Source organism: Roseibium litorale (assembly GCF_014842915.1).
GTDB classification, from domain to species: domain Bacteria; phylum Pseudomonadota; class Alphaproteobacteria; order Rhizobiales; family Stappiaceae; genus Roseibium; species Roseibium litorale.
Genome location: NZ_JACYXI010000005.1, coordinates 230,394 through 281,086 on the forward strand (window position 1 = coordinate 230,394; position 50,693 = coordinate 281,086).

The window sequence follows — 50,693 nt, forward strand, 5'->3', positions numbered from 1 at the left end:
CATGCTGAACCAAAGCTTTAGCGGCTTCGAAATGCTGGTTATCAACGATGGGTCTACCGATGGGACGCCTGATCTCCTCACTGAGGCTGCAAAAAAGGATGCGCGTATTCGCATTCTTCAAGGAGACGGCAAGGGCCTTGTTCATGCCCTCAATCTCGGCATTAGCAAGGCCAGGAGCCATCTGATCTGCCGCATGGATGCGGATGATCTATCAGACACCAACCGTCTGGAAAGGCAGGTCGCATTTCTCGAAGCATCCCCGGAGGTTGATCTGGTTTTCTCGCAAATGCGCATGATGAATGCGGCAGGCGAATTGACCGGAAAGCAGACCCATGCGCTGACCAGCCCGGAGGCGGTGAAGCAGGCGCTTGAGCGCGGCGATTGTGAAGTTCATCACCCGACGGTTCTTGGACGCCGACAGGCCCTTCTCGAAGCAGGGCTTTACCGGGAGGCCTTCGCAAGGGCCGAAGATCTCGATCTCTGGCTCCGCATGTCCGAGCGCGGCAAGATCGCGGGTCTTGACGAAATTCTTCTGACCTACCGGATTCACGGCGGTCAGGTCAGCCGCGAGCACACGCTGCGCCAGCGCTTTTCCCGCGACCTGGCGGTCCTGTGCGCAAGGCACCGGCGCACATCTGGCCAGGATCCGATGAAGGGCCTTGAGAACCCAATCGCGCTTGATGAGAACACAGTGGTGCTGACGGCCGAGGGCGAGCCGATGCCCTCCGATATTCTGGCGCTTTTGAAAACCTACAGGGCCCTTGATGCTGTGCTGTCAGACCAGCCTGACAGAATACCGGATACGGAAACCCTGCGCTGGCTTTTGAAGGACCTGCGCCAGAAATCGATCTTCCCGAGCGCCCGTCTGCGACAGAAGGTCTATCATCACATCGCGCAAACTGCCTTTGGCCGCGGCGAGATCAGTCTTGGGATTAAAGCCGCTCTGAGAGCCTTGCAGAACAATCCGAGCCGGGCCATCAAACAGCGCTTCAAGCCTGTCTGATCCATTCGATCAGAGCCTGATCCACTCCGGCGGCATCAGATCGCAAGTGTTCTTCTTCCGGAGCGTTTCTTCCGAAAACCACTGGCGCGGAGCAATCACCTGCTTGCCCTGTGGCCTGTTCAGCACCGCAGCCCACCAGCTGTAGCTGCTGTTTGCTGTGATGTGGTGATGGCAACGGGACATGAGCGCCAGATCCTCATCCTGCGCGTTGCGCGGCAGAAAGACGGCCTTTTCGCCCCAATGCGCAAGTTCCCGGGCGGCAGCCTCCGGCTGATCTGAGAAAACCAGATAGCGGTCGGGCGCGGCGAGCCCGTCCATCACTTGCTTGGCCCGGTCGTAATAGTCGCGCCCGAGAACGCCGTGTACCTTGGTGGCAGCCGCATCGCGCACGTAGTCGCCGCGCCGGATGTGAACGCTGCAGACGCGCTCAAACCCCGCCGTCCATTGCGTCCAGCGCTCGTCGACCACATCACTGCCCGCAGCAGGGCGGATGATCTGGCCAAGATGGCCAAGATCCTGCTCGAAATAGCGGTAGCTCTGCCAATACCCGGACAGAAGGCACCCCGGCTTCAAACTCTCAAAGCTCTTGAAATAGTGATAGTGAGGCTCGCAGACCGGGCGGGCAGGCCATTGCCCGCTGATCATGTGCAACGCAGTCTTGATCGGGGCAGGCCTGCGCTTGGCAGCCCGTTTAAGAAGGCTGGGGGGCACAGAGACATAGGATGGCTGCAGCCCAACCAGCTCCAGCGTGGACTGATGGTCGCTCTCTTGCGGACTGACGCAATAAAGCGGCACCCCGAGGCGCATTGAGAGGGCATGGCCAGCCATGTACTGGAACAGCATGTTGCCCAATCCGCCAAAGACATGGACCGAGACGGCATTCTTCAGATCGGGTTTCGCCTGACTGCTCATGCGCTCATCCCCTTTCGGCGGCAGAGAGATAGAGGTCCCGCAGCACAGGCCGGAGCGGCTTCGGTACGGAAACTATCTTCTTCCACTGCGGCTTGGCCGCCGAACGGAAACCTTTGAGCGCGGGGAGACGCTGCGGCGCCTGAGTTTCATGTGCAGCCAGGGTGCGGATAAGATTGACCGCAATCGGGAAAAACTGATGCTGCATCATCAAGCGGCGCTTATTTTCGGCCATAGCCGCCTGAGCGCCCTCGAAAGGATCTTCTTCCAGAATCCTGAGCACCGTCTCGACTGCTGCCCTTGGCTTGCGCGTGTCGATGAGGCGGAAACCTTCCGGATCGAAATAGTCAGCGAGGTTCTCACCACCAGAGACAATCGGGAAGGCCCCGCCCAGGATCGGGTCGGCCAGCTTTTCGGTCCAACCGTTGTCGATCAGGTTGTTTTCCAGCACCAGATGATAGCGGAAGGAATTGATCGCGTCAGACTTGTCCTCGATTGGATTGGAGCCACGCCCGAACAGGGTCAGCCGGTCGCCGAGAGCTTCCTTCAGCATGCCGAGAAAGCGCAAGCGGCGGTGCTGGTTCAGGTTCATCTTCTTGGTCGAGCAAACCACCGACATTTCTCCGGTCTTGGCAACCTGAGATCCGGCGACGAGCTCCTGCCAAGGCATGGGCGCAGGCTTCTGGTCGAGACCATACATCCAGGGCAAACCACCCGTGCCAAGCACCATGCGGCCGGAAACGCCCCTGATCGGCGCCATGGAGACAACCGTTCCGAACTGCTGGAGAAACACCGGCGGATAGTACTTGATCGTATAGGGTTCGCTGGTGATCAGGATCCTCCGCTCCAGCGGCAGATGCGTGAGGCATCCGGGTACCGGCTCATCATAGCCGATGAACCAGTCCGCCTGGTGTTCGGTATCCCCGGTCACGAACCGGAAATCCTCCCAGATCCCATCATTTCCGGGCGTCTGGCGGAAAATCCGGCGGATATCGTGAATGGAGGAAACGTGAACCAGCATCTTGATGCGACTTCCCTGTTGGCCATGGCCGGGCAGCATTCTGCCCCAATGCACTTAACCACCTGACTTTCCGCATGCTATAGCCGCTAGATCGCCGCGAGGCTATCATTGCGGACAAGCGGCTTGCCCCGCATCCGCACGATTGCGATCCAGAAGTTCAGAGCGACCGGAGAAACCCGCGTGAAGCTTTCCAAACTGTTCCGGTCCAAGCCGAAGAAAAAGTCGACGCGCATTCAGCCCGGAACGCATATCAGTGACGACACAGTCATTGGCGAGCACAGCTATATCGGCTCGAACTGCAGCATCACCAGGACGCGGATCGGCCGGTATGTCTCCATCGCCAACAATGTTTCCATCGGTCAGGGCGAACACGACCTGTCGCGGGCCTCGACGAGCAGCCTGTTCTATGACAGCCCTTATGAAACGCTGACCGCCGGTGAATGCGTCATCGAAAGCGATGTCTGGATTGCCGTCGACAGCATCATCCGCCGGGGTGTTACGATCGGTACTGGGGCTGTCGTCGGCGCCAATTCCTTCGTTAACAAGGACGTGCCGCCCTTTGCCATCGTCGGCGGATCTCCCGCCCGTATTCTCGGCTACCGGCTGGATGAGGAAAAGCGTGCAGCGCTTCTTGCCAGCCGCTGGTGGGAGCTGGGTCTGGAGGAGGCCCGTCAGACCTTATCCCGCCTCGAAGCTTCCTGGGCCACCGAAGCCTGATCCTTCTTATGGCCGCCGGAACCTCACCGCAGACGGCAAAGCCTTGAGACTGAAGCTCCTGCCGTGGACCGGTTCACCATCCAGATTGATCTGCAGGTCCTCGCGGGTCTCGATCCTGCACTCGGCCATGCGCGCGGTCACGGCGCCATAGCGGCGCATCTGTTCCAGCCCGCCATCCATCAGATGCCCGATCAGGTCGGGCACCTGATCCCGCTCCGGTGATGGCACAATGGTCAAGTCCAGAAGCCCGTCGTCAAGCTTGGCATCCGGGCACAAAGGCACGCCGCCGCCCGCCTGCCGGCCATTGCCCGCGGCAATCGCCAGAAACTCGCCCTGCCAGGAAAGATTCTCACCCGTCACTTCGGCGCTGCAATTGGCCAGCTCGGAAAACCGGTTGAGCCCGGTGAAGAAATAAGCAGCTCCACCCAGAATCCGCTTCAGGCCGGAATCCGTCTCTGTGGTCACGCGCGTGCCGAACCCTCCGGTCGCAACATTCACAAAGATCCGGTCATTGACCTTGCCGAGATCCATCACCCGCGCCGAACCGGTCGCGGCAATCCAAAGGCACTCGGCGATGTTTCTCGGATCGAGACCGATGCCCCAGGCAAAGTCATTGGCCGTGCCAAGCGGCAGCAATCCGAAGGAGAAGGGCATGTTGTCCGCCCCGCAAACCTCTTCACAAACGGCGCCCACCACCTGATTGAGGGTTCCGTCCCCGCCGCCCGCAACCAGCGTATCAATGCCGTCCTTCGCGGCATCAGAAAGTGCCTCCAAGGCGTAACGGGCTGCATCCCCGCCTTCCCATGTCACGCGCACAGTGACTTCATGCCCCTTGCTTCTCAGCTTCTGGATCGCAGTCCGTACATCCTCCCGCCCCGCCGCCTTACCGTGAAGAATGATCCGAAGATGCGTATGTTCGGGCATGTATTTACTCCTGCGTACACCCAAGCCTGACTAGCTGGGCAACATGGTTTCCCGATCAACCCGTGCCGCGCGGGCCTCTTCCATCAGCCACTTTCTGAAGTGAGCCACGACGGGCCGCATGGTGCGGTTCTCGGGATAAACGAAGAAATAGGCCGTTTGTTGCCTCATCGAGAGATCAAAAAGCCGCACCAGCCTGCCGGAGGCCAGTTCGTCCTGCACGAAGAACTTCGGCATCAGGGCAGCGCCTGCATGATGAATGGCAGCTTCGGCGATCATGACGAATTGTTCGAACCGTGCCCCTTGGAAGGCAGCATCCGTTTCAACGCCCGCAAGATCGAACCATTGCCGCCAGGCCAGAGGGCGGGTGGACAACTGAAGGCGGGGCACATTCGCCAGATCCGCCGGAGTCCGGATGCCATGCCGGTCGCGGAAGGCGCGAGAGGCGACCGGAATCACTTCCTCGGCAAACAACGGTTCGGCGATGGCCCCTGCCCAGACAGGATCGCCATGGTGGATCGCCCCGTCAAAGGGCTCCGCATCAAAATCGAACGGTTGCAGGCGAACGCTCAGATTGAGCCCTGCGCTCGGATGCCGGCGCTGGAATTCGGCCAGCCGCGGCGCCAGCCAGCGGGTGCCGAATGTCGGTAGAACCGCAAGGTTCAGCACATCCTCGCTGCCTGCATAGGACATGACCTGCCGGGTGGCAGAAGTCAGCTGATCGAGTGCGCCGCGGATGTCGTGAAGATAGAGCCGGCCCGCATCTGTGAGCACGATCCGCTGGCGGATCCGGCGGAAAAGTTCCACCCCCAGCCGGTCTTCCAGATGCCGGACCTGTTTGGAGATGGCCCCCTGTGTCAGGTGCAGCTCCTCGGCAGCCCGTGTGAAGCTGGAATGACGGGCAGCGCACTCGAAAGCGATCAAGGCATCTGCGGGCGGCACAAAAGCACGTTTCATCGGAATTTGCTCACGAGGGCCAGAAAACAAAAAACCGGTTCATTCCAGTTTGTCATGAATAAGGGAGAGAAAATCGCTTTTTTGCAAGCCCTCTCCAGCTCAATATCTGCCGCACGAGACAGAACACTTCACTGCCCCCGCCTCGATCCCATGACCTGACCGCAGGCGGGAGAGGCCGGAAACCGGGCAATCCGGACATTCTTCAGGGAGACCACCATGAACGCCAAGACTTCTTCCACGTCCTCTCCGGCAGGTGGTGGCACGTTCGATTGGCAGGATCCTTTCCTGCTGCGCGGCCAGCTCAATGAAGACGAGCTGCTGATCATGGAAACCGCCCGGGCCTATGCGCAGGAAAAGCTGCTGCCGCGGGTGATCGAAGCCTACCGGGAAGAAAAGACCGACCGCAGCATTTTCAACGAAATGGGCGAGCTGGGCCTTCTGGGCGTCACCGTTCCGGAAGAGTATGGCTGCGCCGGTGCCTCCTATGTGTCCTACGGGCTGGTTGCCCGCGAGGTCGAGCGCGTTGATTCCGGCTACCGCTCGATGATGAGCGTCCAGTCTTCCTTGGTCATGTATCCGATCTACGCCTATGGCTCGGAAGAACAGCGCCAGAAGTATCTGCCGAAGCTCGCAACCGGCGAGTTTGTCGGCTGCTTCGGCCTGACCGAGCCGGACGCGGGCTCCGATCCGGCAGGCATGCGCACCCGCGCGGAAAGGATCGATGGCGGTTACAAGCTGACCGGCTCGAAGATGTGGATCTCCAACTCGCCGATTGCCGATGTGTTCGTGGTCTGGGCGAAGTCGGAAGCCCATGACGGGGCTATTCGCGGCTTTGTCCTGGAAAAGGGCATGAAGGGTCTGTCCGCACCGAAGATCGGAGGCAAGCTGTCGCTGCGCGCTTCCATCACCGGTGAAATCGTCCTCGACAATGTTGAAGTTTCCGAAGACGCCCTGCTGCCGAATGTGTCCGGCCTGAAAGGCCCGTTCGGCTGCCTCAACCGCGCCCGCTATGGCATTGCCTGGGGCTCCATGGGTGCGGCCGAGGATTGCTGGACCCGTGCCCGTCAGTATGGCCTGGAGCGCGTCCAGTTTGGCCGTCCTCTGGCCCAGACCCAGCTCTTCCAGAAGAAGCTGGCCGATATGCAGACCGAAATCACCCTCGGACTGCAGGCCGCGCTTCGGGTCGGCCGACTGTTCGACGAAGGCCAGATGGCACCGGAAATGATCTCCCTGATCAAGCGCAACAACTGCGGCAAGGCGCTGGACATTGCCCGTCAGGCCCGCGACATGCACGGCGGCAACGGCATTTCCGAGGAATATCACGTGATGCGTCATGCGCAGAATCTGGAAACGGTGAACACCTATGAGGGCACGCATGATGTGCACGCCCTCATTCTGGGCCGCGCCCAGACCGGCCTGCAGGCATTCTTCTAAGATCCAACGCCAACCGGAGGCTCCCCGCCTCCGGTCTTTTTTCAGGTAAGACGAATGGGTTCCTCCACCGCAGATGTCATCATCATCGGCGGAGCCGTGATGGGCTCCTCCACCGCATGCCAGCTGGCCCAGCGCCCGGATTTTTCCGGCCGCATCGTGGTGATCGAAGCCGATCCCACCTATGAGATCTGCGCTTCGGCCCGTTCCGCAGCCTCGATCCGCCAGCAATATTCCAGCGCCATCAACATCGAGATCTCGCTGTTCGGCATCGATTATCTGCGTAACATTGGTGAGCGGCTGGAGGTGAACGGAGACAAGCCGGTCATCGACCTTCACGAAGGCGGGTATCTGTTCCTGGCAACCTCCGAAACCGAGAGCATCCTTCGGGAAAACCATGCCCTGCAGGACAAGCTCGGAGCGGATATAGCCTTCCTGGAAAAAGCCGCCCTGCAGGCGAAGTTTCCCTGGCTTAATACGGAAGACCTGACGGCTGGCTGCCATGGCCTGTCCGGTGAAGGCTGGTTCGACGGCTATGGCCTGATGCAGGCCTTCCGCCGCAAGGCCCGGTCGCTTGGGGTCGAGTATATTTCCGCGCGCGCCGAGACCTTGAAGAAAAACGGCTCCGGCTGGGATGTCGTCCTGTCCAACGGTGATACGCTGTCTGCTCCTATCGTGGTGAACACCGCAGGCGCTTCGGGCGGTGCGGAAATCTGCCGCCAGGCCGGGCTTGATGTGCCGGTGCACAGCCGCAAGCGCTGCGTCTTTACCTTCGACTGCAAGGACACGCTGCCGCTGTTTCCGCTTCTCATCGATCCGAACGGCACCTATGCCCGTCCGGAAGGCGCGGGCTTCATCTGCGGCTTGGCGCCTTCAGACGAAAATGATCCGGACACCGACGATTTCGATGTCGATTACGCCCTCTTCGAGGAAGAAATCTGGCCAACCCTGGCCAACCGCGTTCCCGCCTTCGAAGCGATCCGTCCGGGCCGGGCCTGGGCCGGGCATTACGACATGAACCTCTTCGACCACAATGCCTTTGTCGGCGCGGTGCCAGGCATTGAAGGCTTCTATCTGGCGCTCGGCTTCTCCGGTCACGGCTTGCAGCAATCGCCTGCCGTCGGCCGGGGGCTGTCGGAACTGATTGCCACGGGCAGCTATCAGACGCTTGACCTGTCACCGCTCGGCATCGAACGGTATTTCTCTGGTACGAAGCTGATCGAGCGGAACGTCGTTTAAGGCAAGAAACCGTATGGGTTGCCGGAGGCTTTGGCTATTCGGCAACCAGCGGCGGATCGAACATATCGAAGTCAAGATCCAGATCCTGACCGAAGTCGAGCTCGATTCCGCTCCTCTCCCGCTCTTGCGAAACCGGCATGCCTTCCTGATAACTGCGCGCCCAGTCAAGGGACTGGGTGAAGGCATCGGTCAAGACCATTTTCATGCGCGAAATCCGCGCCCGGTCCGGCTCATAAGGGGTGGACTCGTGGCGGAGGTAGGAACGCTGCGCAATGGAAACACCCAACGCGTGAATTCCCCGCTCCGGCGCCCCGTAAGCCCGCAGGATATAGCCATCCGCCAGCGGGCTATCCGCACCGATCGAGAAGCCACTCAGGCCCTCGAACGCTCCGAGGAAGGCACTCTGCAGCCCCGGAAGACCAGCCTGGCCGTCTGCTGTCGTGGCGCTAATCACAGGGACACTGTCTTCAGCCCGTCCTGCAATCTTCGAGCGGATGGACTTGCAATCGAACAGCACGCAATAGCCGTGGATAGAGCGGACCCTTGCAATCTCCTGGATCAGTTCCTGATGGAAAGGCTGATGAAAGAGATATCCTCGTTGCTCGATCTCGATTGGGCCCGGCTCTTCGCCCGGCTTGTAGATGCGCTTCATGTCGAGCGTCGACACCGGACACAGGCCATCGCCCGGTACCTGTGGGGATGGGTCGGGGCTATTGGGATCCTTGTCGACATCGATGACATAACGCGAAATCGTCGAGCGAAGGGTTGTCGCATCCAGGTCCGCAGCAAAATCGAAAACCTGCTCAAGGCGCCAGGAAATGTCCGTTTGCAGACGGCCCGTCGCGCTCAAGCGCTTGTCGATCGCCGGCGGAAGGTCGGCTCCCGCGTGCGGAAGGCACAGGATCAACGGGCTCTCGCCTTTTTCGACTATGATCATTGTGTCCCTGCCCAAGACATCAAATCGACAAGGTTCAGTTTGATCCGTTTACCTAACGGGAACAAGATGGTTGCCTTGAAGATCCGAAATTCCGGAAGCACACCTGCTGCGAGGCATTTGGAGCGCCAGGCGCTCCATTCCGGAATGGGTGATTCGAAATTATGCAGAATGAATGTCTGAACCTAGTCAGCCAGGCGCTCTTGCCAAGGCGATAGCCGCCGTTCCGCACAGAATTATGCATTATGCCCCCTCCGGTTCCATGAAAAGCTGTCGTGCATTCATCACGCATTCGAATTTCTATGTGCCCCCGATCTGCCTTAAGTTCACGGCACTTAACCTATCCCCGGAGTACCCCTGAATGACGCTGCGCAACGGCAAAGAATTCCTGATGATCCCGGGCCCGACGAATGTGCCGGATGAGGTGCTGCGCGCCATGCACCGTCCTGCACTGGACATTTACGAAGGGCCGATGATCCAGACGACTTACGACTGCCTTGAGGGATTACAGCGTCTCTTCCGCACAAAAGAGCGGACCTATATCTACGCCGCCAACGGCCACGGCGCGTGGGACGCAGCGCTCACCAACACGCTTTGCCGGGGCGACAAGGTTCTTGTGCTGGCCTCCGGGCGCTTTGCCATCGGCTGGGGAGAGGCCGCCTCCGTCTCAGGCCTGGACGTCGAAGTGCTTCCGGGGTCCTGGCAGCATCCGGTCGATCCCACTGCGGTCGAAACGCGCCTGCGGCAGGACACAGACCATCAGATCAAGGCCATTCTCGTTGTACAGGTCGACACCGCTTCAGGCGTCTGCAACGATATTCCAGCCATCCGCAAGGCAATCGATGCCGCGGGGCACCCCGGCCTGTTCATGATGGACTGTATCGCCTCCCTTGGCTGCGTCCCGTTTGAGATGGATGAATGGAACGTCGACCTTGCTTTGACAGGATCGCAAAAGGGGCTGATGACCCCTCCTGGCCTCTCCTTCGTCGCAGCCGGAAAGCGTGCGCTGAAAGCCCATGAAACGGCCGATCTCCGGGTCAACTATCTCGACTGGACCTTCCGGCATGGCCCCGAGCACTACCAGAAATACTGCGGCACACCGCCGGAGCATCTGCTTTTCGCCTTCAAGGCGGCTCTTGACCTGATTGAGGCGGAGGGTCTGGAAAATGTTTGGAAACGCCATGCCATCCTGGCCGAAGCCTGCCGCCGGGCCATTGCGGTCTGGGCCGAGGGCGGTGTGATTTCGTTCGGCGTGACCGGCCCGCAGCACCGTTCCAACAGCGTGACCGTCTTCAAGCTGGATGGATATGACCCGGCCCCGCTTCGCGAATTTACCCGCTCGGTCTGCGGCGTGACCATCGGCGGCACGATCGGCGACCTGTCCGGAAAGGGCATCCGCATCGGCCATATGGGCCACATCAACGCCGTGATGATCCTCGGAACCCTCTCCGCCATAGACCTGGGCTTGAAGAAGCTCAACATCCCGCATGGCGAAGGCGCGGTACAGGCGGCCATCGAGTACATTGCCGGAGCGCTCTGACCTCGAGCTTCAACGTCAAAAGGCGGCCTCTCCGGGCCGTCTTTTCTCTCTCCGGCTCAATTCCTGCGGATAGTTTTCACATCTTCCATGATGGAGCGGGACCAGGCTGCGGCATCTTCCTGGCAGAGGCGGTCGAACATGATCTGCCAGCGGTTGCGCCGCTCTTCCAGCGGCATTGTGATGGCCCGTTGCAACCCAGCAGCCACCTCTTCGGCCGAATGCGGATTGACGATGACGGCCTCCGGCATGCGCTCTGCCGCGCCGGCAAAGCGTGACAGAACAAGCACGCCGGGGTCTTCGGCCCGCTGGGCGGCCACATATTCCTTTGCCACAAGGTTCATACCATCCCGCAGGGGCGTGACCAGCCCGACACGGCTGACCCGATAGATCCCCGCCAGCACCCGGCGTGGAAACGACCGGGTCATGAACCGGATGGGTGTCCAGTCCAGATCCGAGAAGCGGCCATTCACATGGCCGGTCAACTCATCCAAAGCCCGGCGGATATCAATATAGGCATCCAGCTCCGAGCGGGAGGGTGGCGCCACCTGCATCATGGACACCCTGCCCCGGTTCTCCGGATAGTCCTCCAGCAGCCGCTCAAAGGCCTTGAACCGCTCTGGCAATCCCTTTGAATAGTCGATCCGGTCAACCCCGATGATCTGCTGGCGGCCGCCGAGCAGCTTTTCCAGCCGGGTCATGTTTTTGCGGGCTTCCGGTGTCATAGGGAACTTCGAGAAAGCATCCGCGTCGATGCCGATTGCATAGGCCTTCGCAATCACCACACGTCCGTTCACTCGGACATGTCCATCGCCCTCATCTACACCGCCCAGTTCCTCAATCACGAAGCGGCGGAAGTTGCTGGCGTCGCGTTCGGTCTGAAATCCGACGAGATCATAGGAGAGCATCGCCCGGACAATGCCAGCGGCATTGGGCAAAGCTGCCAGGATTTCCGGAGCCGGGAATGGAATGTGCAGGAAGAAGGCGAGAGGATTGTTCACATCCATCGCCCTCAGCGAGGCGGCGAAGGTCAAAAAGTGATAGTCATGCACCCAGATGACATCGTCATCCTGAATGAGAGGCTTCAGCCGGGTGGCAAAGCGGTCGTTGACATAACGGTAGCCCTGCTCGAACCGATGGTCGAAATCTGCTAGATCAAGCCGGTAATGCAGCACCGGCCAGAGCGTCCGGTTGGCATAGCCCGCATAGAAGGCATCGTAGTCCGCCTGGGTCATGTCGACCTGGGCCATCTGCACGGACCGGGTCTTCTGGGTCTTCATCTGACCGAAACTGCCCTCTTCGGACACGTTTCCGCTCCAGCCAAACCAGAGCCCTCCCGTTTCCATCAAGGCATCCACCAGCGCCACGGCCAAGCCGCCGGCGCGTCCCGTATCCTTCAGTGGCCCCACACGATTCGATACGACGACGAGCCGTCCCATAAAGATCTCCTTTGTTGCTTCAAACCATGATCCCGGCGGTTGCCCGAATCCTTAGATAACGCTCTCCCAACCAGCGCTGAGGCGCATGGCCCCGTTGATGATGCCGACCATCGAATAGGTCTGCGGGAAGTTGCCCCACAGCTCGCCCGTCGAAGGCGTCGTGTCTTCGGACAGAAGTCCCACGTGATTGCGGCACGAGAGCATGGTCTCGTAAATCTCGCGGGCCTCTTCCTTGCGGCCGATCCGGGCCAGAGCGTCGATGTACCAGAAGGTACAAATATTGAAGGCGTTCTCCGGCGTGCCGAAGTCATCCGCCGCCCGGTAGCGGAACAGATGATTGCCCCTGCGCAGCTCCGCACCGATCTTGTCGACCGTCGCGATGAACCGCGGATCTTTCGGCGGCAGGAAACCGACTTCTGCCATGAGAAGCAGGCTCGCATCCAGATCGGATCCTTCAAAGCTCTCGACAAACGCCCCCTTCTCTTCGCTCCAGCCCCTGTCGCAGATAACCGCATGGATCTTCTCGGCCCGCTCGCGCCAGTATCTTGCCCGGTCTTCGAGAGCAAAGTTCTGCGCGATGTTGGCGAGACGGTCACACGCTGCCCAGCACATCAGGGAGGATGATGTATGAACGCGCGCGCGGGTTCGAAGTTCCCAAATTCCTGCATCTGGCTGGTCATGCATGGCAAAAGCCCGCTCGCCCACCTGTTCCAGACGGCGGAAATCATCCAGTCCCGGCTGATGCAGCATGCGCTTGTCGAAGAAGGCCTGCGCCGCGCCCAGCACGATCTGACCATAAACGTCGTGCTGGAAATGCTCGTAGGCCTGGTTGCCGACCCGGACCGGTCCATTGCCGCGATAGCCGGGCAGATCAACAAATTCCTCGACCAGCTTTTCCTCAAGACCGATACCGAACAAGGGCTGAACGTGACCGCCATGGGTCACCGCCGCGATGTTGTTCAGGTAACGGAGATAATTCTCCATGGTCTCCATTTCGGAGAGGGAATTCAGCGCCCGGACCACGAAGAAGGCATCCCGGATCCAGCAATAGCGGTAGTCCCAGTTGCGCTCCGTTCCCGAAGCTTCCGGAATCGAGGTCGTGGCTGCCGCGATGATGGCACCCGTTTCCTCATAGGTGCAGAGCTTCAGGGTGATCGCCGCCCGGATGACAGCTTCCTGATATTCGAGCGGCAAACCGAGACGGCGCGTCCAGTGGCGCCACTGCAGCTCCGTGCTTTCCTCAAAGTCCCGGCACAGACGTTCCGGATTGTCGGTCAGCGTCTCATCCGGCCCGAGATAGAAGGACATGGGTCCATCCAGCAGGAAGGGCGTCTCGTTGCGGACATAGGTGATCGATCCGTTGGTCGTCAGACGCACGGTCAGGCCATTGCCGACCCAGCGCACATGGTTCGAGCCATAGGTCTGGTCAGGAACCCGCTCGCCCCAGGCAAAGCGCGGACGGCAGCGCACCCGGATGCGCGGATGGCCGGACAGGGGCCGCACCCGCCGCACGATGGCGGTCGGGCGGAACATCCTCCCTTTGGCGGTGAAGCGCGGGCAGAAATCCGTGATTTCGATGGAGTTGCCTTCATCATCGAAGACGCGCGTCTTCACGATGGCAGTGTTCGGAACATATTCCTGTTCGGAGCGGGTGGCGCCATTCAGCTCGATGGAGAATGATCCATCTCCCTCTTCTCCGCGGGTGCCAAGAATGGAATGGAATACGGGCTCGCCATCAAAGCGCGGCAGGCAGCACCAGACAAGCGACCCCATCTTGTCGACCAGCGCATTGATCGAGCAATTGCCGATCATCGCCAGATCCAGCGAACTCTGCATCTTTACGGGCGGCGTCCACACCATGTTTTATCTCTCCTGCTGCGGGCGGGCGTCTTCCAGAGCATCCCGGCCAGCCTGAAGCCATTCCAGAACAGCGGTCACATTGGCCAGGCGGAACCTGGCGCAAGTCGGGCCATCGCCGACCTTGATACCGAAACCGCCACCGGCATTGGCTGCCGACAATCCATCTTCATCGGTCACGTCATCACCTATGAAAACCGGACGGCGCCCGCTAAAGGGTTCACGCTCCATAAAGCCGCGCAAGGCAGTGCCCTTGTCGCGCCCTTTCGGCTTGGCCTCAGCCACCATTTTTCCGTGAACCATGTGCAGGTCCGGCAGCAGGCTGAGAGTGCGGGTCATGAAATCCACCACCTCTGCCTCAAGCTCCGGTACGGCGCGATAATGAAGAGCGATGGCTGGCCCCTTGTCTTCCAGCGTAACGCCCCGCTCCAGAAGACCGGACCCGGCGATGTGGTGCGCCAGACGGGTAATCTGGTTGTCCGGCGGCGACGATAAGACCTTGCCGCCCGGCGCATCCCGCTGCTCCAGACCATGAAGTCCGGCGGCGGGCAGGCGGACGGGCTGGAGAAAGGCATCAATCTGCTCAACCGGGCGGCCGGAAACCACGGCAACAGCCCCGCCGAGCAGGTCTTGCAAAGACACCAGAACATCTGAAAGTGAAGGGTCGACGCGAACGTCTTGCGGGCGCGCCGCAAGCTCCACGAGGGTTCCGTCGAAATCGAGAAACAGAGCCATGTCCGGCTCAAGGTGCGGCAAATCCGTCATGCTTCCTGTTCTAGGGTCTGGGCTGTCCTGAAAAAAGCCCCCAGAGCGGATTTTGCTGGCATCAGCTGCCGAAATTGGCAGCAGACCTGCCAGATGCCCCGAAAGGCAGGCTGCCCGCGCACAGGAAAGGGCGCGCGGGCAAAGGACCGTCAGACGTAACGGTTGACCACGTTCTCCAGGTATTCCTGGCGGCCAGAGCGCGGTTCCGGATTGATGTTGTCGCGCTCGACCCGGGCGGCAATGTCCTCAAGCGAGGTTTCGCCCTTCAGCATCTTCTGGGCTTCGGCGCTGTTCCAGCCGGCATAACGCTCGTCCAGCGGCTTCTGCAGAGCGCCGTCCTCGATCATCTTGGCCGCAGCCTTCAGGCCCCGTGCGCAGCAGTCCATACCGCCGATGTGGCCGTAGAGCAGGTCTTCGGCGACCAGCGACTGGCGGCGCAGCTTGGCGTCGAAATTGGTACCGCCGGTGGTGAAGCCGCCAGCCTTCAGAACCTGGTAATAGGCCAGCGCCATTTCCGGAACATTGTTCGGGAACTGGTCCGTGTCCCAGCCCGACTGATAGTCGTTCCGGTTCATGTCGATGGAGCCGAAGATGCCCAGAGCATTCGCCATGGCCAGCTCATGCTCGAAGGTGTGACCAGCGAGGATCGCGTGACCCTGCTCGATGTTCATCTTCACTTCATTTTCCAGGCCATACTTCTTCAGGAAGCCGTAGACCGTCGCGACGTCATAGTCGTACTGGTGCTTGGTCGGCTCCTGCGGCTTCGGCTCGACCAGGATCGCGCCCTTGAAGCCGATCTTGTGCTTGTAGTCGACGACCATGTGCAGCATGCGCGCCATCTGGTCGAACTCACGGGTCAGATCCGTGTTGAGCAGGGTTTCATAGCCCTCGCGGCCGCCCCACAGAACGTAGTTCTCGCCGCCCAGCTTCTGCGTGGCATCCATGCAGGTCTTGATGGTTGCCGCCGAGTAGGCAAACACATCCGGATCCGGGTTGGTGGCAGCACCGGACATGAAGCGGCGGTTGGAGAAGAGGTTCGCCGTGCCCCAGAGCAGCTTGACGCCGGTTTCTTCCTGCTTCTGCGCGAAATAATCGACGATCTCGTTCAGGTTCCGGGTGTTTTCGGCAAAGGTTGCCCCTTCCGGACGCACGTCGGCGTCATGGAAGCAGTAATAGGGCGCGCCGAGCAGGCTGAACATTTCAAAGGCCACATCGGCCTTCAGCTTGGCCTTGGCCATGCCGTCGCCATACCAGGGGCGGTCGAAGGTGCGCCCGCCGAACGGGTCGCCGCCTTCCCAGGCCAGCGTGTGCCAATAGGCAACGGCAAAACGCAGATGGTCTTCCATCCGCTTGCCGAGCACGACTTCGTCCGGATTGTAGAAGCGGAACGCCAGCGGATTTGTGCTGTCCGGGCCTTCATACTTGATCTTGGCGATATCGCCGAAAAATCCAGTGCTCATGGGTATCTCCTTAAAAACCGGCCTGCTTGAGAGCCGGGTAGAGGGTGCGCCAGCGGGCATGAGCGTCGCCGTAGGCACGTGTCAGGTTGGGATTGGGTTCTATGCTGAGACGCATCGGGGGCTGGGCGAAAACGCCGTCGAGACTGCCGGTCGCTGCCGCCTGACCGAGACGGGCTGCGCCAAGCGAAGCGCCGAAGTCACCATCTGCGGGCACATCGACCACAACATTCAGAAGGCTCGCGATGATTTCCAGCCACACGGTGGAGCGCGAGCCACCGCCGACTGCGGTCACCCGTTCCACGCGGGTTCCGGCAACGGCAAGCGCGTCCAGGCAGTCTTTCAAGGCAAAGGCAACACCATCCAGAACCGCATGGGTCAGATTGGCCGCTTCCGTGCCGTGGGAAATGCCATAGAAGCCCGCGCGGATGCCAACATCGTTGTGCGGTGTCCTTTCGCCGCCGAGATACGGCAGGAACAGAACGTCCGACGGACCGGTGACGGATCCGAGCGCGCCCGTTAGCGCCGATGGCGTCTGCCCCATGGTTCCAGCCAGCCAGTTCAAGCTGTCGGTCGCAGACAGGATCACACCCATCTGGTGCCAGGTGTCCGGCACGGCGTGACAGAAGGCATGAACCGCGTTGCCGACATTGGGCGAGAACCGGTCATTGGAGACGAACAGAACGCCGGATGTGCCAAGAGAAACAAAGCCGGTGCCTGGCGCGATCGCCCCGACACCGCAGGCCGAAGCCGCATTGTCGCCGCCGCCGCCAGCCACCACGGGCGCGGAGGCAAATCCCCAGCGGCTGCACAGTTCACGACGGACGGTTCCGGAGACTTCGGAGCCTTCGACCAGGCGCGGCATATGATCCCGGGTCAGCCCGGTGGCTTCCAGCAGCGGCTCGGACCAGTCGCGCTTGGCCACATCCAGCCAGAGCGTGCCGGCACTGTCGGACATATCGCCCGCATGCTCACCGGTGAGCTTCAACCGGACATAGTCCTTGGGCAGCAGAACCTTGGCGGTCTTCTTGAAGACATCCGGCTCGTTCTCGCGCACCCATTGCAGTTTCGGCGCGGTAAAGCCCGGCATGACCCGGTTGCCGCCGAGAGACAGGAACTTCGGTTCTCTCTCTTCCAGCTCGGCACATTGCGCGGCAGAACGGCCATCGTTCCAGAGAATGCAGGGACGCAGTGGCTTGTCGTCGTCGCCAAGCAGGGTCGCGCCATGCATGTGACCGGACAGGCCGATGCCCTTCACGGCAGCCATTTCAGCGGAAGCTGCGGCTGCCAGCTCATCCAAGGCCGCTTCACAGGCGGTCCACCAGCTCTCCGGGTCCTGTTCGGACCAGGAAGGATGCGGCCGCTGGACGGTCAACTCGGACGAAGCCTGGGCAACAAGCTTCTGGTTCTCATCCAGAAGGATCGCCTTGACCGAACTCGTCCCAATATCGAGACCGATATACATGAGGTACGTCCCTCAGATTTAGATCAGAAAAAGGTGCCGATGGAGGCCCACCGGCACCGGTTGCTTTTCCGCCTCCCGCCCTTGCGCTGTCAAGCACGGACAGGAAAGGCCGGCTCAGTCAGCCAGAACCTCATCGGTCAACGCTCCAGGCCCCGGGGTTGCGCCCGGGGGGCACTTGCCCAGAATGATCATGCCCAGAACGTCATCATCGGTCACATCCGTCGTCTTCGCCGTCCCGACCAGCTGACCGTTTTTCATCACGGCAATCCGGTCACAGAGCTTGAAGACGTCGTGAATGTCATGGCTGATCAGGAAGATCCCGAGGCCCTGCTTCTTCAGTTCCTCGATCAGCTCCGCCACCATCTGGGTTTCGTGAACCCCGAGAGCAGCTGTTGGCTCATCCATGATCAGGATGCGGGCGTTGAAATAAACCGCGCGGGCAATCGCGACAGACTGGCGCTGACCACCGGACAGGGCTTTCACCGGCGCATGGAACTTTTTGAAGTTCGGGTTGAGCCGGCCCATGATCTTGCGGGTTTCCGCTTCCATGCGGTCGTCATCGACGAAGCCAAGCGGCGTCGTCAGCTCACGGCCGAGGAAGAGGTTCGACGCCGCATCAAGGTTATCCGCCAGCGCAAGCGTCTGGTAGATCGTCTCGATGTTATAGGACCGGGCATCGCGCGGGCTGTGGATCGTGGCAGGCTTGCCGTCGATCAGGATTTCGCCGCTGTCCTGCCGGTAAGCGCCGGACAGGATCTTGATCAGCGTCGACTTGCCGGCACCGTTGTGGCCCAGAAGGCCTACCACTTCGCCAGGGTAAAGATCGACGGATACGTGATCGACAGCGTGCACCCCGCCAAAGGCGATGCAGATGTCTTTCATTTCGACCAGGGGAGTTGTCATAGGATCAGGCTCCCGTGCGCTTGCGGTAAATGATGTCGATGAAGACGGCGACGACCAGAACGATGCCGACGACGATGTTCTGGAGCGGCGCGTCGACGCCGACCATGGCCATGCCGGACTGCAGCGACTGCATGATCAGGGCGCCGAGAATGGCCCCATAAATCGTGCCGACGCCACCTGCGAGAGCCGTCCCACCGATCACGGCAGCAGCAATCACGCGCAGTTCGTCGAGCGTGCCGATGTCGTTGGTCGAGAAGCCAAGACGGGCAGCGGCCACGGCAGCTGCGAGAGCGCTAAGGCCTCCCATCAGGGCGAATACCTTGACCGTCAGGAAACGCGTGTTAATGCCCGACAGTTCAGCTGCGTCCGGGTTGCCGCCGGTCGCGAAGATGTAACGGCCAAGACGCGTGCGCTGAGCGACAACCGTCATGACGACGGCAACGGCAATCAGCAGCAGCACCGAATAAGGGATGCCATAGCCCATGGTGTAGCCATCCGGCATGGTCTGCCCCTTGGCCTCGAACATCCGTGCCAGCTTGGCGGACGGAATTTCATAGGCATTGAGCAGCGCCACAAAGCCGAGAATGGCCGCTGACATCATGCCAGTCAGCGTCAGCTCCGCCCAAACGGGCTTGATCGGGAAGCCATGAGACTGCTTGCGATTGCGGGAGGCGTACTGAAGACCAATGACGGCGAGCGTGGCCAGGATGCCAACAACCCAGGAGGCCGTGGTGCCAAGCGTGCCGTCGATGCCGCCGATCTTGACGAAGGTTTCGTCGAGCGGGCCAATCGTCTGACCATCGGTAATGAACCAGGCCACGTTGCGCCAGACCAGAAGGCCGCCGAGCGTCACGATGAAAGCGGGGATGCCGAGATACCCGACCAGCCAGCCCTGAAAAGCGCCGATCAGCACACCAACGATCACGCCGGCCACAATGGCCAGGATCCAGATCGCCGGATTGCCGAGCCCCATCATCGGGGGCAGGATTTGCGTTTGCATGACCGCCATGACGGCAGCCACCGTCGCCAGCAGCGAGCCGACCGACAGGTCGATGTGACGGGTGACGATGATGAAAACCATACCGGTGGCCATGATGGCGACCGAAACGGTCTGAATCGTCAGGTTGAAGATGTTGCGCGGCGTCAGAAACCGGCCATCCGTGAACACATTGAAGACCAGGCACAGCACAATAAACGCGCCAATCATACCAAGCAGACGTGTATCCAGCTGCAAGGCGGAAAAAAAGTTACGTGCCGTCGGGGTCTTCGACCCGGACAGGGCGTCATCGGACATCGGAAAACTCCTGTTTGGAGACCAGTCGCACGCTCGTCAGTCCGGGATATTATCATCCGGACAGCCTGCCGCCTTGCGGTTCACCGGCTATCAGTCAGGCCTGAAGTCCCGCCCCGGCATGAAGCCGGGACGGAATTGCGTGCTTTCGTTATCAGTTACAGGGAGCCGGGCCGCCGGAGACACCCTGGCAGAGGGCGTCCTTCGTGATCCAGCCAGCATCAACCACAACGTTGAGGTTGTCCTTGGTGATCGGAATCGGCTTCAGGAAGCGGGCGGTAAGCTCCGTGCCGGACGGAGACGTCCAGGAACCCGCACCCTCGACAGCGCTCATTTCGGTGCCGCCAGCCAGAGCGACCGCGATTTCACCGGCAGTCTTGCCGAGTTCGCGGGCGTCTTTCCAGACGGAAACGGTCTGAGTGCCCTTGGCAACGCGGTTCAGAGCAGCGTGGTCACCGTCCTGACCGGAAACCGGAATGCCTTCCATGCCCTGTGCGGTCAAAGCAGCGACAACACCACCAGCGGTGCCGTCGTTGGAAGCCACGACAGCGTCGACCTTGTTGTCGTTCGCGGTCAGGATCTGTTCCATGTTGCGCTGAGCGTTCGCCGGGAGCCAGCCATCGGTGTAGGCTTCAGCAACGATCTTGACCTTGCCTGCATCGATTGCCGGCTGCAGGACTTCCTGCTGGCCGCCACGCAGGAAGTCTGCGTTCGGGTCAGTCGGGGAGCCCTTGATCATGACATAGTTGCCTTCCGGCGCAGCGGCCAGAACAGCGGCAGCCTGCATGCGGCCAACTTCCACGTTGTCGAAGGTCAGGTAGAAGGCGCGCGGATCTTCGATCAGGCGGTCGTAACCAACGACCGGGATGCCTTCATCGGCTGCGGCCTGGATCGCCGGACCGATTGCCTGGGAATCCTGTGCCAGGATGATCAGCGCGGTCGCGCCCTGTGCGATCAGGGCCTCAATGTCGGAAAGCTGCTTTGCAGAAGAACTCTGAGCATCAGCGGAAATGTATTTTGCGCCGGCAGCTTCGAGAGCGCCCTTGATAGCGGCTTCGTCGGTCTTCCAGCGTTCTTCCTGGAAATTGGACCAGCTCACGCCGACAACGATGTCAGCTGCATGAGCCAGGTTGATCGCGGTAGCAGACATCAGCGCGCCGGCCAGCACGGAAGCAATCTTGTTCATTGTGTGTTTCCTCCTGAGGACCTGGTTCGGTTTCCGTCCAGATCCTGAAATTACCATCCCAAGGGCTTTCGCCCCAACCTGAGCTTATTGGTCTTATTTTTTTTACTGCCCGAAAAAAAGTTGCTCTAAAGCGCGGCTCCTGTCAACATGGTTTTCATAAGCACGCGATCCGCAGGCCTCCAGCTTGCAGGAATCCGGCAAAAAACCGCAACGACGGTTAAGAGAGGAAACTTCTGAGGGACAGCCGGAAGGATGACAAAAAAGGCGGATCGGGATCAGATCCGGCGGCAAAACAGAAGCATTATTCTTCAGACTTTGCGCCGGAATGGCCCTCTGGCACGTATTGATCTTGGCCAGATCACAAGACTTAGCCCCGCGACGGTTACGGCCATCACGTCGGATTTGCTCGACCAGGGACTTATCGAAGGCATCGAAAGCGATGAGCCAAAGGCGCCACTGAGCCGTGGCCGTCCCCGCTCCCTGCTGCAGCTCAATCCTGATGCGGCCTGTGTTCTCGGCATCCGCCTGTCTGTCAATGCCATCGACATAGCCCTGGCGAATTTCGCCGGCGAAACGGTTCAAACCTCCAAGGTCGCTTTCGACAGTTCGAAAGCCGATGAAAAAAACTTCCCTCAGGTCCTGATTATAGCGATCCGCGGCTTCATTGCGGATGCTGGCCTTGTCGAGAACAAGATCCGGGAAATCGGCGTCGCCGCCCAGGGCGTTGTCGAACTCAGCAGTGGCTGCGTTGTCTGGAGCCCTGCTTTCAGCGGGCGCAATATCCCGATTGTCGAACCGCTTCAGGCCGCTTTCAATGCCCGCTGCCTGCTGTCCAACGATACCAACATGATCACCGAAGCCCTGCACTGGTCCGACCCTGGCACCTACAGCGGCACTTTCGCCGTTGTGATGCTGGATTACGGTGTCGGCATGGGCCTCTACCTCGACAACAAGCTGTTTGCGGGCGCCAGCGGCAAGGCGGCGGAGTTCGGCCACGCCAACCATGTTCCCGGCGGCGCCTTGTGCCGCTGCGGCAAGCGCGGCTGCATGGAAGCCTATCTTTCTGATTATGCGCTGGTGCGCGCTGCCTCCCATCTTCCGGAGACGACGGATCCTGATGATGTGGATGCAGGCGTTGCCGGACTGGCGGCTCTGATCACCAGGGCGCAGCAGGGCGACACATCCGCGCTGGAAACCTTTGCCAAGGCCGGAAGGGTTCTGGGCTACGGCCTTGCCCGTCTTCTCGCCATCATCGACCCGAGCCGCATTGTGCTGACGGGTGCAGCAATGCGGGCCTTTTCCTTTATGGAACAAGGCATGCAAGACGGTCTTGAAGAAGCCCTTGTCGCGGATCTCCGTCAGAATTTCGTCATCGACGTCATGCCCTGGGAAGAGGACTTCATCAGGCGGGGATTGATTGCTCAGGCGATGGAACGGCTCGATCTTGGGTATTCCGGCAGCCAGAAGCAAAAACGCCCGGCTCACACAGAGACGGACGGACGACAGACGGGGGAGATGCGCTCATGAGGAAGGTCCTGATCTCTTCGGCAATCGTCTTGCTGCTGCCGGCCGCCATGAGCCTGGCGGATGAGGCCAAGGCCCCGCCCCCCTGGGATGAGCGTGTCACCCGCGCTCTTGATTTCGATACTGTGGCAAAGCAGGGTCCCGCAGCCACTGAGCAGCTGATCGATCTCGGCCAGCGGCTGTTCGAGGGAAAGTTTACCCTCAAGGAGGGGGCCGGGCGTCCTGAAGCGACGCAGGCCATCGTGCCGACCAAGCGCCGCCGTCCGGCACAAACCATGTTCCAGCGCATGGCCGGTCTTGATGCCAATGCCTGCGCCTCTTGCCACAACGTGCCCTTTGCCGGCGGTGCGGGCGATTTCACCGCCAATGTTTTCGTGTCCGAAGGCTTTGAAAGCGCCGATTTCGACACGTCCGACCCTCAGTTTTCAAACGAACGCGGCACCAACTCCATGTTCGGTGCTGGCCTGATCGAACTGCTTGCCCGTGAAATGACCGCAGACCTGCGCGCTCAGCGCAGCGCGGCCTTGAAGAAAGCCCGCGCTGAGGGCGCGCCCGTGACACAACCGCTCGAGACCAAGGGCGTGACCTTCGGCAAACTCGTTGCGCATCCGGACGGATCGCTGGACGTTTCTGCTGTGGAAGGCATCGACCACGATTTAACCCTTCGTCCTTTCAGCCAGAAGGGCGTTTTCGCGTCTCTCCGCCAGTTCACCGTCAATGCGATGAACCAGCATCACGGCATGCAGCCCGTGGAGCGTTTCGGCACCGAATGGACAGGAACCGCCGATTTCGATGGCGACGGCGTGGAGGATGAGCTGAGCCGTGGCCAGATTTCGGCGCTCGTCGCTTGGCAGGCAACCCTACCTCCTCCAGGACGAAAAACTGACCTACCCGAGGAATGGCAGACAGCTGCCGCTCACGGAGAGGAGCTGTTCTCAAAGACAGGCTGCGCCGAATGCCACCGTCCGTCTTTGCCGCTGGACAGTCTGACATTCCTGGATCCCGGCCCCTATGAGGGAGCCGGAACCCTGCGTCCCTCTGATGTCGAGGCGCCGATCGCCATCGATTTTTCCAGTTTCGAGTGGGTGAAAACCCTGCCGCGCGACGACAGGGGCCGGGTTCTGGTGCCGCTTTTCGGCGACCTCAAGCGCCACAGGATCGCAGACGCCGCGCGCGACACGCTCGGCAACGAACTCCTGAGCCAGCGTTTTGTGGCCCGCGACGTTTTCCTGACTGCGGAACTTTGGGGCATCGGCAGCACGGCTCCCTATGGCCACCGCGGTGACCTGACGACACTGGACGAAGTCATCGAGGCCCATGGCGGCGAGGCAACAGAGGCCCGCAAGACCTACTCCGCACTGCCTGAAGAGGAAAAGCAGTCGATCATCGCCTTCCTGCGCAGTCTGGAGATCACCCAATGAGCCACCTGCGCAAAATGATCAATAAAGTCACCGCCACGCTCACTGCCAGCGCGGTTCTCGCGGGAACCAGCCTTAGCCTCCACGCCGAAGAACGCCGCGCCTCACTGGCACCCGTGCCGCATTTTGTGGAAGAAGCAGCAAGCGCTGGCGTCTCCCACAGCTATGACGGCCCCTGGGAGTTCTTTGTTGGTGGCGGCGTCGCGATCTTCGACTGCAACGGTGACCGCAGACCGGACCTCTTCATGGCAGGCGGCAAGAACCCATCGAGCCTCTATATGAACCAGAGCCCGACAGGCGGCGCCCTGTCTTTCAAAGCGCAGGACACGGGCCTTGATGACCGGCTCGGCACCAACATAAGCGGCGCCTATCCGCTCGATTTCGACAACGACGGCAAGATGGATCTGGCCGTCCTGCGGCTGGGCGAAAACCTGCTTCTGAAAGGTCTTGGCGAATGCCGGTTCGAGACCGCCAACCGTTCCCTCGCCTTTGATGGCGGCAAGGAATGGACGACAGCCTTCTCCGCCCTTTGGGAACAAGGTGCGACCTTCCCCACCCTCGCCTTCGGCAATTATGTGGACCGGTCCGCGCCAGGATCCCCCTGGGGCACCTGCCACGACAATTTCCTCTTCCGGCCGCAAGGAACCGCAACAGATCGCCCGAATTATTCGGAAGCCGCACGTTTGAGCCCCGGCTACTGCGCCCTTTCCATGCTTTTCACCGACTGGAACCGCTCGGGAGAACCTTCCTTGCGGATCTCCAACGACCGGCAATATTACCGGGGCGGTGAAGAGCAGCTCTGGGCCCTGCCTGCGGATCGCCCCGCCCGGGCTTACCGCCGGGCCGACGGCTGGCGTCATCTGAAGATCTGGGGCATGGGCATCGCGTCCATCGACCTGGATGTGGACGGCTATCCGGAATTTGCCCTCACCAGCATGGGCGACACTAAGCTTCAGACCCTTGATGACGAGGCGGATGAGACCGTGCCGGTTTACCGGGACATCGCCTTCGAAAAGGGTGTTACGGCACACAGACCCTATACGGGCACGGATCTGCGCCCCTCGACCGGCTGGCATTCGGAGTTCCAGGATGTCAACAACGACAGCCTCTGGGACCTGTACATCGCCAAGGGCAATGTGGAGGCCATGCCGGATTTCGCGGCCTATGACCCGGACAATTTGCTGCTCGGCCAGTGGGACAACACCTTCGTCGAAACTGGTGACCAGTCAGGAATTGCCCTTGAACGCCGCGGACGTGGCGCAGGTCTGGCGGATTTCAACATGGACGGCCTGCTCGATCTGGTGGTCGTGAACCGCTCCGGCCCGGCCAGCCTGTTCCGGAACACGGGCGCAGGCACGGCCGAAACGCCCCGGCCTCTGGGGAACTGGCTGGCCGTTGAAATCCAGCAGCCAAAGATGGCCAACCCTCATGGGGTGGGCGCAAAGGTCAGCGTGAAGATCGGCAACCGCACCATCGTGCGCGACGTGCAAATCGGCGGCGGTCATGCCTCCGGGCAAAGCACCTTCCTGCATTTCGGCCTCGGAGTTTCCGAGCGCGCGCAAGTCCGCGTCCGCTGGCCGGACGGTGACTGGAGCCATAGCTACCGGGTTTTCGCCAACACCCATGTCATCATCGACCGCGGCGCAGAAAGCGCGCGGCTTTGGTACCCGGAGTAGGATAATATCCTAACCTTAGGTCACCCCGGGGCGAGAATCGCGAGACCCGGGGCCCCCTGTCCCCGGCAGAACGGTGAGAGTTTGCTTTGCATCATCCCCCGATCCGGGCGGTACGCAGCGCTTTTTCAAACCTGGACGCCCTTTCCTTGCCCATTTTCGGGCTATGGCGCCATTTTAATCACAAGCGCGCTTTTTAGTAACACGCTGAATTCAATCAGTTTTATTTCTTGAATAAAATCATCAAGTTATTTTGCCTTATAAAAATATTTGACTAACTGTTCAAATTTTTCTTCCATGTCCAAGACAGCTTCTTCACCAAAAGAAAGAAGCGTCTGAAATCGACATCGCCATTTGATCCGGAGGTCATAATGACCGAGACGACAGCCGCTCCCGACATTGCTGCGGGGCGCTTGCCTAAGGACGCATACGCCGAAAAGTTCAGCGACCTTCACCCGCTTCTGGACACCCATGAAGCCTATGTGGAAGCCGACCGCTGCTATTTCTGCTATGACGCTCCCTGCATGCAGGCCTGCCCGACCAGCATCGACATTCCCCAGTTCATCCGCCAGATTTCGACCGGCAACCCGACCGGTTCCGCCCGCACGATCTTCGAGCAGAACATTCTCGGCGGCATGTGCGCCCGGGTTTGCCCGACAGAAACCCTGTGCGAGCAGGTTTGTGTGCGCAACGAGGCCGAAGGCAAACCGGTCAAGATCGGTCAGCTTCAGCGCTATGCCACCGATCATTACATGAGCACCCATGAGACGACCCCGTTCACCCGGGCCCCGTCCACCGGCAAGAAGGTTGCTGTTGTCGGCGCAGGCCCGGCCGGCCTTTCCTGCGCTCACCGCCTGGCCGTGCATGGTCATGATGTGACCCTGTTTGATGCCCGCGAAAAGCTGGGCGGCCTGAACGAATTCGGCATCGCCTCCTACAAGTCCGTTGACGATTTCGCCGCGCGCGAAGTGGCTTTTATCCTCAGCATCGGCGGGATCGAGGTGCAAACCGGCAAGCGACTCGGCGCGGACCTCAACCTGGCAGATCTTCAAGCAGATTATGATGCCGTGTTCCTCAGCATCGGCCTTGGCGGCGTCAACGCCCTGGGTCTTGCTGGGGAAACCAAGGACGGCGTTCTGGATGCGGTCGACTATATCGCTGATCTGCGCCAGGCGGACGATCTTTCCGCGCTTCCCGTCGGCCGCCGCGTTGTGGTCATCGGCGGCGGCATGACCGCTGTCGACATTGCCGTTCAGACCAAGCTTCTGGGCGCGGAAGACGTGACCATCGCCTACCGCCGCGGCCAGGACCGGATGAATGCCAGCGAATACGAGCAGCATCTGGCCCAGACCAATGGGGTCAAGATCCTGACCAACGCCCAGCCGCGTGCACTGGTCGGGGCAAATGGCAGCATCACCGCGATCGAACTGGAAAAGACGAGCGTGGGTGCGGACGGCAGCCTGTCTGGAACGGGCGAGTTCATCACTCTGCCTGCCGACATGGTTTTCAAGGCCGTTGGCCAGACACTTGTGAAGGAAGACCTGAACGGATCAGCCGGCAAGATTGCCATCGAGAAGGGCAAGATTGTCGTCGATGAAGAGCGCAAGACCAGCCTGGCCAAAGTGTGGGCCGGCGGGGACTGCGTGCTGGGCGGAGAGGATCTGACCGTGGCAGCCGTCGAGGACGGCAAAGTCGCGGCGGAAGCCATTCACCGCACCCTTTCTGTCTAAGGCGGAGATCTCATCATGGCTGATCTGAGAAGCAATTTTGTCGGCATCAAATCGCCGAACCCGTTCTGGCTCGCATCCGCGCCGCCGACGGACAAGGAATATAACGTCGTCCGCGCATACAAGGCCGGCTGGGGTGGCGTGGTCTGGAAGACCCTTGGCGACGGCATGCCGGTCGTCAATGTGAACGGCCCGCGTTATGGCGCCATTCACGGCAAGGACCGCCAGCTGCTCGGCCTCAACAACATCGAGTTGATCACCGACCGGCCGCTGGAGCTGAACCTTCAGGAAATCAAGCGCGTGAAGCGCGACTGGAAGGACCGGGCACTCGTCGTCTCCCTGATGGTCCCTTGCGAGGAGCAGAACTGGATCGATATCCTGAAGCAGGTGGAAGACACCGAGGCGGACGGTGTCGAGCTGAATTTCGGCTGCCCCCATGGCATGAGCGAACGCGGCATGGGTTCGGCGGTCGGCCAAGTGCCCGAATATATCGAGATGGTCACCCGCTGGTGCAAGAAGCACACGCGCATGCCCGTCATCGTGAAGCTGACACCGAACATCACCGACATCCGCAAGCCCGCAGAAGCGGCTCATGCGGGTGGCGCAGATGCGGTCTCGCTGATCAACACGATCAACTCCATCGTCTCCGTTGATCTGGACACCATGGCCCCAAGCCCGACCATTGACGGCAAGGGCGCCCACGGCGGCTATTGCGGCCCGGCGGTCAAGCCGATCGCGCTCAACATGGTGGCGGAGATTGCCCGTAACCCGATCACCCGCGACCTGCCAATCTCCGGCATCGGCGGTGTGACCACCTGGCGGGATGCGGCCGAGTTCCTGGCGCTGGGTGCTGGCACCGTGCAGGTCTGCACCGCCGCCATGACCTATGGCTTCAAGGTCGTCGAGGACATGATCGAGGGCCTGAGTGACTGGATGGACAGCGCCGGCTATACGAGCATCGATCAGGTGACGGGCCGCGCGGTTCCCAACTGCTCCGACTGGCAGCACCTGAACCTCAACTACATCGCCAAGGCAAAGATCAATCAGGATCTCTGCATCAAGTGCGGCCGTTGCCACATTGCCTGCGAGGACACGTCCCACCAGGCAATCACCAGCATGGTCGACGGCGTGCGCAAGTTCGAGGTGGTGGACGACGAGTGCGTCGGCTGTAACCTTTGCGTCAGCGTCTGTCCGGTGCAGGATTGCATCACCATGGAAGCCATGGCGCCCGGCGAAACCGATCCGCGCACCGGCAAGAAGGTTGAAGAGACCTACGCCAACTGGACGACCCATCCGAACAACCCGATGGCGCAGGTCGCCGCTGAGTAAGGCCGTCTCACAAAACGAAGAAACAGATCCCGCAGCCCTTCCTTTCCGGAGGCTGCGGGATCAGCCTCTGCGGCCTTCCAGAAGCCCCAGATCGACCTGAGGCACCAGTTCAACGGAAGTGCCGCTGACAACCTTCCCCTCCAGCGCTGAACAAATGATCCCCGCCGCCTGTTTGCCGATTTCGCGGCGCGGCGTGCGCACGGTGGCGATACGTCCCGGAAAACCGGAGGCAATGCTCAGCCCGTTGAACCCGGCAAGCGCCACTTGATCCGGGACGGCAATGCCCGCTTCGATGCAGTAGAACAGCCCTCCTGCGGCAACATCATCATTCGAGTAATAGATGCAGTCGAGATCCGGCGCCTTCGTCAAAAGCTGCTCCGTCAGCGACCGGCCCGCCGCAATGGACGACAGCTCGAATGCTTCGACCTCTTCGACAAAATCCAGCCCATTCTGGATAAGCGCGCGCTGGAAACCGATCCGCCGCTTGGCCGCCCGTACGTCCATGGTGAGGGCGCAGCCTGCATAGCCAAACTTTCGCAACCCAGCCCCGAGCAGCGCCTGAGCGATCTCCTCCCCTGACCGGATATGGGAAAAGCCGACACAGGCATCGACCGGATCTCCGTCCACATCCATGATCTGGACCACAGGAATCTCTGCATTTTCCAGAAGCCGCCGGGTCTGTTCCGGCAGATCCAGACCCGTCACGATCAATCCGGCAGGCTGCCAGGACAGCATGTTGCGGATGATGTCATATTCCTTGTCGAGATCGTAGTCGGTGACGCCGAAGACCGGCTGGACACCACTGCCCGCGATGCCTTCCGAAATGCCAGACAGAACCTGGGCAAACACGATGTTCGTGAGATTAGGCACAACAACGCCGATCAGGTCCGAGCGTTGGCTCGACAGCGACGCCGCCAGAAAATTGCCGACGTAACCAAGCTCCTGAGCCGCCTCCCGGACACGGGCAATATTGATCTTGGAGACATCCCGGACGCCCCTGAGAGCTCGTGACGCCGTCATTTTGCTGACACCTGCAGCGGCAGCCACATCAGCCAAAGTTGCTTTTTTCTTCATCTACTTCCCGTGGCCGCACGCGCGCGTCCCATTCCTGCGCAAACAAAACTGCATCGTTTGAACCCGGCACGGACACCCACGGAAACTCTGCATCCTAACAGTTGACACTGCCATTTTCTGATTGCTACTGATATGGATACCGGTACCGATACCAGTCGATCTTGCAGGCAGGACGGCAACCGCGTCAACCCGATCTTCGGCCGGAAGAGGAGCCGGCGGAGGATATTCGGTGAAATCAGCTTTGCCTGGGGGGAGTTCTCGACCCTCGAGCGAATTGGGAGGAATGAGAATGACCGGACTTTTCGGAAAGACACTCTTTGGGGGGCTTCTATTCGCCGCAGCCTTGGCAGCCCCGGCACAGGCTCAGGAATATCAGTGGACGTTCCAGACGTCGGCGCAAGCCGGTGACAACTTCTTCCCCTACCAGCAGGAGTGGGCGGCTCGCGTCAAGACGATGAGCGCGGGGCGGATCGACATCACGGTCGTTCCTGTCGGAACGGTGGTTGCGCACAATGAAACCCTTGAGGCCGTCGGCTCGGGCATTCTGCAGGGGCATTTCTCCGACCCGTCCTATTTCTCCGGCAAGGATCCCGCGTTCGCCATGCTCGGCAACCTGGTCGGCGCATGGTCCGATCCGCAGCAGATGTTCAACTACGTCAATTACGGCGGCGGCAAGGCTCTGTTCAACGAGCTGATGAACCCCTATGGCGTTCAGTTTATGGGAACGTCTTCGACAGGCGTTGAGTCCTTCCTGTCTTCCAAGCCAATTCATGGCGTGGCGGATCTGAAGGGCGTCAAAATGCGCGCACCGGAAGGCATGGTTCAGGAAGTCTTCGCCGCAGCAGGTGCAGCACCTGTGAACCTGCCGGGCTCCGAGGTCTACACTTCGCTGGAAAAGGGCGTGATCGACGCCGCCGACTACACAGTGTTCTCGACCAACCATGCCCAGGGCATGCACAAGTTCGCGAAATATCCGCTCTATCCGGGCTTCCACTCTATGCCGGTGATGGATGTTTCCATGAACAAGGCCATCTATGACGAGCTGCCGGATGACCTGAAGGAAATCCTCGCGGTTTCCGTCCGCGACTTCGCCCAGGACATGGTGGCCCGGCTGAAGCAGGAAGACATGAAGGCCGTGGCAGAAGCCAATGCCGATCCGGACATCACGGTGATCAACTGGTCGGATGAAGAGCGCGCCAAGTTCCGCGCCATTGCCAAGACCCAGTGGGCCCTGTGGGCAGACCGCTCGGAAATGGCCCGCAAGGCCTATGACAGCGTGACCGCCTATCTGATCGCCTCCGGTCTCCTCGTGAAGGAATAATCCGCAGCTTGCGCGGGAGGGGCTTCACCGCCTCTCCTGGCGCGTCATGACGGCACAGATCAGACTGCGGAAAGGGAAAAGAATGGCTTCCAAGGCAGCCAATATGTCCGGCGCCATGCATGCGAGTGGACCAGATTTCGGATCAGGAAACGGGATCGACGAGCAACTGGACGCTCTCAAGCGCGCCCATGCGGATGAAGCGGGCGGGCCGCAAAATGCGCTCGACCGGGGCATCCTGCGCGCCGGAACCTTCGTCTGCTTCCTCTTTGCGCTGGCGACACTGATTTCCCTTTATGAAATCCTGGCCCGTTACGGCTTCAACGCGCCGACGATCTGGGCCCATGAAAGCGTCATTGCGCTGATTGCCGTCTGCTATCTTTATGGTGGCATGCAATGTCTGGCCGGCGACAAGCATATCCGCATCGGCCTTATTTACTTTGGCACCAAGGGCGGTACCCGGCGGCTTCTGGATTTCGTCAACTCGCTGATGGGCCTGTTCTTCGCGATCGCCATTGCCTATGCCGCCTTCACCATGGTGCAGAAATCCTGGTGGACCCCGCAGGGAGACTTCCGGCTTGAGCGGTCCGGTTCCGCCTGGAACCCCGTCACGCCCGCGCTGGTCAAGATGGCTCTGCTGGTGACTTCTTCGGTCCTGGCCGCACAGTCGCTCGGACACATCTGGACCGCGATCAAGGGCACCGGCTTCCGCCACCAATCCGGTGATCCGGTCAGCAAACTGGCCGTCCTAAGCATCCTGATTGTCATGGGTCTGCTCATTTCCGGGGGCCTTTATCTCTTCTCGTACGGCCGGTCGATCGGCATCGAAACCGGTTCCCTGCTGCTCGTCGGCAGTATCATGGTTATGATCCTGACCGGAATTCCGCTCGCCTTCGTCACCGGTCTTATCGCCATTCTCTTCACCATCGCCTGGTTCGGCCCGATGGGCGTGCCTCTGGTCTCCAGCCGCATCTACAGCTTTGTCAGCGAATATGTTCTCGTCGCCATTCCCATGTTCGTGCTGATGGCGTCGCTTCTGGACCGCTCCGGCATGGCCCGCGATCTTTATGACGCCATGCGCCTGCTGGCCGGACGGATCAAAGGCGGGGTTGCCATCCAGACCCTAATTGCTGCGGTCTTCCTGGCGGCAATCTCGGGCATTATCGGCGGTGAAATCGTCCTTCTCGGCCTGATCGCCCTGCCGCAAATGCTGCGCCTCGGATACAACCGCGCCCTTGCCATCGGCACGGTCTGCGCGGGCGGATCACTCGGCACCATGATCCCGCCGTCGATCGTGCTGATTGTCTATGGCCTGACTTCCAGCGTTTCCATCGGCGACCTGTTCCTGGCAACGGTTATTCCGGGCCTGCTGCTGGCTGCTTTCTATATCATCTACATCTTCACCCGCTGCACGCTGGACCCGTCCATGGGCCCGCCCGTGGATCAGGCAGAGCTGGACATGCCTTTCCGGGAGAAGCTCTCGAAGCTCAAGGGTGTTGTCCTGCCGGTCGGCGTTGCCGTGCTCGTTCTCGGTTCGATCTATGGCGGCATTGCCTCCGTTACCGAGGCTGCTGCCATGGGCGTCGTCGGCGTGTTTCTGGCAGCCTTGATCCGGCGGGAAGTCACCTGGGCGCTGATCCGCGACAGCCTGCAGCAGACACTCGACACCTGCGGCATGATCATCTGGATCGGCCTCGGAGCCGCGGCTCTTGTGGGCGTCTACAATCTGATGGGCGGTAACCGTTTCATCGAGGGCACGATCCTCAACTCCGGCGCCTCCCCCATGGTGATCATCCTGATCATGATGGGCATCCTGATCGTGCTCGGTCTCTTCATGGACTGGATCGGCATTGCCTTGCTGACCATGCCGATCTTCGTGCCGATTGTCGTTAAGCTCGGCATGGACCCGGTCTGGTTCGGCATTCTCTTTGCGATGAACATGCAGGTCAGCTATCTGTCCCCGCCCTTCGGGCCGGCAGCCTTCTACCTGAAGTCCGTTGCCCCCAAGGACATGACCTTGTCCGAAATCTTCCGCGCCCTCGTCCCCTTCATCCTGATCCAGCTGCTTGCCCTGGCCATTGTCCTGTTCAATCCGGACATTGCCCTCTGGCTGCCGCGCTGGGCTCAGGGGCAATAGTCAGCGGATCCCCAATCGAAGTCGGAGATTGAAAGCGTGAGCAAGAACATCGGCGTTATCGGTCTCGGCTCGATGGGGTTCGGCATGGCCACCTCCCTGCTGCGGGCAGGACACAGGGTCTGGGGGGCGGATATGAATGCGGCCCGGGTCGAGGACCTCACACGGCAAGGCGGAGAGCCCACTCCACTGGCGACTGCGGCAAAGGACTTCGACATTCTGGTCGTCGTCGTTCTGAACGCCAGTCAGACACGGGAGGTGCTTTTTGGACCGGGCGGGATTTCAGGCCAGCTGAAACCCGGTGCCGTGGTGGTGTCCTGCGCGACCGTTGCACCGGATTTTGCCCGGGAAATGGATGCGCTTTGCACCGCCTCGGATCTGCTCTATCTGGATGCGCCGATTTCCGGCGGTTCGGTGAAGGCGGCACAAGGCCGCCTGTCCATTATGGCGTCGGGATCTCCTGAAGCTTTTGCTGCGGCAGGGCCCGCACTGGATGCCATGGCCGAAACGATCTTCCATCTGGGAGAGACACCCGGCGCTGGATCGGCTATGAAGGCAGTTAATCAGCTTCTCGCCGGCGTGCACATCGCAGCCATGGCAGAGGCGATTACCTTCGGCATGACCCAAGGTGTCACGCCGGAGCAAATTCTAGATGTGATCCCGAAATGCGCGGGGACTTCATGGATGTTTGAGAATCGTGCCCCCCATATTGTAGCGGGTGATTATACGGCTCATTCCTCCGTTAATATCTGGCCAAAGGATCTGGGCATCGTGCTTGATATTGCACGCAGCGCCCAGTTTTCCGCTCCCATGACGGCAGCAGCCTTGCAGCAATTTCTTGCAGCTGCTGGATCTGGGCTTGGCCACGAAGATGACGCAGCTGTTGCCAAGGTCTATGCCCGCAACGCAGGTCTCAATCTCCCTGCGCCTTTCACAGCCCAGACCAGGGACCCAGAATGAAACTTGGAGCAATTGGCGACGATTTTACAGGATCGTCAGATCTCGGCTTAACGCTCGCCCAGGGCGGCATGCGTACCGTGCAATATGTTGGCGTTCCCGGCAAACCGGCGGCGGCCGATGTGGACGCAGGCATCATTGCCCTCAAGTCCCGCTCCATTCCTGCAGACGAGGCCGTCAAGCAATCCCTCGACGCCCTGCGCTGGCTGCAGGAACAAGGATGCAAGCAGATCGTCTTCAAATATTGCTCCACCTTCGACAGCATGCCCGAAGGCAACATTGGTCCGGTGATCGAAGCCCTGATTGATGCGCTGGAGACGGATGCTCCCGTTATCGTGTGTCCGGCCTTTCCGGCGACTGGCAGAACCGTTTATCAGGGACATCTCTTCGTCCATGACAAACTGCTGTCTGAATCCGGAATGGAGCATCACCCGCTCAACCCAATGACGGACCCGGACCTGCGCCGGTTTCTTGCCCGGCAAACCAAGAGACCGGTCGGACACCTTGCCCTGGCCGCCATCCAGTCCGGGCAGGCACGCAAGACACTTCTGGATGAAGCAGAGGCCGGGCGGCAGATCATCGTTTGCGATGCGGTCAGCAACCAGGATCTCCTCATCCTCGGAGAAGCTGCCCGCGGATTTCCGCTTGTTACTGGTGGCTCCGGCATCGGCCTCGGCTTGCCATCGGTTTTGCGCGCTGATGAGAGGGAACCCGCCAAGTGGTCGGGGGTGTCCGGCCCGGCCCTTGCCCTTTCCGGGTCCTGTTCTGCGGCCACCCGCAACCAGATCGCCGTCCACAGGGCGGAAGGCGGGGCCCAGCGCAAGGTGGAAGTCGAGGAGATTATCGGCGGGCTCACTCCGGCTGAGCTGCTCGACTGGGCAGAAAGCTGCGGCGGCCTTCCCCTGATCTACAGCTCTGACGACCCTCATTCGGTCAAAGCTGCCCAGAACCGGTTCGGCCAGGACCGCTGCGCGGAAGCGGTGGAGGGTTTCTTCGCCAACCTCGCAAGCCAAGCGCTGGAGCGCGGCTTCACCCGGATCATTTCCGCTGGCGGCGAAACCTCCGGCGCCGTGGTGCGGGCTGTCGATGCCACCGCGCTGCGCATCGGGCCGATGATTGACCCGGGCGTTCCCGCGGTCAAAATCGAGGGCAGAAAAGTGGCGCTCGCACTCAAGTCCGGCAACTTCGGAGCAGAAGACTTCTTCATCAAGGCGGCCCGCGTTCTGGAGGGGAAATGAGCCCGGAAATCCGGCTGCGGGAAGATATCTGCCTGCTTGCCAAGTCCCTGTTTGACCGGGGACTGACAGGCGGTTCCTCAGGCAACATCTCTGCACGTCTGGAAGACGGTTCCCTGCTCGTGACCCCCACCGGCTCGTCCCTCGGGCGGCTGGACCCTGCAAGACTGAGCCATTTCTCCAAGGAGGGAAGGCTGCTTTCAGGCGATCCGCCGACCAAGGAAATGCCGCTGCATACCGCCTTTTACGACACCCGGACCCAGACGGGCGCCGTGGTGCATCTGCATTCCTGTCACTCGGTCGCGCTCTCGATGCTGCCCGATACGGATCCGGACAACGTTCTGCCGCCCCTGACCCCTTACGGGATCATGAAGCTCGGCAAGGTCAAGCTGCTCCCCGTCTTTCTGCCCGGTGACCCGGCCATGGGGGAAGCCGTGCGCGGGCTTGCGGGAAAACGGTCTGCGGTGCTGCTCGCCAATCATGGTCCGGTCGTTGCCGGCAAGGACGTGGAAGCTGCGGTTTATGCGGTGGAAGAACTTGAGGAGACTGCCAAGCTCGCTCTTCTGACCCGCGGCCTGTCTCCCCGTCTCCTGACTGAGGATCACGTCGAGCAGCTGGTGAAGACCTTCAATGTGGAGTGGGACGCATGAGCAAGGCTTACCGGTTTTCCGCCAACACAGGCTTTCTCTGGAAAGACCGGCCGTTTCTGGACCGGATCCTGGCCGCGAAGGCAGCGGATTTTGACGCTGTCGAGTTTCATGACGAAGGGCAGCTTACGGACCGCGCCGCGCTGAAAGAGGTTCTGGCCAGCACCGGTCTCTCCGTGCGCGGCTTGAATGTCCGGATGGCGGAGACCTCCGGCTGCGCCGCCATTCCGGGCATGGAAGACCAGGCCCGCCAGGATATCCTCCAGGCCATCGAACTGGCTGAAGACATCGGCGCGAAAGCCATTCACGTGCTTTCCGGCAAGACCCAGGATCCAGCTGCGAGGGACACCTTCCTGAAGGCGCTTGAGTTCGCCTCCACCCAGACGGACAAGACCGTGCTTCTGGAGCCTTTGTGCCACGCCAAGGCACCCGGATATTTCCTAAGGCACATTTCGGAAGCAGCAAGCCTGATAGCGGACGCCGGGCGGGCGAACCTGAAGATCATGTTCGACTGCTTCCACATTCAGGCAGAGACCGGCGACGTTGCGGGAAGCTACCGGACCTACAAGAACCTGGTCGGTCATATCCAGATCGCCTCCTATCCGGAGCGGTCGGAACCGGGAAGTGGCGACCTTGATTACAGCACTCTGCTGCCGGGCTTTCTGTCCGAAGGTTATGACGGCTACTTCGGCTGCGAATACACCCCGGCTGCGGGCACAGACGCCGGACTTGGCTGGCGCGGCCGGCTTGCCTGAGGTCTGGCCTGATCCCACAGCCATCAAAAATGACCCAATAAGGCGGCCACGCTTAACCCAAGCGCGTTTGCGATCTCCCCTCTCTTCCCTTCTGACACCTCCTTCCAAAACGCCTAAATCCTGTGCGTCATGGCGTCTCCGCCGTCACGCCGTTTTGACTTTCATGAAATATTTCAATCTCATATCAGATTTATTATAAGCTTAAAATTTCTTCCTTGATCCCCATCTGAACCAGTGCCATGCTGAATTAAAGAGCTGCCGGAAAGGTGGCCAATCGTGGACAGCAGAAAAAACAAAAAAAGCTGCCACGCGCTTCTGGAGAGACGGGACATGACTGCACTGGGACCAACAGCGCACGTGGACACGTTCACGCGCGATCATCTGCCGCCAATGGAAGACTGGCCGCAGTTCAATCTGGACGGCTTTTCCTATCCTGAATGGCTGAATGCCGGGGCCGAGCTGACCGACCGCATGGTCGAACGGGGCTTTGGCGACCATGTTGCCCTGATCGGCAATGGCCGCCGCCGCACCTACAAAGAGCTGACCGACTGGACCAACCGGCTTGCCAATGCGCTGGTGGAAGACTTCGGTGTGAAACCCGGCAACCGCATCCTCATCCGCTCGGCAAACAACCCTGCCATGGTCGCCTGCTGGCTGGCTGCGACAAAGGCTGGCGCGGTGGTCGTCAACACCATGCCCATGCTGCGGGCCGGAGAACTTTCCAAGATCATCGACAAGGCCGAGATCACACTTGCGCTGTGCGACACGCGGCTGATGGACGAGATGGTCGCCTGCGCCAAGGACAACGTCTTCCTGCAACAGGTGATCGGCTTTGACGGAACCGCCAATCACGATGCGGAACTGGACCGGGCAGCACTCGACAAATCCGTAAGGTTCGAGGTGGTGAAGACCAGCCGGGATGATGTCGCTCTTCTGGGCTTCACGTCCGGCTCTACCGGCCTCCCCAAGGCAACCATGCATTTTCATCGGGACATTCTGATCATTGCAGATGCCTATGCAAAGGAAGTGCTCGACGTTCAGCCTGAGGATGTCTTTGTCGGCTCGCCGCCATTGGCCTTCACCTTCGGTCTCGGTGGTCTGGCGGTGTTTCCCCTGCGCTTCGGGGCCAGCGCCGCTCTGCTTGAAAATGCGACGCCGCCAAACCTCATCGAGATCATCCAGAAATACAAGGCAACGATCTGCTTCACCGCCCCCACCGCCTACCGGGCAATGCTGACGGCCATGAGCCAGGGCGCAGATCTATCGTCCCTCCGCATTGCCGTTTCCGCCGGAGAAACCTTGCCAGCCCCGGTCTATGAAGACTGGATCGCCAAGACCGGCAAACCGATGCTGGACGGCATCGGGGCGACGGAAATGCTGCATATCTTTATTTCCAACCGCCTTGGCGACAGCAAGCCGGCCTGCACGGGCAAGCCGCTTGCAGGCTATGAAGCCATGGTGGTGGATGACGACATGAAGGAAGTGCCGCGCGGAACGGTGGGCAAACTGGTCGTCAGAGGTCCGATTGGCTGCCGCTATCTGGCAGATGCCCGTCAGCGCGACTATGTCCGGGACGGCTGGAACCTGACCGGTGACAGCTTTATCCAGGACGAGGACGGCTACTTCCATTTTGCCGCCCGCAGCGACGACATGATCGTTTCCGCCGGCTACAACATTGCCGGGCCGGAAGTGGAAGCCGCGCTGCTCAAACATGATTTTGTCCGCGAATGTGCCGTCATCGGTCATCCGGACGAGGCGCGCGGCCACATCGTCAAGGCTTTTGTGGTGCTGTCGGATCATGCGATCCCTTGCGACGATACCGCCAAGGCCCTTCAAGACCACGTCAAGTCGGTCATTGCTCCCTACAAATATCCCCGCGTGATCGAGTTCCTCCGGACGCTGCCGAAAACGGAATCCGGCAAGATCCAGCGTTTCCGGCTGAAACAGGACCTCGACGCCTTTCAGAACTGAGACAGTCTCCGCCAGACAACTGGCGGGACGCATAGTCATCCAGTAACAATAGCTTGAGTTCTGCCGGTGGGGATGGGTTTACCGGCAGGCCTTCCAAGAAAGAGAGGGAATTATGAAAAGAATTTTATCCGCTGCAGCTTTGGCATTGAGCCTTGGCGTGTCCAGCACCGCCATGGCCGCCCCGGTGAAAATCGGCATGATCACCACCCTTTCCGGCGGTGGGGCCGGTCTGGGCGTCGACACCCGCGACGGCTTCATGCTGGCCATCAAGCGCGCGGGAAATGAAGATGTTTCTGTCGTGATCGAGGATGATGGCCAGAAGCCGGAAATGGCCGTGCAGCTCGCCGACAAGATGATCCAGCAGGAAAACGTCGACATTCTGACCGGTATCGTCTGGTCGAACCTTCTGATGGCCGTGCAGCCCAGCGCTGTCGCTCAGGGCAAATTCTACGTTTCCACCAATGCCGCACCGGCACCGCTGGCGGGCAAAGGCTGCAGCCCGCTCTATTTCAATGCCGCTTACCAGAACGACAATCTTCACGAGGCCATGGGGCAATATGCCAATGAAGGCCACAAGAAGATGTTCATCCTGGCGCCGAACTATCCGGCCGGCAAAGACTCGCTGACCGGTTTCAAGCGTTACTTCAAGGGTGAAGTGGCCTCCGAAATCTACACCAAGCTTGGCCAGACCGACTACGCCGCCGAAATCGCCCAGATCCGTGCATCCGGAGCCGATGGCGTCTTCATGTTCCTGCCGGGCGGCATGGGCATCGCCTTCATGAAGCAATATGCCCAGTCGGGCGTGGACATTCCGGTCATGGGCCCGGGCTTCTCCTTCAGCCAGGACGTTCTGCCCGCCATCGGAGATGCGGCTCTTGGCGTGAAGAACTCCGGCCAGTGGTCCCACGATCTGGACAACGAAGCCAACAAGACCTTTGTCGACGCCTTCAAGGCCGAATACAACCGTCTGCCGTCCATCTACGCGATGCAGGGCTATGACGCTGCCCAGCTGATCCTGTCCGCTGCCGCCAAGGCAGACGTCAAGAACACGGACGCCTTCCGGGCTGAACTGCTGAAGGCGGACTTCCAGTCCCCGCGCGGCAAGTTCAAGTTCAACACCAACCAGCACCCGATCCAGGACATCTACGTCCGTGAAGTGGTGAAGGAAGGCGATACCTACACCAACAAGATCGTCGGCACCGCCTTCACCGATCATGGTGATGCCTACGCTCAAGACTGCAAGATGTAAGGGCTGACGGTGACCGCTGCACTCGCGATAGAGCAATTGCTCAACGGCCTTCAGCTCGGCGTCATGCTGTTTCTGATGGCCGCAGGGCTGACCCTGATCTTCGGTGTCATGGGCCTGATCAACCTGGCACATGGCTCGCTCTACATGGTCGGCGCCTTCGCCTGTGCGGCGGTCGCTTCCCTTACAGGTTCCTTCTGGCTCGGCCTGATTGCCAGTCTGGCTGCGGCGGCGGCCGCAGGAGCCATCATCGAGGTTCTGGTGATCCGCAGGCTCTATAGCCGGGACCACCTGGATCAGGTGCTGGCAACCTTTGCCCTGATCCTGATGTTCTCGGAGGGGACACGCTGGGTCTTCGGCTCTTTCCCGCTCTACCTGAACATCCCCTCGAGCCTGCAGGGGGCCGTATCGCTGCCTGGAGGCGCCCAGTATCCGGCCTACCGGCTGGCGGTGATTGCGGCGGGCGGGCTGATCGCCCTCGGTCTTGCGGCGCTCATCACCCGTACACGGCTCGGGATCCGCATCCGGGCCGGCGAGAACGACCGTGAAATGATCGGAGCCCTCGGCGTCGACATCCGCACGCTCTACACGGTGGTCTTTGCGCTCGGCGCTGCCCTTGCTGGCTTTGCCGGTGCCCTGGTCGGTGCCTTGCAATCCGTGCAGGTCGGCATGGGCGAACCGGTTCTGATCCTGGCCTTCGTCGTGATCGTCATCGGTGGCATCGGATCGATCAAGGGCGCCTTTCTCGCAGCGCTCCTCGTCGGTGTTGTCGATACCATGGGCCGCTTTCTTCTGCCCCACCTGCTGGCAACGGTGCTGCCGCCTTCCGAGGCCGGAACCATCGGTGGATCGGCCTCTTCCATGCTCATCTACATCATGATGGCGTTTATTCTCGCCTTCAGGCCCCGCGGCCTGTTTGCAGCCTGAGACGGAGAAGCGCACGTGATATCCCGCGAATGGACCGTCAATGCCGCCCTTGCCCTTGCCTTGCTGGCGGCAGCCATTGCCGCAGAGGCGGCTGGCCAGGTCTTCTACATCACCCTGGCGACCCGCATCGCCATTCTGGGCCTTGCCGCAACCGGGCTGAACCTCGCCCTCGGTCTTGGCGGTCTGGTGTCCTTCGGCCATGCGGTGTTCTTCGGCATCGGCGGCTATGCCGCCGGCATCCTTGGCAGCCACGCCTTTTCCGGTGACCCGATGATCTTCGGCCTGGAAGGCAGCAACTCCATGCCGCTGATCTGGCTTGTTGCCGCCCTCGCAGCGGCCGTGGCAGGCGTGGTCATCGGCGTGATCAGCATCCGCACCAGCGGTGTCTATTTCATCATGATCACCCTGGCCTTTGCCCAGATGCTCTACTATTTCGCCATTTCCTGGCCCGCCTATGGCGGCGAGGACGGCTTGTCGATCTTCGTCCGCAACGCCTTTCCGGGCGTGAACACAATGAAGCCCTTGAGCTTCTTCCTGATCTGCTTTGGCGCCCTGATGGCGGGGATTGCAATCCTTGCCGTGCTGCGCGGCTCCCGTTTCGGCTCTGCCCTGGATGTGGTCCGGCAAAACGAAGTGCGGGCAGCAGCTGTCGGCATCAATCCCTTTCCGGTCAAGCTGACGGCCTTTGTTCTCTCGGCCATGATCACGGCCGTGGCCGGGGCGCTCTATGCAGACCTCAACCGCTTCGTCAGCCCGTCCATGATGTCATGGCACATGTCCGGGGAGCTCATCGTCCTGATCATTCTGGGCGGAACCGGACGTCTCTTCGGGCCGATGGCCGGTGCAGCGCTCTTCGTTCTGATCGAGCACAATCTCGGCGAACTCACGGAACGCTGGCAGTTCTTCCTGGGCCTGATCCTTCTTGTCACCGTGCTCTTTGCCCGGGGCGGAGTTCTTGGCTTCCTGGCCGGAAAGGTGCGTCATGGCTGAGCCCGTTCTTCAGATCTCCAATCTGGTCAAAAGCTTTGGCGCCCTGCGCGCCACGGATGACGTCACTCTCGATCTCTATCCGGGCGAAATCCACGCCCTGATCGGACCGAATGGCGCTGGCAAGTCCACGCTGATCCACCAGATCTGCGGCACCCACGCCCCGAACAGCGGCACGATCCGTTTCATGGGCGAGGACATCACCCAGCTCGGCGTCGCGGCCCGGGCCCGCAAGGGTCTTGGCCGGACCTTCCAGATCTCTTCCATCGCGCCGGAGTTCTCCGCCCTGCGCAATGTCATGCTGGCCGTTCAGGCCCGGCAAGGCTCCAGCTTCCGTTTTTTCAAACCGGTCCGTAGCGACAAATCACTGACAGAGCCCGCCATGGCGGCTCTGGAGCGGGTGGGACTTGCAAGCCGGGCAACGTTGCCGGTTGCCGAGCTGTCCCACGGCGAGCGGCGGCAGCTGGAAATCGCCATTGCGCTTGCTCTTGGCTCCCGCGCCTTCCTGCTGGACGAACCAATGGCAGGCATGGGACCGGAAGGCTCCCGCGCCCTAACAAGCTTCCTCGCAGACCTGAAACAGGAAGCGCCAATCCTTCTCGTCGAGCATGACATGGATGCGGTGTTTGCCCTCGCCGACCGGATTTCGGTTCTGGTCTACGGCAAGATCATCGCCACAGGCTCGGTGGAAGACATCCGCCGCGATCCTGCCGTGCGCACCGCCTATCTTGGAGATCACGACTGATGCTGCTCGAGGTCAAGGACATCGCCACCTTTTATGGCGCGAGCCAAGCCCTCTTCGGCGTCAATCTGTCGATGGAGGAAGGCGAAGTGGTTGCCCTGATGGGACGGAACGGCATGGGCAAGAGCACCACCATCCGCTCCATCTGCAATCTGACGCCGGCGAAATCCGGTTCGATCACTTTCGGCGGCCAGAAGACGGCCAAGATGCCAGCATTCCGGGTTGCCCGGCTTGGCATCGGGCTGGTGCCGGAAGGGCGGCGCTGCTTCCGCTCGCTGAATGTGCATGAGAACCTGGTTGCTGCCGCGCGGCCTGGCCCCTGGACACTTGAGAAAGTCAATGCCCTGTTCCCGCGGCTGGCGGAACGCCGCCATCAGGCATCCATGACCTTGTCCGGCGGCGAGCAGCAGATGCTGGCCATCGGTCGGGCGCTGATGACCAATCCGAAGCTTCTCATTCTCGACGAGGCGACCGAAGGACTGGCACCGGTGATCCGTCAGGACATCTGGGCCGCAATCCGCACGTTGAAGCAGGAGGGCCTGTCGATCCTGGTGGTCGACAAGACTTTGTCGGAACTGCTTCCCGTCGCGGACAAATGCGTCATTCTGGAAAACGGCCAGTCCGTTTGGACCGGCAAGCCGGGAGACATCACGGAGAGTATCCGGGACCAGTATCTGGGTGTCTGAAGCGCGGGCTATCAGGGCATGCGGCGCGTCGGTTCAGTCTAAGGCGCCGTCCAGCTCGTCCGTCGCCGCAAAACGTGTGAGAGCCGCAGTCTTGATTTCGCTGATATGCGAAAAGAGGCTGGACAGCACCGCCGGATCCATGTCGCGCATCAGTTCCTTCAGCCAGCTTTCATGCGCATGGGCCATGTGCTCGAATTCACTCCGGCCCTGATCCGTCAGCCGGGCAACCGTCACCCGGCGGTCTTCCCGCAGGCGTTCACGCACCAGAAGGCCGTCCGTCTCAAGCCGCTCGACCAGGCCGGTGATATTACCATTGGTGACCATTGTGCGCTGGGAGAGATCGCCCAGTCTCAGGCCTTCCGGTTCCCGGTGCAGTTGGGCCAGGACGTCGAATTGCGGCAGTGTGACGTTGAATTCGATGCGCAGGCGGCGCCTCAATTCCTGTGAAATCAGCTTCGTGGTCGACAAGAGACGCAGCCAAAGGCGCAGCTCCATCTTGCCATCCCCCTGCACATCACCTGCCGCCAGTTCCAGATCATTCAGCATCGCATATCCCTTTGCCTGCAATGCATTGCGGATAAACCGGCTCCGGAGTCAAGCAATTTGCCCTTCGGGCAGGTCAGGTTTGAGCAGCGGCGTTTGTCCAGCCCCGAAATTCACCTCAGGCAATCCGATAGGGATTGACACGGGCGAAAATCAAATTACTTTAAACTTAAAATAATTAAGACTCCAACAGTTTCCGAGGGAATGGCAATGCGCATCGTTTGCATCGGCGGCGGCCCGGCAGGCCTCTATTTCGGACTTCTGATGAAGAAGCTCCATCCAGAGCACGACATCACCGTTGTCGAGCGGAACCGGCCCTATGACACCTTCGGCTGGGGCGTGGTGTTTTCCGATGCCACGATGGAGGCTATGCGCGCTTGGGACGCTGAAAGCGCCGCGGAAATCCAGCAGTCTTTCAACCACTGGGACGATATCGAGGTTCTGTTCAAGGGCACCCGTCAGCGCACCACCGGTCATGGCTTTGTCGGCATCGGCCGCAAGAAGCTGCTGAACATCCTGCAATCCCGGTGCGAAGCGCTCGGCGTCAAGCTTCAGTTTGAAACCGATGTGGAGAGCGATCTCGAATTCCCGGATGCCGATCTCATCATCGCATCCGACGGCGTGAACTCGCGCATTCGCAACCGCTATGAAGAGGTGTTCCAGCCTGATCTGGTCGTCCGGCCGAACCGCTACATCTGGCTGGGCACGGACAAACTCTTCGACGCCTTTACCTTCGATTTCCGTAAAACCGAGCATGGCTGGTTCCAGGCTCATATCTACAAGTTCGACGACACCACCTCGACCTTCATCATCGAGACCACCGAAGAGGCCTATCAGGCCCACGGCCTGGGCGAGATGGACCAGCAGGAGTCCATCGGTTTCTGCGAGGATCTCTTTTCCGAGGTTCTCGAAGGCGTGCCTCTGCGCAGCAATGCCCGCCATATGCGCGGCTCTGCCTGGCTAAACTTCCAGCGGCTGATTTGCGGCAAGTGGAGCCATTTCAACGGCAATTCCCACGTGGTTCTGATGGGTGATGCCGCTCACACAGCGCACTTCGCTATCGGTTCGGGCACGAAGCTCGCCATTGATGATGCCATCGAGCTGACCAACCAGTTCCAGAAGTTCGGCCATGACCGGGAGAAGATCCCGGCAGTTCTCGATGCCTATGAGGAAATCCGCAGGATCGATGTGGCGCGCATTCAGAACGCTGCCCGCAACGCCATGGAATGGTTCGAAGTTGTCGGCCACCGTTATGCGGACACGATGGAGCCGGAACAGTTCATGTACTCCATGCTGACACGCTCCCAGCGTATCAGCCATGAGAACCTGCGCCTGCGCGACAAGGCCTGGCTGGAAGGCTATGAGCGCTGGTTTGCCAGCAAGTCGGGCCTGAACACCGCGGAAGGCGAACGCTGCCTGCCGCCCATGTTCACGCCCTACACATTGCGCGGCGTGACCTTGCCTAACCGCATCGTCGTCTCACCCATGGCCATGTATTCGGCCAAGGACGGTGTTCTGGATGACTTCCACCTCGTCCATCTGGGCAGCCGCGCCCTTGGCGGCGCCGGCCTCGTCTTTGGGGAAATGACCTGCGTGTCTCCCGATGCCCGGATCACGCCGGGCTGTCTGGGCCTATGGAACGACGACCAGATCGAAGGCTGGAAGCGTCTGGCGGACTTCGTTCACACCAACAGCCGCGCCAAGCTTGGCATCCAGCTTGGCCATGCAGGCCGCAAGGGCGCGACCAAGCTGGCATGGGAGGGCATAGATCAACCGCTTGAGGAAGGCGGCTGGCCGCTTCTCTCCGCGTCTGCCCTGCCCTATCTGCCGAACAGCCAGGCACCGAAGGCGATGGACCGGGCTGACATGGACCGGGTCCGCGATGATTTCGTGGCCGCGGCAAGACGGGCAGAGGCGGCCGGTGCCGACTGGCTCGAGTTCCATTGCGCCCACGGCTATCTGCTGTCGAGCTTCCTGTCGCCGCTGACAAACTTGCGCGACGACGAATACGGTGGCAGCCATGAAAACCGCGCCCGCTATCCGCTGGAGGTCTTCCGCGCCATCCGCGCTGTCTGGCCGCAGGACAAGCCGATTTCCGTGCGCCTGTCCTGCCACGACTGGTTCGAAGGCGGCAACACGCCGGAGGACGCGGCGATCTTCGCTGCCATGTTCAAGGACGCCGGAGCGGATTTGATCGACTGCTCGTCCGGCCAGGTCTGGAAGGGGGAAAAGCCAGTCTATGGCCGTCTGTTCCAGACGCCCTTCTCTGACAAGATCCGTAACGAGATCCAGATCCCGACCATTGCGGTCGGAGCGATTTCCGAGGCAGACCACGCCAATTCCGTCATTGCGGCGGGCCGCGCCGATCTGTGCGCTGTCGCCCGCCCGCATCTGGCCGACCCGGCCTGGACACTGCACGAAGCTGCAAAGATCGGCCTGACCAGTGTTCCCTGGCCCAAGCAGTATGTTTCCGGCAAGGGGCAGTTTGAAACCAACCTGGCCCGTGCGGCCGCAGCAGCTCAGTGAGGCGGACGTGGACCAGGTCTCTCCCTCTCAGCATGTGCTGATCACAGGTGCCGGAAGCGGCATCGGGGCAGCTATTGCCCGCCGGTTTGCTGCCAGCGGTGCGAATGTCTCGCTGGCAGGCCGCCGCAGCGCGCCGCTTGAAGCGCTCGCGGATGAGCTTGGCGCCTGTGCTCTGGCGGTATCAAGCTTCGACGTAACCGATCCGGCCGCAATCCAAAGCGGTCTGGCGGCAGCGCGCGAAGCCTTCGGCCCCGTCACGATCCTCGTCAACAACGCTGGCGAGGCGCCCAGCGCGCCGTTTGAAAAAACCAGCCTGGAGCTCTGGAACCATGTGCTCGCCGTCGATCTGACCGGGGTCTTCAATGTCACCCAGGCCGTTCTGCCGGACCTGAAGGCAAGCGGGCAGCCCGCACGGATCATCAACATCGCCTCGACGGCGGGCCTCACCGGCTATGCTTATGTCTCCGCCTATTGCGCGGCCAAGCATGGCGTTATTGGCCTGACCCGCGCCTTGGCGCTCGAACTGGCGAAGACCCGCGTCACCGTCAACGCGGTCTGTCCCGGTTTCACCGACACCCCGATCCTCACCAGCGCGATCGATGCCATCACCGCCAAAACGGGCCGGAGCCGGGACGAAACCCTGGCCGAATTCACCAAGCACAACCCGCAAGGGCGGCTGATCCGGCCGGAGGAAGTGGCGAGCACGGTTGCCTGGCTTGCCAGCCCCGATGCGGGATCGATCACAGGCCAGGCCATCGCGGTGGCTGGCGGTGAAATTCAGGCGGGCTGACGGCCCAAAGACAAGACAACAAGCAGGGAGAGGCAGAATGCCCTTCACCATTTCGAAGCCGATGCGTTTCGGCGACTGCGACCTGACTGGAATTGCCTATCATCCGGCCTATCTGTCGATGCTGGTCGACGTCAACGAAGCCATGTTCGCCTCGTTCGGCATCACGTGGCAGGAGATCATGTTCGAGCGCAAGCTTGGCCTCCCGACGGTGACGATGAACCTCCATTTCGTGAAGCCTGCCGTCTATGGCGACACCTTGGATTTTGCCGTCCATGTGCGCTCCATCGGCCGCTCTTCTCTCGATCTTGAAACCGAGGTCCGTGTGCGCGGCGACATCATCTGGACGGTCCGCCAGCGCATCGTCCTGACATCCACCGAAGACCACAAGTCCCGCGCATGGCCCGATGACATCCGGGCGGGTCTGTCACGCTATCTGGAGCCCAAAGATGAAGCATGAAATCATTCAGCCCGATGGCTGGGCAAAGCCGGTTGGCTATTCCAACGGCATCAGCGCTAGGGGCCGTATTGTCCAGGTTGGCGGCCAGATCGGCTGGGATGCAGACTGCCAGTTTCATTCCGATGACTTCGTGGATCAGGTCCGCCAGACATTGATCAATATCGTCAGCGTTCTGGAAGCGGCGGGCGCAAAGCCCGAGCACCTGATCCAGATGACCTGGTACTTCACCGACCGCGAGGCCTACAAATCCAGCCTCAAGGACATTGGCTCGGTCTACCGCGACATCATCGGCCGGCATTTCCCACCCATGGCCGCCGTACAGGTGGTCGCCCTGATGGAAGACCGGGCCAAGGTCGAAATCCAGGCCCTCGCTGTCGTTCCCGATTGATCCGGATACCCTTGCCGCGTCCAGCTCCCTGACCGCGGTTCATGTCATAAGTGGAGGAAATCATGACTGAGAAAGTGATGCCCGTCGTAACCCGCAAGGGTCAGGAAGATCAGCAGACCGGCCAGTCCGGCGGCTGCGTGCGTATCAGCGGCGTCGGCCCGCAGCACACTCCGGCCACCCGCATCTGGTTCGGCAAGGTCTCCAACGAACCGGGATACCGCTCCCTGCCGCACCACCACGGTGAAGCCGAAACCGGCGGCTATGTGCTGAAGGGCAAGGGCCGCATCTATTTTGGCGAGAACTGGTCCGAGTTTCTCGACATGGAAGAGGGCGACTTCATTTTCGTGCCGCCGAACTGGCCGCATATCGAAGTGAATATGTCGACCACGGAAGAGCTGGTCTGGCTGACCACCCGCACTCCGGACAATATCGTCGTCAACCTGCCTGACGTGGACGATTCCATTCTCACCGGTTTCCGGCGCGCTTGATGAAACTCCTTCGCCATGGCCCGGCGGGCGCCGAAAAGCCCGCCCTCCTCGACGGCTCCGGCAAGGTCCGCGACCTTTCTGGAATCGTTTCCGACATTGCCGGCACCGTGCTTGGCGATGCAGAACTGGACAAGCTGCGGGCGCTTGATCCGGCAAGCCTGCCGGTCATCGAACCCGAGCGCATCGGCCCCTGCGCTGGCGGCACCGGCAAGTTCATCTGCGTCGGCCTCAACTATGCGGACCATGCCAGGGAAACGGGCAAGGCCCCGCCGGAAGAGCCGATCCTGTTCATGAAGGCCACCAGCGCGATCTGCGGCCCGAATGACGCGGTTGAGATTCCCCGCGGCTCGAAGAAGACCGACTGGGAAGTGGAACTGGGCGTCATCATCGGCAAGCGCGCCAAATATGTCAGCGAGACCGATGCCCTGTCCCATGTGGCGGGCTATTGCGTGATCAACGACGTATCGGAACGGGCCTTCCAGTCCGAGCGCGGCGGCCAGTGGACCAAGGGCAAGAGCCACGACACGTTCGGCCCGACCGGCCCCTGGCTTGTGACCCGTGACGAGGTGCCCGATCCCCAAAACCTCCGCCTCTGGCTTGAAGTGGACGGAGTACGCCGTCAGGACGGCTCGACCGCGACCATGATCTTCGGCGTGGCCCATCTGGTGAGCTACATCAGCCAGTTCATGACTCTGGAGCCGGGCGACATCATCGCCACCGGTACACCGCCAGGCGTCGGCATGGGCATCAAGCCGGAACCGGTGTTCCTGAAGGCTGGTCAGGTGATCACCCTCGGCATTGATGGTCTGGGCACCCAGAGCCAGACCACAGTCGCAGCGGGAGACTGAACATGAGCGACCTCACAGGCAAACTCGCGATCGTGACCGGCAGCGCCCGCGGACAGGGAGAGGCGGAAGTCCGCCTCCTGTCTTCCAGGGGCGCAGCGGTCATCATCGCCGACGTGCTGACCGAAGAAGGCGAATCGCTTGAGAAAGAGCTTCAGGCGGCAGGGCGGGAAGTCCGGTTCATCCGGCTTGATGTCTGCGACGCGGCCAGCTGGCAGGCTGTCATCGACCTTGCCAGAGACTGGAAGGGGCGTCTTGATATCCTCGTCAACAACGCCGGGATCATCAACCGCACCCTGATCGGCACCACCTCTCTGGAAGCCTTCGAGAGGGTGATGAAGGTCAACCTGTCCGGCGCGTTTCTGGGCATTCAGTCGGCAACCGGCCTGATGGCGGAAAGCGGCGGCGGATCGATCGTCAACATCGCGTCCAACAGCGGCTATTCCGGTCACTACGACCCGGCCTATACCTCCAGCAAATGGGCGCTGCGCGGCTTGACCAAGACTGCCGCCATGGAGCTGGTGTCGAAGAACATCCGCGTCAATGCGGTCTGCCCCGGCCTTGTGGTCACCGGCCTCAATGCGTCGTCGCCGCATCTGAAGCCAATGATCGAAATGACGCCGATGAAGCGGAGCGGCAAGCCGGAGGAGATCGCGGAGCTGGTGCTGTTCCTCGCCTCCGATGCCTCGAGCTTCATCACCGGCGAGGATTTCGTCATTGATGGCGGCTTTACAGCTGGTGCCGCTTACCGGGGCGTTGCGGAACGGACCGGCATCTATTCGGCATGACACATTGTCCAGGGTCTCCCCTGGGCAGCCCCTCTTGCCTCTACTGACCTGCAGCCAGTGACACGCCCCGGCTCCCGCCACATCAAGACCAGCCAATCACAGCGCCCGTTCGCCAAAACAAAACGTATGTGTTGTCAAAACTGTATGCGGCTCCCCCCGGCGGGTGGTTTCGTATAGCACTGGTCGGTGGGCGTCGTCGCGGCTTATGAGCGCTTCATTTTTGGGAGGGGGCTGATGGCGCAAGCCGCAAGGCTGCGCTTTCGCTGAGCGCGGCCGCCAGTTTTGGCTGTCCGCCCTTGTGTTTTGTCCGGCTACAATTGGAGTGTATTTGCCGTTTTCGCTGCATTCCAGCGTTTGGATGCATTGACGGGACTTGAACGCGTTTAGCCCCGCTGTTTTGCGAGGCTTGTTGTATTATTTTTTGGTGTATTTTGGTTGCGGGGGCAGGATTTGAACCTGCGACCTTCAGGTTATGAGCCTGACGAG

At 60.7% G+C, this 50,693-nt stretch carries 44 protein-coding genes (1 of these 44 only partly in view); 29 read left to right on the plus strand and 15 right to left on the minus strand.

From position 1 onward, the window contains the following. Positions 1 to 1,003 carry the 3' portion of a glycosyltransferase family 2 protein gene (locus tag IG616_RS10205; protein ID WP_192148052.1) on the plus strand. Its footprint begins 77 nt before the window's first position, so 1,003 of the gene's 1,080 nt are visible here — the last part of the coding sequence; the start codon falls outside the window, past its left edge; it ends in the stop codon at positions 1,001 to 1,003. 9 nt (positions 1,004 to 1,012) lie between these two features. On the opposite strand, the gene IG616_RS10210 is transcribed toward IG616_RS10205, so the two are convergent. Then, complete coding sequence (locus IG616_RS10210; RefSeq protein WP_192148053.1) at positions 1,013 to 1,915, minus strand: alpha-1,2-fucosyltransferase; 903 nt, start codon at positions 1,913 to 1,915, stop codon at positions 1,013 to 1,015. 4 nt (positions 1,916 to 1,919) lie between these two features. Further along, positions 1,920 to 2,933, minus strand: coding sequence for a hypothetical protein (locus IG616_RS10215; protein WP_192148054.1), 1,014 nt, complete (start codon positions 2,931 to 2,933; stop codon positions 1,920 to 1,922). Between the two features lie 123 nt (positions 2,934 to 3,056). Between IG616_RS10215 and IG616_RS23270 the strand changes: the two genes are divergently transcribed. Further along, complete coding sequence (locus tag IG616_RS23270) at positions 3,057 to 3,650, plus strand: CatB-related O-acetyltransferase (protein ID WP_209007419.1); 594 nt, start codon at positions 3,057 to 3,059, stop codon at positions 3,648 to 3,650. Positions 3,651 to 3,656: 6 nt separating this feature from the next. On the opposite strand, the gene yegS is transcribed toward IG616_RS23270, so the two are convergent. Beyond that, a complete protein-coding gene (gene yegS / locus IG616_RS10225; RefSeq protein WP_192148055.1) occupies positions 3,657 to 4,574 on the minus strand; it encodes a lipid kinase YegS in 918 nt (305 codons plus the stop codon). A gap of 30 nt (positions 4,575 to 4,604) precedes the next feature. Next, on the minus strand, positions 4,605 to 5,528 hold the full coding sequence (gene gcvA, locus IG616_RS10230; RefSeq protein WP_192148056.1) for a transcriptional regulator GcvA: 924 nt from the start codon (positions 5,526 to 5,528) through the stop codon (positions 4,605 to 4,607). A 216-nt stretch (positions 5,529 to 5,744) separates the two neighbouring features. Here gcvA and IG616_RS10235 point away from each other — a divergent pair, with 216 nt between their 5' ends. Together IG616_RS10235 and IG616_RS10240 are read left to right on the plus strand one after the other, a co-directional pair. Further along, entirely contained in the window at positions 5,745 to 6,962 is a 1,218-nt protein-coding gene (locus IG616_RS10235; RefSeq protein ID WP_192148057.1) for an acyl-CoA dehydrogenase, read from the plus strand. 54 nt (positions 6,963 to 7,016) lie between these two features. Then, on the plus strand, positions 7,017 to 8,198 hold the full coding sequence (locus IG616_RS10240; protein ID WP_192148058.1) for an NAD(P)/FAD-dependent oxidoreductase: 1,182 nt from the start codon (positions 7,017 to 7,019) through the stop codon (positions 8,196 to 8,198). A 34-nt stretch (positions 8,199 to 8,232) separates the two neighbouring features. Here the strand turns inward: IG616_RS10240 and IG616_RS10245 are convergent, their stop codons facing one another. Then, a complete protein-coding gene (locus IG616_RS10245; RefSeq protein WP_192148059.1) occupies positions 8,233 to 9,135 on the minus strand; it encodes an N-formylglutamate amidohydrolase in 903 nt (300 codons plus the stop codon). A gap of 358 nt (positions 9,136 to 9,493) precedes the next feature. Between IG616_RS10245 and IG616_RS10250 the strand changes: the two genes are divergently transcribed. After that, positions 9,494 to 10,672, plus strand: coding sequence for a pyridoxal-phosphate-dependent aminotransferase family protein (locus IG616_RS10250; protein WP_192148060.1), 1,179 nt, complete (start codon positions 9,494 to 9,496; stop codon positions 10,670 to 10,672). Positions 10,673 to 10,728: 56 nt separating this feature from the next. Here the strand turns inward: IG616_RS10250 and IG616_RS10255 are convergent, their stop codons facing one another. From IG616_RS10255 to xylF, 8 genes are all read right to left on the minus strand, one after another. Then, positions 10,729 to 12,108 (minus strand): alpha,alpha-trehalose-phosphate synthase (UDP-forming), encoded by a 1,380-nt coding sequence (locus IG616_RS10255; protein ID WP_192148061.1) that lies wholly within the window; start codon positions 12,106 to 12,108, stop codon positions 10,729 to 10,731. 51 nt (positions 12,109 to 12,159) lie between these two features. Further along, the gene (locus IG616_RS10260) at positions 12,160 to 13,968 is read right to left on the minus strand and encodes a glycoside hydrolase family 15 protein (RefSeq protein WP_192148062.1); all 1,809 of its coding nucleotides are present in this window, start codon (positions 13,966 to 13,968) and stop codon (positions 12,160 to 12,162) included. 3 nt (positions 13,969 to 13,971) lie between these two features. Continuing rightward, positions 13,972 to 14,730 (minus strand): trehalose-phosphatase, encoded by a 759-nt coding sequence (gene otsB / locus IG616_RS10265; protein WP_192148063.1) that lies wholly within the window; start codon positions 14,728 to 14,730, stop codon positions 13,972 to 13,974. Between the two features lie 149 nt (positions 14,731 to 14,879). Next, entirely contained in the window at positions 14,880 to 16,190 is a 1,311-nt protein-coding gene (gene xylA, locus IG616_RS10270; protein WP_192148064.1) for a xylose isomerase, read from the minus strand. Between the two features lie 10 nt (positions 16,191 to 16,200). Next, positions 16,201 to 17,652, minus strand: coding sequence for a xylulokinase (gene xylB / locus IG616_RS10275; RefSeq protein WP_192148065.1), 1,452 nt, complete (start codon positions 17,650 to 17,652; stop codon positions 16,201 to 16,203). A 114-nt stretch (positions 17,653 to 17,766) separates the two neighbouring features. After that, positions 17,767 to 18,534 (minus strand): ATP-binding cassette domain-containing protein, encoded by a 768-nt coding sequence (locus tag IG616_RS10280; RefSeq protein WP_216863314.1) that lies wholly within the window; start codon positions 18,532 to 18,534, stop codon positions 17,767 to 17,769. Between the two features lie 25 nt (positions 18,535 to 18,559). Then, positions 18,560 to 19,849 carry a sugar ABC transporter permease gene (locus IG616_RS10285; RefSeq protein ID WP_192148067.1) on the minus strand — a complete coding sequence of 430 codons (1,290 nt, stop codon included), beginning with the start codon at positions 19,847 to 19,849 and terminating at the stop codon, positions 18,560 to 18,562. 151 nt (positions 19,850 to 20,000) lie between these two features. Next, positions 20,001 to 21,032: a D-xylose ABC transporter substrate-binding protein gene (xylF, locus tag IG616_RS10290; protein WP_192148068.1), complete on the minus strand. Its 1,032-nt coding sequence runs from the start codon at positions 21,030 to 21,032 to the stop codon at positions 20,001 to 20,003. Positions 21,033 to 21,284: 252 nt separating this feature from the next. Between xylF and IG616_RS10295 the strand changes: the two genes are divergently transcribed. The 5 genes from IG616_RS10295 to preA all read left to right on the plus strand — a co-directional run bounded on the left by IG616_RS10295 (position 21,285) and on the right by preA (position 28,703). Continuing rightward, entirely contained in the window at positions 21,285 to 22,559 is a 1,275-nt protein-coding gene (locus IG616_RS10295) for an ROK family transcriptional regulator (protein WP_192148069.1), read from the plus strand. Then, positions 22,556 to 23,977 (plus strand): di-heme oxidoredictase family protein, encoded by a 1,422-nt coding sequence (locus IG616_RS10300; RefSeq protein ID WP_192148070.1) that lies wholly within the window; start codon positions 22,556 to 22,558, stop codon positions 23,975 to 23,977. The genes IG616_RS10295 and IG616_RS10300 overlap by 4 nt, the downstream gene beginning before the upstream one ends. Next, positions 23,974 to 25,650: a CRTAC1 family protein gene (locus IG616_RS10305; RefSeq protein ID WP_246476181.1), complete on the plus strand. Its 1,677-nt coding sequence runs from the start codon at positions 23,974 to 23,976 to the stop codon at positions 25,648 to 25,650. Before IG616_RS10300 ends, IG616_RS10305 begins: the two co-directional genes overlap by 4 nt. Before the next feature lie 368 nt (positions 25,651 to 26,018). Continuing rightward, positions 26,019 to 27,377 carry an NAD(P)-dependent oxidoreductase gene (locus tag IG616_RS10310; protein ID WP_192148071.1) on the plus strand — a complete coding sequence of 453 codons (1,359 nt, stop codon included), beginning with the start codon at positions 26,019 to 26,021 and terminating at the stop codon, positions 27,375 to 27,377. Between the two features lie 15 nt (positions 27,378 to 27,392). Further along, the gene (gene preA / locus IG616_RS10315; RefSeq protein WP_192148072.1) at positions 27,393 to 28,703 is read left to right on the plus strand and encodes an NAD-dependent dihydropyrimidine dehydrogenase subunit PreA; all 1,311 of its coding nucleotides are present in this window, start codon (positions 27,393 to 27,395) and stop codon (positions 28,701 to 28,703) included. Positions 28,704 to 28,763: 60 nt separating this feature from the next. Here preA and IG616_RS10320 read toward each other — a convergent pair whose 3' ends face one another. After that, positions 28,764 to 29,777, minus strand: a complete 1,014-nt coding sequence (locus IG616_RS10320) for a LacI family DNA-binding transcriptional regulator (protein ID WP_192148073.1) — start codon at positions 29,775 to 29,777, stop codon at positions 28,764 to 28,766. A 289-nt stretch (positions 29,778 to 30,066) separates the two neighbouring features. On the opposite strand from IG616_RS10320, the gene IG616_RS10325 reads away from it, so the two are divergent. From IG616_RS10325 to IG616_RS10380, 12 genes are all read left to right on the plus strand, one after another. After that, entirely contained in the window at positions 30,067 to 31,098 is a 1,032-nt protein-coding gene (locus tag IG616_RS10325; RefSeq protein WP_209007420.1) for a TRAP transporter substrate-binding protein, read from the plus strand. An 82-nt stretch (positions 31,099 to 31,180) separates the two neighbouring features. Continuing rightward, positions 31,181 to 33,232: a TRAP transporter large permease subunit gene (locus IG616_RS10330; RefSeq protein ID WP_209007421.1), complete on the plus strand. Its 2,052-nt coding sequence runs from the start codon at positions 31,181 to 31,183 to the stop codon at positions 33,230 to 33,232. A gap of 72 nt (positions 33,233 to 33,304) precedes the next feature. Next, positions 33,305 to 34,189: an L-threonate dehydrogenase gene (ltnD, locus tag IG616_RS10335; protein WP_209007434.1), complete on the plus strand. Its 885-nt coding sequence runs from the start codon at positions 33,305 to 33,307 to the stop codon at positions 34,187 to 34,189. Then, complete coding sequence (gene otnK, locus IG616_RS10340) at positions 34,186 to 35,424, plus strand: 3-oxo-tetronate kinase (protein ID WP_192148075.1); 1,239 nt, start codon at positions 34,186 to 34,188, stop codon at positions 35,422 to 35,424. Before ltnD ends, otnK begins: the two co-directional genes overlap by 4 nt. After that, positions 35,421 to 36,071, plus strand: a complete 651-nt coding sequence (otnC, locus tag IG616_RS10345) for a 3-oxo-tetronate 4-phosphate decarboxylase (RefSeq protein ID WP_192148076.1) — start codon at positions 35,421 to 35,423, stop codon at positions 36,069 to 36,071. Before otnK ends, otnC begins: the two co-directional genes overlap by 4 nt. Then, positions 36,068 to 36,823 carry a hydroxypyruvate isomerase family protein gene (locus IG616_RS10350; RefSeq protein ID WP_192148077.1) on the plus strand — a complete coding sequence of 252 codons (756 nt, stop codon included), beginning with the start codon at positions 36,068 to 36,070 and terminating at the stop codon, positions 36,821 to 36,823. Before otnC ends, IG616_RS10350 begins: the two co-directional genes overlap by 4 nt. A gap of 330 nt (positions 36,824 to 37,153) precedes the next feature. Then, on the plus strand, positions 37,154 to 38,794 hold the full coding sequence (locus tag IG616_RS10355) for an AMP-binding protein (protein WP_192148078.1): 1,641 nt from the start codon (positions 37,154 to 37,156) through the stop codon (positions 38,792 to 38,794). Between the two features lie 112 nt (positions 38,795 to 38,906). Then, on the plus strand, positions 38,907 to 40,043 hold the full coding sequence (locus IG616_RS10360) for an ABC transporter substrate-binding protein (protein WP_192148079.1): 1,137 nt from the start codon (positions 38,907 to 38,909) through the stop codon (positions 40,041 to 40,043). Positions 40,044 to 40,052: 9 nt separating this feature from the next. Further along, on the plus strand, positions 40,053 to 40,967 hold the full coding sequence (locus IG616_RS10365) for an ABC transporter permease subunit (protein ID WP_192148080.1): 915 nt from the start codon (positions 40,053 to 40,055) through the stop codon (positions 40,965 to 40,967). An 18-nt stretch (positions 40,968 to 40,985) separates the two neighbouring features. After that, positions 40,986 to 41,957, plus strand: coding sequence for an ABC transporter permease subunit (locus tag IG616_RS10370; RefSeq protein ID WP_192148108.1), 972 nt, complete (start codon positions 40,986 to 40,988; stop codon positions 41,955 to 41,957). After that, a complete protein-coding gene (locus tag IG616_RS10375; RefSeq protein WP_192148081.1) occupies positions 41,950 to 42,699 on the plus strand; it encodes an ABC transporter ATP-binding protein in 750 nt (249 codons plus the stop codon). The genes IG616_RS10370 and IG616_RS10375 overlap by 8 nt, the downstream gene beginning before the upstream one ends. Then, positions 42,696 to 43,382, plus strand: coding sequence for an ABC transporter ATP-binding protein (locus IG616_RS10380; protein WP_209007437.1), 687 nt, complete (start codon positions 42,696 to 42,698; stop codon positions 43,380 to 43,382). The genes IG616_RS10375 and IG616_RS10380 overlap by 4 nt, the downstream gene beginning before the upstream one ends. 33 nt (positions 43,383 to 43,415) lie before the next feature. Here the strand turns inward: IG616_RS10380 and IG616_RS10385 are convergent, their stop codons facing one another. Continuing rightward, the gene (locus IG616_RS10385; protein ID WP_192148083.1) at positions 43,416 to 43,928 is read right to left on the minus strand and encodes a MarR family winged helix-turn-helix transcriptional regulator; all 513 of its coding nucleotides are present in this window, start codon (positions 43,926 to 43,928) and stop codon (positions 43,416 to 43,418) included. Between the two features lie 207 nt (positions 43,929 to 44,135). On the opposite strand from IG616_RS10385, the gene IG616_RS10390 reads away from it, so the two are divergent. The 7 genes from IG616_RS10390 to IG616_RS10420 all read left to right on the plus strand — a co-directional run bounded on the left by IG616_RS10390 (position 44,136) and on the right by IG616_RS10420 (position 50,207). Next, positions 44,136 to 46,451 carry a bifunctional salicylyl-CoA 5-hydroxylase/oxidoreductase gene (locus tag IG616_RS10390; RefSeq protein ID WP_192148084.1) on the plus strand — a complete coding sequence of 772 codons (2,316 nt, stop codon included), beginning with the start codon at positions 44,136 to 44,138 and terminating at the stop codon, positions 46,449 to 46,451. 7 nt (positions 46,452 to 46,458) lie between these two features. Next, a complete protein-coding gene (locus tag IG616_RS10395; RefSeq protein WP_343072361.1) occupies positions 46,459 to 47,241 on the plus strand; it encodes an SDR family NAD(P)-dependent oxidoreductase in 783 nt (260 codons plus the stop codon). 37 nt (positions 47,242 to 47,278) lie between these two features. After that, positions 47,279 to 47,698: an acyl-CoA thioesterase gene (locus tag IG616_RS10400; RefSeq protein ID WP_192148086.1), complete on the plus strand. Its 420-nt coding sequence runs from the start codon at positions 47,279 to 47,281 to the stop codon at positions 47,696 to 47,698. Continuing rightward, positions 47,688 to 48,086, plus strand: a complete 399-nt coding sequence (locus IG616_RS10405) for a RidA family protein (protein WP_192148087.1) — start codon at positions 47,688 to 47,690, stop codon at positions 48,084 to 48,086. The genes IG616_RS10400 and IG616_RS10405 overlap by 11 nt, the downstream gene beginning before the upstream one ends. A 62-nt stretch (positions 48,087 to 48,148) precedes the next feature. Then, positions 48,149 to 48,574: a cupin domain-containing protein gene (locus IG616_RS10410; protein WP_192148088.1), complete on the plus strand. Its 426-nt coding sequence runs from the start codon at positions 48,149 to 48,151 to the stop codon at positions 48,572 to 48,574. After that, positions 48,574 to 49,422 carry a fumarylacetoacetate hydrolase family protein gene (locus IG616_RS10415; RefSeq protein WP_192148089.1) on the plus strand — a complete coding sequence of 283 codons (849 nt, stop codon included), beginning with the start codon at positions 48,574 to 48,576 and terminating at the stop codon, positions 49,420 to 49,422. Before IG616_RS10410 ends, IG616_RS10415 begins: the two co-directional genes overlap by 1 nt. Before the next feature lie 2 nt (positions 49,423 to 49,424). After that, on the plus strand, positions 49,425 to 50,207 hold the full coding sequence (locus tag IG616_RS10420; RefSeq protein ID WP_192148090.1) for an SDR family NAD(P)-dependent oxidoreductase: 783 nt from the start codon (positions 49,425 to 49,427) through the stop codon (positions 50,205 to 50,207). The last annotated feature ends 486 nt before the right edge of the window (positions 50,208 to 50,693 follow it).

Excerpts from the sequence above, each read along its gene's own strand:
- IG616_RS10310 (WP_192148071.1), top strand. The coding sequence starts at position 26,019 with ATGACCGAGACGACAGCCGCTCCCGACATTGCTGCGGGGCGCTTGCCT.
- IG616_RS10250 (WP_192148060.1), top strand. The coding sequence starts at position 9,494 with ATGACGCTGCGCAACGGCAAAGAATTCCTGATGATCCCGGGCCCGACG.
- IG616_RS10235 (WP_192148057.1), top strand. The coding sequence starts at position 5,745 with ATGAACGCCAAGACTTCTTCCACGTCCTCTCCGGCAGGTGGTGGCACG.
- IG616_RS10245 (WP_192148059.1), bottom strand. The coding sequence starts at position 9,135 with ATGATCATAGTCGAAAAAGGCGAGAGCCCGTTGATCCTGTGCCTTCCG.
- IG616_RS10410 (WP_192148088.1), top strand. The coding sequence starts at position 48,149 with ATGACTGAGAAAGTGATGCCCGTCGTAACCCGCAAGGGTCAGGAAGAT.
- IG616_RS10375 (WP_192148081.1), top strand. The coding sequence starts at position 41,950 with ATGGCTGAGCCCGTTCTTCAGATCTCCAATCTGGTCAAAAGCTTTGGC.
- IG616_RS10385 (WP_192148083.1), bottom strand. The coding sequence starts at position 43,928 with ATGCTGAATGATCTGGAACTGGCGGCAGGTGATGTGCAGGGGGATGGC.
- xylB (WP_192148065.1), bottom strand. The coding sequence starts at position 17,652 with ATGTATATCGGTCTCGATATTGGGACGAGTTCGGTCAAGGCGATCCTT.
- IG616_RS10285 (WP_192148067.1), bottom strand. The coding sequence starts at position 19,849 with ATGTCCGATGACGCCCTGTCCGGGTCGAAGACCCCGACGGCACGTAAC.
- IG616_RS10260 (WP_192148062.1), bottom strand. The coding sequence starts at position 13,968 with ATGGTGTGGACGCCGCCCGTAAAGATGCAGAGTTCGCTGGATCTGGCG.
- preA (WP_192148072.1), top strand. The coding sequence starts at position 27,393 with ATGGCTGATCTGAGAAGCAATTTTGTCGGCATCAAATCGCCGAACCCG.
- otnK (WP_192148075.1), top strand. The coding sequence starts at position 34,186 with ATGAAACTTGGAGCAATTGGCGACGATTTTACAGGATCGTCAGATCTC.
- IG616_RS10215 (WP_192148054.1), bottom strand. The coding sequence starts at position 2,933 with ATGCTGGTTCACGTTTCCTCCATTCACGATATCCGCCGGATTTTCCGC.
- IG616_RS10305 (WP_246476181.1), top strand. The coding sequence starts at position 23,974 with ATGAGCCACCTGCGCAAAATGATCAATAAAGTCACCGCCACGCTCACT.
- IG616_RS10240 (WP_192148058.1), top strand. The coding sequence starts at position 7,017 with ATGGGTTCCTCCACCGCAGATGTCATCATCATCGGCGGAGCCGTGATG.
- IG616_RS10280 (WP_216863314.1), bottom strand. The coding sequence starts at position 18,534 with ATGAAAGACATCTGCATCGCCTTTGGCGGGGTGCACGCTGTCGATCAC.
- IG616_RS10415 (WP_192148089.1), top strand. The coding sequence starts at position 48,574 with ATGAAACTCCTTCGCCATGGCCCGGCGGGCGCCGAAAAGCCCGCCCTC.
- otsB (WP_192148063.1), bottom strand. The coding sequence starts at position 14,730 with ATGACGGATTTGCCGCACCTTGAGCCGGACATGGCTCTGTTTCTCGAT.
- otnC (WP_192148076.1), top strand. The coding sequence starts at position 35,421 with ATGAGCCCGGAAATCCGGCTGCGGGAAGATATCTGCCTGCTTGCCAAG.
- xylA (WP_192148064.1), bottom strand. The coding sequence starts at position 16,190 with ATGAGCACTGGATTTTTCGGCGATATCGCCAAGATCAAGTATGAAGGC.
- IG616_RS10295 (WP_192148069.1), top strand. The coding sequence starts at position 21,285 with ATGACAAAAAAGGCGGATCGGGATCAGATCCGGCGGCAAAACAGAAGC.
- xylF (WP_192148068.1), bottom strand. The coding sequence starts at position 21,032 with ATGAACAAGATTGCTTCCGTGCTGGCCGGCGCGCTGATGTCTGCTACC.
- IG616_RS10330 (WP_209007421.1), top strand. The coding sequence starts at position 31,181 with ATGGCTTCCAAGGCAGCCAATATGTCCGGCGCCATGCATGCGAGTGGA.
- ltnD (WP_209007434.1), top strand. The coding sequence starts at position 33,305 with ATGGGGTTCGGCATGGCCACCTCCCTGCTGCGGGCAGGACACAGGGTC.
- gcvA (WP_192148056.1), bottom strand. The coding sequence starts at position 5,528 with ATGAAACGTGCTTTTGTGCCGCCCGCAGATGCCTTGATCGCTTTCGAG.
- IG616_RS10420 (WP_192148090.1), top strand. The coding sequence starts at position 49,425 with ATGAGCGACCTCACAGGCAAACTCGCGATCGTGACCGGCAGCGCCCGC.
- IG616_RS10350 (WP_192148077.1), top strand. The coding sequence starts at position 36,068 with ATGAGCAAGGCTTACCGGTTTTCCGCCAACACAGGCTTTCTCTGGAAA.
- IG616_RS10300 (WP_192148070.1), top strand. The coding sequence starts at position 22,556 with ATGAGGAAGGTCCTGATCTCTTCGGCAATCGTCTTGCTGCTGCCGGCC.
- IG616_RS10400 (WP_192148086.1), top strand. The coding sequence starts at position 47,279 with ATGCCCTTCACCATTTCGAAGCCGATGCGTTTCGGCGACTGCGACCTG.
- IG616_RS10360 (WP_192148079.1), top strand. The coding sequence starts at position 38,907 with ATGAAAAGAATTTTATCCGCTGCAGCTTTGGCATTGAGCCTTGGCGTG.
- yegS (WP_192148055.1), bottom strand. The coding sequence starts at position 4,574 with ATGCCCGAACATACGCATCTTCGGATCATTCTTCACGGTAAGGCGGCG.
- IG616_RS10320 (WP_192148073.1), bottom strand. The coding sequence starts at position 29,777 with ATGAAGAAAAAAGCAACTTTGGCTGATGTGGCTGCCGCTGCAGGTGTC.
- IG616_RS10325 (WP_209007420.1), top strand. The coding sequence starts at position 30,067 with ATGACCGGACTTTTCGGAAAGACACTCTTTGGGGGGCTTCTATTCGCC.
- IG616_RS10390 (WP_192148084.1), top strand. The coding sequence starts at position 44,136 with ATGCGCATCGTTTGCATCGGCGGCGGCCCGGCAGGCCTCTATTTCGGA.
- IG616_RS10405 (WP_192148087.1), top strand. The coding sequence starts at position 47,688 with ATGAAGCATGAAATCATTCAGCCCGATGGCTGGGCAAAGCCGGTTGGC.
- IG616_RS10355 (WP_192148078.1), top strand. The coding sequence starts at position 37,154 with ATGACTGCACTGGGACCAACAGCGCACGTGGACACGTTCACGCGCGAT.
- IG616_RS10210 (WP_192148053.1), bottom strand. The coding sequence starts at position 1,915 with ATGAGCAGTCAGGCGAAACCCGATCTGAAGAATGCCGTCTCGGTCCAT.
- IG616_RS10255 (WP_192148061.1), bottom strand. The coding sequence starts at position 12,108 with ATGGGACGGCTCGTCGTCGTATCGAATCGTGTGGGGCCACTGAAGGAT.